Origin of the sequence: Sedimenticola sp. (assembly GCF_050289425.1) — a bacterium.
Classification (GTDB): Bacteria; Pseudomonadota; Gammaproteobacteria; order Chromatiales; family Chromatiaceae; genus Sedimenticola.
This window is the reverse complement of the sequence record NZ_JBNKFS010000001.1, coordinates 1-57,008: the sequence shown is the minus strand read 5'-3', so window position 1 is coordinate 57,008 and position 57,008 is coordinate 1. Positions and strand designations below refer to the sequence as shown.

Sequence of the window (57,008 nt, the reverse complement as noted above, 5' to 3'; positions counted from 1 at the left end):
TCCTCTTAAAATAACGGAATTCTCCCAGGATAAGGATATCGTGCTCTATTGTCGCAGTGGTGCCCGCTCTTATCATGCATGCCGATATCTGATGCAGCAGGGGTTTGACAATGTGATTAATCTGCGAGGGGGAATTATCGACTGGGCGAGGCAAGGCTACCAACTCGTTGCACATGGATAATCGCCTGTTTGACAGATGTTTTCTGCCGGATAGAGGGGTGTAATGCGCCAACCACAACTTTGGTGCGGGCTTGCGTTTGGCTGATAATTAGAATATAAGATACGACTGATTTTCAAACAATGAAACACAAAGATCTGGAGGTTTACCATGGCTGATTTTGACGACGAATTGGATGCAAGTGGACTGAATTGCCCACTGCCCATTTTGCGCGCAAAGAAAAGTCTGACCGCAATGGAGTCAGGCAAAGTGCTACATATCATCGCAACTGACCCCGGTTCAGTTAAAGATTTTGAGGCATTTTCCAAGCAGACCGGCAATGAGCTGATGGAATCCCGTGAAGAAGGCGGTAAATTCCACTTTCTGATCAAGAAATCCTGATCCGGTCAACCGGATCACGCCTCATCCACTGGAGGATATTCAGATGGAAACGAAAAAATTAGCCATTATTGCAACCAAAGGTTCTTTGGATTGGGCTTATCCGCCTTTTATCCTGTCATCTACTGCTGCGGCGCTTGGCTATGAAGTTGAGATTTTCTTCACCTTTTACGGTCTGCAGTTGCTGCGTAAAAAGCTGGATCTTCAGGTCACCCCGCTGGGTAATCCTGGCATGCCTATGCCGCTCGGCATGGACAAGTGGTTCCCGGTTCTTGGTACTGCACTACCCGGTATGCAGTCCGTGATGACCATGATGATGAAAAAGAAGATGGCTGATAAAGGCGTAGCTAGCCTTGAAGAGCTGCGCGAGCTGTGTCAGGAAGCGGAGGTTAAGCTGATTGCCTGTCAGATGACAGTAGATCTGTTTGATATGGATACGTCTGAATTCATCGATGGTATCGAATATGCGGGTGCTGCCCGTTTCTTCGAGTTTGCCGGAGAGAGCGATATCTGCCTCTATATCTGATCGGTGAGTTGTTAAAAAAAGAAAAGGCCGCATTCTGTTGCGGCCTTTTTTTGTGTAGGAGAACAGCAGCGGGGATCACGGCTTTTGCTACTCATTAGATGAGTGGCAGGACAAATTCGTTAAAGGTCTCCTGATCAAGTTGGCCTCGGTGGATGTAGGTAATTTCACCGTTTCGATCGATGATTACGGTATAAGGAACGATGCGTTGCGGATTTCCCCATTCCGTCAACAACGCGTCACTATTGGCCGGATCGGCAATCAGAACCGGGTAGTTCACGGAGAGTGAGCGGCTGGCATTCTGCAATTTTCGCTCTTCATCGATCCCAAGGCCGATGATCTGCAGACCTTTGGTTGCATACTGCTCCTGGTAGCGAACAAAATCCCTGATTTCGTATTGGCAGGGTGCACACCAGCTGGCCCAGAAGTTAAGCATGATTACCTGACCCTTCCATTCACTCAGGGAGTGTTGTTTTCCATCCAGGCCCTGCAGGGAGAAGGGGGGCAGGCTCCAGGCATTACGCGTCTTCGCCGGCAGCGTCGTGGTAGCCGTACGTTTTCCTGAATCGTTGAGGGGGTCAGGCTGCGTGCTTGCAAGGGTTGTGTTTTGCAGTGTAAGCAGTAACAGGGCTAAACCCACTAGGTTGAGAGACCGCATTTTTCAACTTCCACCGGATGCAGATGTTTTGGTCGATGGATTTGTATCCTCCTTGATGACATTCCACACTACGCGATGACGTTTTTCCAGTTCCTGGAGATAGGTGTTCATTTTCTCTGAAATGACCGCTTGAAGCAGGCGATCCCTGACACCGCTAAAGGTCTTCGTGCTCCCAGGTCTGCGCTCAAGGATGGTAATGATATGAAAGCCTGCAGGCGTCTCAATGACGCCACTGATTTCGTTGTCTGCCAGTTTTGATAGCGCCTGTTCTATTTGCGGCATACCGCGGCCGGGCTGGATCCAGCCCATATCGCCATTCCGTGACCGGCCATAGGGGTCAATGCTGTATTGTCCTGCCAGATTGAACAGGCTTTCCCCCGCCAGTATACGTTGGCGGAAAGATTCCGCCTGTTTGCGATTGGCTACGATCAGTTGGCCAATGTGGCGCCGTTCCTCGATCTGGCCAAACTCCGGGTGAAGCCGGAAGTAATCTTTTAGTGTCTGATCATCAGGCACCCACTCCCGCTGCTTTTGCTCTACAAGCAGGGCGGGGAGGCGTTCGTCCCCAAAGGCTTTCACGCGAGGACTGACATCGACTTCCTCTTCTTCGGCAGCCTTGGCGATCAGAAGCAGCTCAGCACGCTTGTAGAGTTGGTCATTGAGCCAGGCTGAATTGATCTGTTTCTTGTCGATTCTGTCCGGCGCGATGTCTCCATAAGTGATCTGGATGCCGTCGCCTTCAAGAAGTAGGGTATCGTCGCTACTTTTTGGCAGGAGTCGCTCCTCGTGGATGCGTACATGGTATTTGTCCCGCAGTTTCTGGAGCGTCAGCATACGCAATCCCCGATAGCGATCCGCCAGGTAGGCGGACCTGGCCGCAGCAAAACCATCGGCATTTCCTTTAAACTGCGATTTCATCGCCGCCACCGCCTCTTCGGGTATCTGAATGCGGCTACGCAATTTATCCATATAGTGCCGATACAGCTGACTAAGGCGAAAATCATTCATCTCCTTGATAAATATTGTGTTTTTGTCTACTCCTTGGTGAGTTGCCTCCAGGTAAAGGAGGCGTGAAATAACCATTCGCCGAAGCAGGTCACCACGGATCGCTGCTTGATCATCCTCGTTCATCGCGATGAATTGGGTTGCAAAGGGGGAGCTGGCAACAGCCATTTCCAGCTGATCGGAAGTAATGGTCAGATTGTCTACGGTGGCAAGAACCTGGGATTCGGCTTTGGCGTAGAGCAGGGGTGTGGCAAGCATGATGACCAGAGTCAGGCCATAGTTAAAATACTTTTTTAGCATCTTCATCGGGTTCCTGCGGATAGGGATACCGGATAACACCGCCCAGTAGTGTAACCACCAGGCGGTGTTGCAACGTATGTTGAATACCTGACCGGCCAAATTTGGCCGGTCAGGATGGAGTGTTTTTACTCCTCTGGGATTTTACCGCCTAGATCGGGTGCGCTGGCATGCATCCAGGAGACCGCCGCATCGAAGTCATTCAGGATCGGTTTTCCTTTCCATACATGTTCTTTGTCGTCGGCTATCAAGGGCACCCCAGCCGTATTGGTTACATGGCAGGAGGCACATTTGAAGGGTCCGTGGGAACCGTCAGGGTTGTATTGTGCGGCCTGCTTGTAACTGGTGACGTCGGTGTTCGGGGTCACCGGGTAGAGTCCATGAATAGACTCGTGGCAGGTCTGGCAGGCAAGGCCTGCATGGCCCTTTGAGTAACGCATCAGGCTGTGCTTACCAGGCTGGTTGATCGGATACGCCATGCCCCCTTGTCCTTCAACGAAGGGCGCGGCGTGACAGTCGGCGCAGTGGGGTGCACCGGCTGCAAGCCAGTAATCACGGCCATGCGTGGCGGCGTCATAAGGTACCGCCAAGGCTCCGGTGGCACCCTCGGGCAGTTTCAGTGACTTGGGATCGACGGCCGGGTTAGCGGAGAGAATCGAAACATTGATATCACCGTCCGCATCCTTGGTGACCATCGGCCCGTTACCTTTCAAGGCAATGACAGCGATGTCCGGAACCAGCCGTTTCTTGGCCCAGGTCAGGAGGATACCGGATTTGCCCGGGGTATCTTCGCCTTTGTCATTCAGCACCACCTTTGGGTCGAGGTAGCGCTCTTCCAGCTCCTTGCGACTGACGCCTATGGCGGCGGCGATCTCATCCAGAGATTTGTTTCGCAAGGTCTGGCCTTCTTGCTTGAAGGCGTTTGTCAGGTTATCACGCTGGTAGAGCTCTCGGGTTAGCTGGGTATGGCAGTTGGTGCACCACAAGCCCTTTCCGCCACGGTCATTACCGATGTTGGAAACATTGGCTTGCAGCCATTTTCCGATGGCATTGAGGTTTTCACCGGTCTCTACACCATCTCTATCCTTATTCGGATTGGCGTGAACGTCACGCCCCACATAACAGCCACCGGCAGCATCCCGATTGTCTCGGTTGGCGTAGGCATTCTTACCGTCCGGGGTGATGGGATAGCCTTCCATACCGCCATCTTGACGATGGGCAGGATGACATCCCTGGCAGGCGGCGGTTCGGCCCTGGCTGTCGGGCATCGGAGCTCGGGTCTGGTGTACCGTGTGAATCGCTTCGGTCAAGGCGGGTATCCGCTTCTCCTCACCGGTCTTTGGATCCTTAAAGGTGTTGGAGGCGAGTACGCCAATCACGTTATCGGCGTGACACTTTTGGCATAAAACCGGGTCCCTTCCCAGTCGGTTGCTGACCGCTCGGCTATCCGGATTGTAGTTCTTTAGGAAGTCTGTGCCGTTGGTGTCATCGTGGATTTCCATAATAGAAATGGAAGTCGCCTTCAGGTTGGCGATCCAGTCGCTGGCACCCAGGCCTTTCCAGAAAGCACGCTCTTGCTTATAGAGGTTGTATTTGTCGCCGTTGGCCGTTTTGTTAGCGTGGCAGTTGGCGCAGTTGGGAATGTCGATGGGGCTGGTTCCCACAAAACTGACCGGTTTCCCACTGTGGCTGTCAAGCACGGGCTTGCCGCTGTCAGCATCCACCAGCGAGACCCATGCTTCCTGGAACGGCTGGATGTCACTTTCCACCAAGGTCAAGGGGGACTTGGCAGCGGCGGTATCGGTGAAAGGTGTCAGGGGGAGGCCCAGGGCGTCCCAGATACCCGGGTTGGTCAGCAGTATGGGGACATTATCCAATACCGGGGACTTGGTATAGACCAACGTACCTTCTTCTCCCGTGTAATGAAGGAAACCATCCTTCATCGGGCTTGCTACGGCCGCACCTGCGGGGCCGTTGTCGCGGGGTATGGGGATCTGCATGCCGACAAACAGCTTTTCACTGTCCTTGCTGGTCCCTTTTGGGTTGGTACCCTTCAGGTCCTTATAGACATAAAGGTGGGTAAAGTAGGCGTTGGCGACGTTCTCATTCTCGCTATATTTACCGTCGCCGTTTACATCGTACGGTACATCCCAATATTTCAGTTTGCTGCCTTCTGAATAGGTGTTGTCGATATGACCGTAAGCCAGCTTAAAGCGCTTCTTACCATCCACCAGGACACTGTGGTCTTTTTCATCGGCCTCCAATAGTTCCGGCCACTTCTTTTTGCCTTCAGCGGTTTTCACCACTTGTGATTGGACGGAGTTATAGGGTGGCAGCACACAACAGTAGGTAAAATCAAAGCCGGTGCAGTGCATGCCCAGTTCATAGTTAATGGTAATGTTGTAATCGTTTTTTGGTTCGGTGTGCGCTGGGACAACAGCGGCGTTCTTCTCCGCACTGGTTGGTGCGTTCGTTTTTTGGCTGGTGCAACCCAACATGGTCGACACCGCAACAGCGCACGCCACAACGGCAAATGCTCGTCTGGTCATTTGGTATATACCCCCTTCGGATTGTGTGATTCGACTGCATCCAGCGGTTTTTATTATTTCTGAATGCTAGCCCCCTCCCGGTGAATCGTTATTATTCGGTTATGTTCTATAATCATGATCTGAGCAGGGAGAAGTTAGATTATTAGCAGATAAATTCATTAGGTGCAAATTATCCGCAAAGTATGCATGGAAACTAAGATAGTATCGCTCAGTCGGTCTCGCCATCTTGGCCGCAGACTGTGGAAGTGTCTGTAGGGTTGCTCTACGAAGTATTGAGCTAAACTCGGATTATTGGGAATAGCGGTTGTACGCATATAAAAAATCGGGGCGTTTGCCCCGATTTTTTACGCGCTAAATATAGTCGATGGCTGGCTAGAATTTGTACTCTAGTCCTACCGTAAATAGATAGGCCGCTGCATCCTCAAAAGTCTGGGTGCCACCGGTCAGGAATGGGTTGGTACTTTCACCCGCATCAATGACCAGCTTCTTTTTCTGATCGTACAGCAGTGCCGCTCCGATAGAGAGGTCATCCGAATAGTTATAGCGGGCGCCCAGGGAAAAAATCTTGGCGTCCGAATCGGGTAACTCAAAACCGGCATAGGCTTCGGGTGTCGGCGTTTCGTCATAGGCAAAGCCGGCCATCATGGTCAACCTGGGGTTGACCTGATGGGTTAGGCCGATGCGTAGGGTGTTGCTGTCTTTCCAGTTTTTGGCGGATGGATTATCGAACAGAGGGGTGTATCCGCCAATTGACGCTGGGTATTCAAAGTCGAGTTGTTTGTAGGCTGACCAGTAGGTCCTCTCCAGCACCAGCTCCACAGTAGTTTCAGGGGTGACATCGTAAGCTGCCGCTAGGCTGAGACTGGCTGGCATTGGAATCTTGACGCTCGCTGCTGTGTAGATAGTCGGCAGCGCGACAGTATCGGACAGGGTGGCGTGGCCTTCAACGGTCAGATCAATCTTGGAGCGATAGGTGGCCGAGAGTTTAAGCTGCTCGGTGGGTTTGATGTGAAGCGCCAGATTGTACCCGTAGTCCCAGGAGTCGCCCTTTAGATCACGTGAAGGACTGATCACCGGGATAACGCCTTGATCGCTACTCTTTACAACGCCGCTGCTGCGGATAGCCCGTACACCACCCCCGATAGAAAATTGCTCATTGATCTTGAAGCTGGCGGTGGGGTTGATCTCAATCGTTTCCAGTGTGAACTCTTCGGCAAAGGTTTTACCGATCCCCTTCCAACGCTTACTCAATCCGCCCGGAGCCACTACCGAGAGGCCGAATCGCATATTCTCCATTGCCGGGCTGATATAGTGGAACGTCGGTACCGGGATGTTTTCAACTTTGGTTGAGTCAGTGCCGAGGTTGGTGCTGGTTAAATTGATAGAGGTGAGATGAACCAGTGTGAGATCGGCCTCAATCGACGCTCGCTGCTCTTCACTGAAGACCATGGCTGCCGGATTATAGTACGAGGCGTCTGCACCATGCGCATTGGCGACATAGGCGGCTGATAGTGCAGTCGCATTAATGGATGATTCGGGCAGTTTATAAGCTGCTGCCATTGCCTGGCCTGTGGCTGCCAGAGAGATTGCCGAGACAAGCGCAAGTTTCTTCATTGATAGGATTCCCCGTAAGTTTGATCAGCAGCCTTTAATGGCCTGTACGTTAAATAGAGATCAATCCATGATCAGAGGGCCGAGATTATAGGGGGCTGATATCGACCAGTTATATTATTGTTTGACGGAATCTAGCATCCTGATTTTATTTGCACAACCGTTTGAAACAGTGCTGCACACCGCATTTTGGTTTGACTGATAAATGTCAATTTGAACTGATGCGCAAAACCAGGAGCCTTGCATAACCCGTTCGGATGAGTGACGGTGGTACGGGCATGATTCCACTCTGTAAATGGGAAAATAATTCTCTAACGTGTCGGCTTTAATTAAATACTACCTCTAAAGCCGTGAATAGACGTAAACAGTGATAACCATAATCAACTGCGCAGGGTTTTTTATCAGGGTAGGTCCACGGTTAAACGCGGTCACTACCGTTCAAATCTGTGTATAGGCTTTTACAAACTGGCATTATTCGTGTTCTTTTACGTTCATTCGTGGCTAATATATTTCTGCCACGGGGTTGAATCAGCTGGGTAATCGGGTGTTGAAATGGGTAATGGAATATCGTTTACGGCAATGGTTAAAACTATCGCTCTGAGTTTTCTTTTGATAGGGGCGTTTGCACACCATACTGATGCGGCAGAATCCCCGTTAAAGCCCTACGTGCTCTCTTCCCACGTAAAGGGCGATATGGTCAAGACGGTCATTGAGTTGAAAGAGGCACTTGCGGCGGGTGGATTTGAGCTGGTCGGTGAATATTCACCCGATGCAGACCGCTATGTGGTTGTCGTTACCAATGACTTCCTAAAGCAGTTGGCCGCTGAAGAGCTAGGCGGTCTTTTTACTGCCACACAGAGTGTTGCCATCACAAGGGTTGGCGGAAAATTGCAAGTCGCCTACACCAATCCCCTCTATCAGCAATTTGCGTATAGGGTAAGTCGCAGGCTGGATTCTGTTCAAACGCAGCTGAAGCATATCCTGGGTGAACAGGAACTGTTTGGCTCGACAGGTTTGACGGGAACTGCACTGGCCAACTACCGCTATGCATTGGGCATGGAGGAGTTTGATGATTTCCTCCATCTCGGCAAGTTTTCCAGCCACGCCAAAGCGTTGGCAGCGGTGGAGCGCGGTTTGTCGACGCAACGTGGAGGTGTTCGGCCGGTTTTTCGACTCGATATACCGGGTGAGGCAATTTCTCTTTTTGGTATTTCCCTGAGTGCGGGGGAAGGCAGTGATTTGGCGATCATATCGGCGGTGGATAATCGGCCGCTCAGGCACACCCCGCGTTTGCCTTATACATTAGTGGTGCGTGGGGGGGAAGTATTTACCCTACATCCCCGTTTCAAGTTACCCCTTGATTTTCCCGATTTGGAACGGACTGGCCGGTACAGTTTTACAGCAATGATTAAGGCGCCGGGCGCGATGGTTGAAGCATTGCGTCAATTGATAGGTGAGCAATAAGGGCAGCGTTTGATAGCGGAGTGGCAGGGCTAGGGTGGAGACAGTAACAATAAGTCATTGAACAAATTCATTTAATAGCCTTTATTTTAAAAAATTATAATTTTCTAAAATAATTGGCTTTTTCAAGGATTTGTATGCTATAAAAAGATTTTATTACCAATCATCTCTGTGGGGATATCTTATGGCCGATCGCAGACTTCAGGTGTTTCATACCGTGGCACGGTTGCTCAGCTTTACCAAGGCGGCTGAATCTCTTCATATGACCCAGCCAGCCGTGACCTTTCAGGTCAGACAGCTTGAAGATTATTTCAATACCCGGCTGTTTGATCGAACCCATAATCGCATCAGCCTCACCGATGCCGGGGCGCATGTTTACGAATATGCCGCCAAGATTTTTGAACTTTATGCCGAGATGGAGAACTCGGTCCGGGCCATGACCGGAGAGATTAGCGGTTCGCTGACCATCGGGGCGAGTACCACTATTGCAGAATATATGTTGCCGGCGCTGTTGGGCGATTTCAAAGTTAAATACCCGGATGTCAATATTCATCTAAAGGTATCCAATACAGAAGGGATAGTCTCAATGGTGGAGAACAATGCCATCGACTTGGGTGTTGTCGAAGCGCCGGTCGCCAATAAAAACCTGGTGGTCGAGATATGCAAGGCGGACCAACTGGTAGCCATTGTACCCCCAGGTCATCCCGAGTCGTCACGTACTACCCTGACCTATGAAGACCTGATCAAATACCCCTTTATCTGCCGTGAGGAGGGGTCGGGTACCCGGGAAGTCATCAACGAGTATCTCGCCAAGATCAAAGATAATGTGGATGATTTGAATATCTCCATGGAGCTGGGTAGCCCTGAAGCGGTAAAAGGGGCTGTTGAAGCGGGTATGGGGATATCGGTGGTTTCCCGGGCAACCATTCAAAAGGAACTGAAGCTCGGAACACTGGTGGCCATCAATCTTGAGCCGGCGCTTGAGAGACCCTTCTCATTTGTGCATCAAAAGCAGAAATTCCGGGCACGGGTGATGGAGGAGTTGCTCGAGTTCGCCCAGAAGTACTGCGAAGAGCATAAGAACGACTGCATAGACTGACTATGTTATTGCCTGGGCAGCAGCTTTCGGAACAGCAGCGTAGGCTGATCAAGCTCTATTCGTCTCTTGGTGAACAGGATAAAATCAGTCTGCTGGCGTTCGCCGAGTTTCTTGTTCAGCGCGCCGAACCGGTTTCCACAACCGATGAGCCACCTCCAGTGTTGGATCCCAAGCCAATCCCCCGGCCTGAGGAGGAGAGTGTCGTCGGGGCGATCAAACGACTTTCCGAAAGTTATCACATGCTGGAAAGATCTGCCTTGTTGACGGAGACCTCTTCCTTGATGACCGCCCATGTCATGCATGGGCGCAGTGCCGCCGAGGTGATCGATGATCTGGAAGCGCTGTTTAAGCGCCATCACCAGGAGTTTATCTCGAAGCAACGTGAGCCATAATAACAGGGATCTTTTGGATAGGCCTATCGGATGCAACTACTGACAGATTGGTTTAAACGACATTTTTCCGATCCGGAAGTCATATTCCTTGCCCTGTTTCTGGTGGCGTGCTTTGCCATCATCATTACCATGGGGGAGATGCTGGCGCCGGTTTTAGCCAGTGCCGTAGTCGCCTATCTCCTGGAAGGGTTGGTCGGTAAATTCCAACATATGGGGATTCCCCGTTTTACCGCAGTGCTGATTGTTTTCATCGCTTTTTTACTGTTTGTTACCTTGATTCTGTTTGTGTTGCTACCTGAGCTTTCTCGGCAGGTGACCCAGCTATTCCAGCAAATTCCGGCCATGATTTCAGAAGGGCAGCGGCTGCTGATGCTGTTGCCGGAGAAGTATCCGGAGATCATTACTGTCGAGCAAGTTCAGGAGATTTTCACCATCTTACGGCGTGAGATCGCCACGTTTGGTCAGCAGGTACTCTCTATCTCTCTTTCATCGGTGGTGGGGATTATCACGATTTTGGTTTATCTGATTTTAATGCCGTTGCTGGTGTTCTTCTTTCTTAAGGACAAGCGGATAATTCTCGATTGGGCACTCAATTTTCTGCCAAGAAACCGAAAATTCGCCGATACCGTCTGGAAGGATATGGATGAACAGATTGCCAATTATGTTCGCGGTAAATTTTGGGAGATCATTGCCGTTGGCACGGTCAGCTTTTTCACCTTTACCTTCATGGGCTTGCAGTATGCCATGTTGCTGTCGGTACTGGTCGGGCTCTCTGTCATCATTCCCTATATCGGTGCGGCGGTTGTCACCTTCCCGGTAATACTGATCGCTTGGTTCCAGTGGGGCTGGAGTAATGATTTTCTCTGGTTGAGCGTGGCTTATTTCGTCATTCAGGCGCTGGATGGAAATGTCCTGGTTCCGCTGTTATTCTCCGAAGTTGTGAATCTGCACCCGGTGGCAATTATTGTTGCGATACTGGTGTTCGGAGGGTTGTGGGGGTTCTGGGGCGTATTTTTCGCCATTCCGCTGGCAACGCTGGTTCAGGCGGTTATTCGGTCGTGGCCAAACAAGGTATTGCCTTCCGGTTGAAGGCAATACCTGTAAAGCTGACAGATTATTTGTCCGTTTTACAGCTGCTTAAGCCAAAAGGCAGGTAAGCTGGACACCAGCCGATCGCAGCGGTAAACAGCGGGATGATTCCGATCGCACCCCACCAATTCTGTTCTGCCAGACCCCAGGCTATCAGCCCGAGTCCCACCAATGCTCTCAAACCTCGATCAATGCTACCTACGTTCTTTTTCATAACGATCTCCCGTTCTCTCAATGACTAGCCGGAGTGTATCTCCTCTATCTGATGGCAGGATAAGCGCTGGAAATTAGAATGTCTGTGACTAAGTCACACAGTGAGCCAGGGTAACCGATGTGCGTTAGGTTTCGCGGCGTTTCTGATCCAGCTTTTCCGGAATAAGCAGATCAATGGTGCCGCGTGATACTTTAATTATGGCATCCTGCTCAAACTCTTTCAGGATCCGGCTGACCACTTCACGTGAAGTACCGAGTTCCGACGCGATCTCCTGATGGGTAACCAACAGCGTTTTTCCCGAGTGACTCATCCTGTTATAGAGATGGTCGGCGATGCGTTTATCCATACGCCTGAAGACCACATCCTCAACCACCTGGATAATGTTGGACAATCGGGTGGCTACCAGGCCAAAGATATAATCTTGCCAGACGGTTGATTCCGATAACCAACGACGGACGTCACTCGCCGGTATCAGCGCCGCTTCCACGTCGGTATCACAAATGGCGAAGGCGGGGAAAGGGACGTGGCTGAGTATACAGGAGGCAGTGAGGATACAACTCTCACCCAGAGCGACTCGGTAGAGGGTGATCTCTTTACCGTTCTCACCGAGTTTATAGACCCTAACGGTGCCGCTAAGCATTATTGCCAGATGGGTGCAATCCGAACCTTCATGGCAAACGTGTTGTCCTTTTTCCAAGGTAGCGATACTGGCCTTATCGAAAAGGCTTTGACGTAACCGATCGTCGGCCCGGTTTAGGAAGGGCATATGTTCAAGGAGACGGGCTCTGCTCTGGCTGTTTATGGACATCTTTTCTTCCGGTGCGTTATGGCATGGGGGCGGCGGATAACATGGGCATGAGATCTGCTGATTCAGTCCATGCCGGAGAAATAATTCCAGGGTCGGCAACGCCCGGGAGTATCAGTTTGGCGTGATTCTCACGGATTTGTTCGACTATTCCAGGTACCTCATTCGGGCCTGCCTTAAGGATAGGTCCCGCTAGTCGGACAAAGTCCGCTTTTAGGTAATGGAGTACTTTGATGGCCGCGCTATTTGCACCAAAGCGAGAGAGGGCCACCTTTATGTCCATCTCTTGTAATTGGCTAATATGTTGTTTGGCCGTTTTCAGATCGACACTCAATTCGGCAATGCGGTATTCAAACACCAGCCCGGCACCCACCATTTGTCGGGCACGAAGTTGATCCCTAATCCAGCCTATCATTGTGCCTTGAAAAATGGACTCCGAAGATTGCACGATAAAGATCAAGCTGTTTTTTCCTTCGCTTCTTTTCTCTGCCAGTGTGATCAAGGCGCGTTCTATCAACCATTGACTGAACTGGGTGCCGAGCCCCTCTTCATCGGCCAGGGAGAGGAGTTCTGAACTGCCCAGCTGTTTGCCGCCCGGGAACCGCAAGCGGGGTTTCAGATCATAGGCCAGGGCATGCGAACGATGCGGTTGCACCAGGGTTCTGAAAAAGAGCTGGAAACGGCGTTTGTTTAATGCTTGCCTGAATAATAACGGTAGTTGATCCGCGGTTGGCGGTTCTGTTGGGTTTAGCGTGTCACTATACAGTTTGACATGTTGACTGCTGCCCAGAATATCGCCGGAGGCGGCAGATGCGTTGGCCAGCAAATCTGATGCACTGATCGGTTCTGTGCCGAAGGTGGCGATACCGATATAGGGGGTGAGTATGTGCCCCTCTCTCAACTCCTGAAGCTTATCGGCAAGTCTCTCGGCCAACGCGATGATAGGCTTTTGATGCGGGCGCATGACCAGGATGGCGATGCTGCGATCATCAATGCGGGCAGGGATGTCCTGCTCTTCCAAAAGACCGCTGATCAGGTTCCCCATGTTGGCGAGATAGCCTTCATTCTGCGAGTCGGCAAGCGCCGGATCAGTTTGGCTGAGTGAGATATAGAGTATGCCGGCACGGGTGGTGTGATCCAGTGTTCCCGTTGTTATCCGATCAAGTTGTTCGTAGAAGTAGCGCCGGTTATAGAGACCGGTTAGCAGGTCCCTGCTGCTCGGATGGACGTGTCGTTTCTCAAGTATGCGTGCGCGCTGTACTCGATTCGTGATGGTGTTAATGAGGTGCCGAGGTCGAATCGGCTTGCTTAGAAAATCGTCGCCACCCACACTCAGGGCTTGAAGTTGTTTGTCCGTATCCTGTTCACCGGAGAGAAAAACAACCGGTGTGGTGATGAAATCGGGGTGCTCCCTTATAATGGTTGTCAATTCGATACCATTGGCAGCGGGCATATACAGATCCATCAAGATCAGGTCAGGACGAAATTCGTCGAGTGCATCGATAACTTTCATCGGGTCTGTGATGACCTGGGTTTTCATACCGCTTTTCCTGAGGATCGTAGCGGCGAAATCGGCTTGCGATGCGTCATCTTCCACAATCAGTATGCGGTAGCGGTCGGTTTTCGGAGAGGCGAGCTCCATCACCCTGTCGGTTAAGTCTTGAATATTTATCGGCACCAGAAAATAGGCGTCGACGCCGCTGCGTAGCGCAAGCAACCGCTGTTCCAGGTCCCGCGTACGGCTGATGCAGATGACGCCGACATGGCGTTGCTGGCGCTCTTGCTGGATAGCTAATTCACGGTTCAGCGTGGCAATCTTGGTGAGAAAACTGTCGTCGATGAGCAGCACATCAGGTAGCCGTCTTTGGATTTCGCTTTCCACATCATCCAGTTCGTTGAAATCCAGCACAGTGCAGCCCTGCTCGGCGAGCATGCCGCTCAGACCCGGTGCTAGTTGATCCTGACTGAGAAGAAGATAAATTAGACGATTTACCGAGCGCTCGACGCCCGACTTGCTGCATACCAGTTCCGCCTCATGTTTGAGGGCCATCATCAAGGTATCGACGGTTTTACGCTGGTCAGTTGTCGGCTGGCTGTGACTGTCGATAAATTTTCCTAGATAAACTTCCAGAGAAAAGCAGCTTTCACTCAAGTTGATCAGTCCAAATCCTCCGCTGGTGCCGGTGAGGCTCTGAATCTTCTGACAGAGTTCCTGTAACCGGGTTTTATCCCACTCTCCTTGGCAGAGGCGGCTCCAGTCATGATTAACGGTGATGATCCGTTCAGGAAGATGATGAATAAATGCCGCTTTGAGTTCACGCTCTATTTGTAGTTGTTCAGGCATGGGCTCTGTTCCTTGATAGACGGTGTCAGTGAACGGATCTTGGCGTAGGATGATAAATGCCGGCACGGTATAGCATTATCCTACGGGTGGAATTTGTAAACCACTGCCGTCAATACCTATTTTTGTATGCCCAAAAGCTATCCTGGCCGTGTAAGATAGGTGAAGTTCGGAGCCTTTATTGTAGTGCTGATGTTTGAAATTGCCACCCTGGAAACAGCATGCCAGAGAACAAGATAACACGGGCGCTTTTGACCACCATGGAGCGGGCAAAGCTGTTCTACAGCGGGCTCGGTTTTGCCGGTATCGCCACAGCCCTGTTATCCGGGTTGATTTACTGGTTAAACGGCGACAATCATTTGCCAATTCGTATGTTGTTGATCGGTGCCATGTTGGTGGGTGTCGTGCAACTGGCGATCTGTTATCTCTGGTATCAGCGCAAACCGGAACTGACCCGGGTTAAAGCCTGGGTCTATTATCCGTTGGCTACCGCCCTATCTGCAGGGATCTGCTGGGGGGCTATTACCGCCTACCTGTTACTGCATTACTCACAAATCGATACTGGCCTGGTCATGCTGCTGAGTGCGGCTGCCAATGCACTCTTATTCATACTGTTGCTATCGGCGCTTGATTTGATGGTGCTGTCATTCTCCGCCAGTTTTTTGATTGCCCTGTTGTGGGTGTTCTATGACAGCGGGACTTGGCCTCCGGAGAATTTGATCACCGTATTGTTGGCGGTCGTGGTGGGCCTGGGGCTGATTGCAGCGGCCTTTTCGGTTCTGTTCGGGATTATCGCCCGGTTAAGGGCCGGCAAGCAAAATGTGTCGGGTAAACTCGATCTGGCCCGCCACAAAATGGTTGGGTTGCACAACAGGCTTACCAATGAGGATGAACGTCGCCGTGACGTGGAACAGGAACTTTATTTGGCCAAGGAGGCGGCTGAGACCGCCAATATGGTTAAAAGCGAATTTCTGGCAACCATGAGCCATGAGATCCGCACACCGCTGAACGGTATCGTGCCGTTGCTGGAAATGTTACGTGAGTCAAAACTGGATCGAGAGCAGCGACAATTCGTTACAACAGCACTCAACGCCTCCTACCATTTGCTCAGCATTATCAATGACATTCTTGATTTTTCAAAAATAGAAGCGGGCAAGCTCGATCTGGAATCGATTGAGTTGAACCTCAATGATCTGGTGGAGTCTGTGGTGGCCATGATGGCTAAGAGTGCCGAAAGACGTGGATTGGAACTGGATTACAGTATTGCCGCTGATCTGCCGGCTGTGGTTCGGGGAGACCCGATTAGGTTGCGTCAAGTGTTGACCAATCTGGTGAGCAATGCCATCAAGTTCACCTCAAAAGGGGGTGTCAGGGTCGAGGTGGTAAGCCGTACACGCAGTCGGAAAAATATCGATGTCATGTTCGCCATTAAGGATACGGGGGACGGGATTAGCGACGAGGTTCAGGCACGTCTGTTTCGTTCCTTTAACCAAGCCGATGCCTCGACTACCCGCAAGCATGGCGGAACCGGTTTGGGGTTGGTGATCTCAAGGCGTTTAGTGGAGCTGATGGGCGGCAAGATCGGAGTCCGCTCTCAAGAGGGAAAAGGCTCCGTGTTCTGGTTTGTAGTACCGCTACGCAAATCTCTGGGTGATATGCCGGCTGAACGGCAGTCGCTAAGCGGATTGCGGACACTTTACGTGGGCGAGCGGGATAAGCAGTTGGAACAGGTGGGGCGCTATCTTGATGAGTGGGGCATGCTTTACCAATACGCGGATGGCGCAATGGATGCGCTTTCAAAGTTGGTATCGACCGCAAGCCTGGGTGAGAGTTGGGCCTATGAGTTGCTGATAGTGGATGGCAAGTCCCTGGGCGGTCGGATGGCGGGGCTGCTGCAGGGGATAAACGGTGAGCCGTTGCTGGGAGGCGTGAAGCTGCTGGTAATCGGCCCGCTATCCCGATCGGTCAATCGACTGGGGATTGATGCCATCCTGGATCGGCCGGTCAAGCCGCGCGACCTGCATCGCATACTATGTCGCCTGATGGATGTGCAGGATGAGGCGGGGCAGAGCCGGCAACGGGGTGAGGAGCGCTTGGCCAACCAATTTCTCTATGCCGATATTCAGGAACAGTCTTGGGCGGAGTCAGTGCCGATTAAGGGACGTGACGAGGACTCATCCTCAGCAGCTGACGCGGTGCAGTTGATGGGGCATATTTTGCTGGTTGAGGACAATCTGGTCAATCTCAAGGTGGCAAAAAAGATGCTGTTGCGTTTAGGTCTGGATTGCGATGAGGCTCAGGATGGCTTGGCTGCACTACGCGCCATCAACCGCCACCACTATGATCTGGTACTGATGGATTGCCAGATGCCGCATATGGACGGCTATGAAGCGACCAAGGCTATCCGTCTGAGAGAGGTCACCAAGGGCCTGATGCGGCTGCCGGTTATTGCCATGACTGCCAACGCCATGGAGGGTGACCGAGAGAAGTGCCTGGACGCTGGCATGGATGATTATCTGTCTAAACCGATTATGCCCGCGACTTTGCGACTGATGCTCAGTCAATGGTTACCGCGGCGTGACCAGATGTCCCATGAAGTGTCGACAGGTGGCGTCCTGAAAGGGGAAGACACGGCATCGCATCGGCAGGCTCCCTCGAACATTGAACAAACGACCCATGATATCGATGCAACGATTCTCGCCGAGTTGTATGAGATCATGGAAGAAGATTTTGTGGGTCTGATAGGGAGTTTTCTCGACGCGGCGCCCAGCCTGATACGGGAAATAGAGGCAGGCATTCTGGATGGTCAGCCGGCACAGGTGGTTCTGCCTGCCCACTCACTCAAGTCGACAAGCGCCAATGTGGGGGCGTTAAAGCTGTCCGCCCTGGCGGCACAGATGGAAAAAGCGGCGCGGGGCGGAGATCTTCAGTCCTTGTCGGAGGCATTTGAAAGTCTGGGGCAGACGTTTGAGGCGGCCGCTAAACTTCTGCACAGGGCGTGCGAACAGGGTCTGGACTGATAGAGTCGATTCATGGGGTCAATGTGACGCAAAAAAAATTATCGGTCTGGAAAAACAGGCAGGTCATCTCTTGGAGTCTTTACGACTGGGCCAATTCCGCCTTCGCCACGACGGTGATGGCAGGCTTTTTCCCGCTTTTCTTCAAGCAGTACTGGGCGGTCGGTCTGGACGCCGGCGAAAGTACTTTTCTGCTGGGCGGTTTTAATGCCATCGCCAGCCTGTTGGTCGTGGTATTGGCGCCCCTCTTGGGCGCCATGGCCGATCGGGGCAATGCCCGTAAACGCTTCCTGCTCTACTTCGCCATGATGGGCGTAGTGATGACCGGCTCGCTGTTCCTGGTGGCGGCCGGGGGTTGGTTGATGGCGTTGGTTCTCTACGCCCTGGCAGTCATCGGTTTTTCCAGTGGTAACGTATTTTATGACGCCCTGTTACCCGAGGTGGCGGAGGAGACCGAACTGGATGTCGTTTCATCCCTCGGTTTTGCGTTGGGCTATCTGGGGGGCGGTATCCTGTTTGCGGTCAACGTATGGATGACACTGGACCCGGAGCAGTTTGGCTTGTCTGATGTGGCAACGGCCGTGAAGGTCTCGTTTTTGATGGTGGCGGTATGGTGGGCGCTCTTTTCCATCCCGGTCATGTTGTTTGTGTCGGAGCCGGCGACGGCCCCCGCTATGGATTGGAAGTCGAGTGCGAGGGCCGGCGTGGAGCAATTGCGTCATACCCTGTCTCGATTGAAATTATTGCGTCAGGCAGGGCTGTTCTTGGTTGCCTACTGGCTCTATATAGATGGTGTCGATACCATTGTCAGGATGGCGGTGGATTATGGTCTGGCCCTGGGGTTTGATGCCAATGGCTTGATCGTAGCGCTGCTCATCACCCAGTTTGTCGGGTTTCCTGCGGCTATACTGTTTGGCCATTTTGGGGGGCGCTTCGGTCCCCGCCAGGGTATCTTTGCCGCTATTGGCGTCTATCTGGTGATTATCCTTTGGGCATACCAGATGGACCAGGTATGGGAGTTTTATATGCTGGCGGTGGCGATCGGTCTGGTTCAGGGCGGGATCCAGGCGTTGAGCCGTTCATTTTATGTTCGCCTCATACCCAGAGATAAACCGGCCGAATTCTTTGGCTTCTATAATATGTTAGGTAAGTTTGCCGCTGTGTTCGGACCACTCATGATGGGCGGGGTCAGTATGGCGACGGGCAGTCCCAGGCTTTCAATCCTTTCGGTGGCTGTCTTGTTTGTTGCCGGGGCTCTCTTGCTGAAGCGTGTTGATGAGGGGGAAGGAAAGCGTCAGGCCCGTCTGCTGGAAGAGTGAAAGATGTACTTTGTCATCCTGCTGATACTGCTGGTTGTGCTCATCCTGGGACCGCAATGGTGGGTCAGGCATGTCTTGGCCCGCAACAGCACGGAAGATAAACGTTTTCCGGGTACAGGCGGTGAGTTTGCGCGTCACCTGCTGGATAGGCTTACGCTTGGGCAGGTACAGGTTGAAACTACGCCCGCGGGCCAGGGAGACCACTACGATCCGCTGTCTCGTTGTGTCAGATTGACGCCGCAGAATATCGATGGGCGGTCGCTGACGGCCGTGGTTACCGCCGCTCACGAAGTGGGGCACGCCATACAGCACGCACAGGGATACGGACCCTTTCAATGGCGCATGCGATTGGTAAAGGTGGCGCAAGTGACCGAACGACTGGGTTCCTTTCTGTTGTTTGCGGTGCCTGTTTTGACACTGATTACAAAAGCCCCCGTAGCAGGTGTCGTTTTGTTCCTGGCGGCCGCTGTCACGTTGGGTATTGGCTTACTGGTACAGTTGGTGACGCTACCGGTTGAGTGGGATGCCAGTTTCACCCGTGCTATGCCACTGTTGGCTGCGGGCTATCTGGATAAAGAGCAGTTGCCGGAGGCCGGTCGTATACTGCGCGCCTGTTCCCTCACATATGTTGCGGCTTCCTTGGCGGGACTTCTGAATTTCTGGCGCTGGATTCGATTTCTGCGGCATTGAGCAACGTGTCCATGGAGCGGGATTGTACCAGAAGCGGTCAAGCGGCTGAATGGTCGTTTGGCTACTCGCCAAACCTGCCATTTTTTTGCCTGTTATCAGGTTTGCGGCCTGTCAATTAATTGGCATTTTTGAAGTTATATCCATAATATATTGAAAAATAAAGTAAATATGTAGGCGTTTTAGGTGGTATGTCTATTGCATAGGTTGGTTTAATCATACGAGAGGAATGATGCGTGGCAAAACAACAGGAAGATGAAGATCTCGATCTCGGTGCAGAGAATGCGGCTGGGTCCAAGAAGAAACTGATCATCATAATCGCAGCGGCGGCCCTGCTGCTTCTCATTAGCTTGGGTCTCGGTTGGTATCTGTTTGGCGGTGATGAAGAGGCCGCCACCGATCAAGAAGCGGAAGTGGTGGTGGAGCAACTGCCGGTAATCTATCACCCGTTGAATCCGGTTTTCGTGGTTAACCTTCCCCAGGGTGGTAAGGCAAAGATGTTGCAGATTGGTGTCCAGATCATGGCGCGTGATCCCGCGGTGATTGAGTTCGTCAAACACAATGATCCCATGGTCAGACATAACCTGCTGTCTCTGTTTGGTAATCAAAAGGATGCGGCGTTACGTGACCGGAAGGGAAAAGAGAAGCTTCAATCGGAAGTTCTCAAGACCGTTAATCAGATTTTGAAGGATCAGAAGGGCCCGGGTGACATCGAGGCCGTATTCTTTACCTCCTTTGTGATGCAATAAAATCATGGCTGCCAGCGACTTACTTTCACAAGACGAAATCGATGCGCTATTACACGGCGTAGATGATGGCGATATCAGTACCGAGGCGGATGATCTGCTGGAAGGCGAGGCGCGGTCGTACGATTTCGCCAGTCAGGACCGGATCGTTCGCGGTCGCTTACCGACGCTGGAAATGGTGAATGAGCGATTTGCGCGCTATTTCCGTACCAGTCTGTTCAATATGTTGCGTCGTTCGGCTGACATTTCAGTGTCGGGTGTGCAGATGCTTAAGTTTTCCGAGTTTGTGCATAGCCTATTTGTCCCGACCAGTTTGAATCTGGTGAAGGTGGCGCCGCTGAAAGGAAAGGGACTCTGCGTGCTGGATCCAAAGCTGGTGTTCAGCGTGGTGGATAACTTTTTTGGCGGTAGCGGGCGTTTTCACACCAAGATTGAGGGACGGGATTTTACACCGACTGAGTTACGGGTGGTGCAGATGCTGCTTAATCTGGCTTTTGCAGATCTTCATGAAGCCTGGAAGCCGGTTCTGTCCCTGAAATTCGAATGTGTTGGCTCTGAAGTAAATCCCCAGTTTGCCAATATTGTGAGTCCATCCGAAGTGGTGGTTGTCACCTCGTTCCACATTGATCTGGAGGCAGGTGGCGGGGATATGCATATTTGCATGCCCTACTCAATGATCGAACCGATCCGGGATCTTCTCGATGCGGGAGTACAGTCTGATCGCGGTGATAAGGATGAGCGTTGGGTGATCGCCCTGAAGGATGAAATTATGGGTGTGTCGGTTGAACTCTCAACCATATTTTGTGAAGCAAACTTGTCCATGAAGGAGCTCTCTGAATTGAAAAAAGGCGATGTGATCCCGGTAGTCATTCCGCAAACCGTCGAGGTATCGGCGGCGGATGTGCCCATTTTCTCCGGCAGGGTGGGGGTCTCGGATGGGCACTACGCGATCAAGATAGATAAATGGATAGACCCACCGAAGCATATTGGACTGCAGGATCTGTTAAATGAATCCTGATCAATGGTTTTTAGCTAGGACACGATCATGAACGATATAGAGAAAGACCCAAACGAAGCGCTGGCCGATGAGTGGGCGGCTGCCCTGGAAGAACAGGATGAGGTGATTCCGGCGTCTGGTGGGATGGCGGCCGATACTGCCCAGTTTCAAGAGCTGACCTCGGATTCGGGACAAGGCGGGGAGGTGAAGCTGGATGCCATTCTGGACGTACCGGTCACCATCTCTATGGAGATCGGTCGTACGCAGATTTCGATACGTAATCTTTTGCAATTGAATCAGGGTTCGGTGGTGGAGTTGGACCGTCTTGCCGGCGAACCCATGGACGTGCTGGTAAACGGTACGCTGATCGCGAAAGGTGAAGTGGTTGTGGTCAATGAGAAGTTCGGTATTCGCCTGACCGATATCATCAGTCCTGCCGACCGGGTGAGGAGACTGGGTAAATGAAACTCCCGGTGATTCTCTCCGTTATGCCTGCGGCGTTAATGCCGTTAATCACCTGGGCAGAGGCAGGGAATTCGGTCTCATCCACGCTCGCGCCTTCACCCTTGGCGGGCGGTGTACTGCTCGAAACGGCAGGCGGATTGCTGTTGATCCTGGTGCTGATTTTTGCACTGGGTTGGTTATTGCGTCGTTTTGGTCGATTACCTCTTGCATCAAAGGGGGAGATTGCGGTGCTAAGCGGTGTCTCACTCGGGCCTCGTGAGCGCGCGGTACTGCTCCGCGTCGGTGATACCCGATTGCTGGTTGGTGTAGCCCCGGGCAGGGTGCAGACGCTGCATGTGCTGGAAAAAGAGTCATCCGGGGGCAAACAAACGGATCTGTTTTCCGCACAGTTGGAGTCAGAGATCACGGAGCAAGAGAAGTGATACGTCTGTTTATATTATTGCTGATCGTGCTTGTGCCTGTCGCGGCAACCGCTGCGCCGGGTGTGGAAGCGTTGACCGCTACACCCAATGCGGAAGGGGGGCAGACCTACAGCCTGAGTATTCAGGTACTGTTCCTGATGACCGCATTGACTCTGTTGCCAGGTGCGTTGCTGATGATGACCTCATTCGCACGTATTGTGATTGTACTGGCGATACTGCGCCAGGCGCTGGGTACGCAAAGTACGCCATCCAATCAGATCATGATTGGCCTGGCACTGTTTTTAACGCTGTTTATCATGATGCCGGTGTTTCAGCAGGTCTATGACCAGGGTGTTCGTCCCTATATGGATGAAGAGATCACGGCAACCCAGGCGCTTGATCGTGCAGCGGTACCCATGCGCGGTTTTATGTTGGGGCAAACGCGCGAGAGCGACCTGGAACTGTTCGCGAGAATCGGTAATTTTGCCGAGTTTGAATCACCGGATGCGGTACCGTTCTCCGTATTGCTACCGGCTTTTGCCACCTCTGAGTTGAAAACCGGTTTTCAGATTGGTTTTTTGATCTTTATTCCCTTTTTGGTTATTGATCTGGTGGTGGCCAGCGTACTGATGTCGATGGGTATGATGATGCTGTCACCGCTGATTATTTCACTTCCCTTCAAGATTATGTTGTTTGTACTGATTGATGGTTGGGCCTTGTTGTTCGGCACCCTGGCTTCCAGTTTTCAGGTTTAGCGGAGCGATCGATGACACCGGATAGCGTACTGGATATTGGTCAGCGGGCCATGGAAGTAACGGTTGCCCTAGGCTCCGTACTGCTGATACCGGCTTTGGCTGTTGGCCTGTTGGTGGCGATGTTCCAGGCTGCCACGCAGATCAATGAGATGACGCTCAGCTTTATTCCCAAGTTGATTATAGTGGTAGTGGTGTTGATGATGGCCGGGCCCTGGATGCTGCAGGTGATCATGAATTTTACTATTAAGCTCTATGAAAGCGTGCCCGATTTTATCGGTTAGTGATGGGACGGTCTGATGCTATTTACCGATGCACAGTTACAGACCTGGTTGGCCGCTTTCTTTTGGCCGTTTGTCCGCATCGGGGCGTTAATGGTATCAGCGCCTATTTTCAGTTCCCGCCAGACCCCTGTTCTGTATCGAATCGGTTTGGTGTTGACTTTGACCTGGGTGTTGGTGCCGGTTATTCCACCGTCGCCGGTGGTGGAAGCCTTCAGTCATCAAGCCTTGATTCTCCTGCTGCAGCAGATCCTGATTGGCGTGGTCATGGGATTTATTCTTCAGATGGTATTTGCTGCGCTGATCTTCGGTGGGCAGGTCATCGCCTACAGTATGGGGCTGGGTTTCGCGTCGATGGTGGATCCGCAAAATGGCGTACAGGTACCGGTCATCTCCCAGTTCTACCTCATTATGTCCACCCTGCTGTTTCTGGTGCTGAATGGCCACTTGGTGCTGATCGATTTGCTGGCGCAGAGTTTTCAAACCTTTCCGGTCGCCATGGGCGGAATCAGCCAGAATGGCTTGTCGGAAATTATTGGCTGGGCAAGTCGGATGTTTAGCGCCGGCCTGTTGATGGCGTTGCCCGTTGTAGCGGCGTTGTTATTGATCAACCTGGGGATGGGCGTCATTGGGCGGGCTGCCCCGCAACTGAATATTTTTGCCGTCGGTTTTCCGGTGTCGATTTTGATGGGCTTCATTCTTATCTGGATCACCCTTCCTGATGTCATGGGTAACTTTTCCGAGTTACTGGATGAGGGGTTGGCCCTGATACAACATCTTCTACTGGGTGCGAGGTGATGCATGGCAGAAAATGAAGATGGTCAGGAGAAAACAGAAGAACCCACATCCAAACGGTTGGATGATGCCAAAAAGAAAGGGCAGATTGCCCGTTCTAAAGAGTTAAATACCATGGCTATTACCCTTATCGGCGGAATGGCGCTGGTGGGGATGAGTGGCAGCATGGGTGACGGACTTGCCAACATCATGAGCGAGAGTCTGACCATCGCCAGGGGCGATATGTTTGACCCGACGGCGATGACACGGCGGTTGATCTCAAGCATCCAGGATGCCTTGCTGATGTTGGCGCCGTTTTTCGTTGTGGTGGCAGTGGTGGCAGTGCTCAGTTCCATCGCCCTGGGCGGCGTGGCATTTAGCGGGGAAGCGTTAACCCCGCAACTGAGCAAACTGAATCCTCTTAAGGGATTGAAGCGTCTTTTCTCCCTCAAGGGATTGATTGAACTGGCCAAGGCCATGGCGAAGTTTTTCCTGGTGGGCGGTGCGACAGCGCTGGTCCTGTGGCTGACACTGGACTCATTTCTCCATTTGAGTGGCATGGAACTGGCGTCGGCTATTAAAGAACTGGTGAACTTGATCGGCTGGGCGTTCGTGCTGATCTCTTCATCGCTGATACTGGTCGCCGCGGTGGATGTCCCATTTCAGATTTGGGATCACAAACGACAGCTGAAAATGACCCGTCAGGAGATCAGGGAGGAGATGAAGGATACCGAGGGTCGGCCGGAAGTGCGTGGGCGGATACGTCAGTTGCAGCGCGAAATGGCGAACCAACGGATGATGGAAGAGGTCCCGAAGGCGGATGTGATTGTGACCAATCCGACCCACTATGCGGTGGCTTTGCGCTACAACCAACTGCGCATGAATGCGCCGATTGTGGTGGCCAAAGGTACGGAGTTGGTGGCGGCCAATATTCGCCGTGTGGGTACGGAGCATGAAGTGCCAATTATCGAGTCGCCGTCACTGGCACGGGCTATCTATTTCCATACCGAACTGGGCGAGCCGATCCCGGCCGGCCTCTATCTCGCGGTGGCCAAGATACTGGCCTACGTTTTCCAGCTCAAGGCCTATGTGCCGGGTCAGGGTAAACGGCCGTCTGAACCTGATGAATTGCAGATACCTGACGAGTTAAAGGTACCTGAGTAGATCTATCTGGAGTCTGAATAATGGATGCGACAGCGATCCTCAACAATGTGAAGGCTTCCGGTGCTCGGGGGCTGGGCGCACCGCTGGTCCTGGTGATGCTGCTGGTGATGGTGGTCATCCCGTTACCTCCGCTGGCACTGGATATCTTCTTTACCTTCAATATCGCCCTGTCGCTGATTGTTGTCATGGTGGTGGTGTACACCCTCCGACCGCTTGAATTCAGCGTATTTCCCAGTCTCCTGCTGGTGGCGACCCTGTTACGTCTGGCGCTCAATGTCGCCTCGACCCGCGTGGTGTTGCTGGAAGGGCACCAGGGTGGGGATGCCGCCGGTAAGGTGATCGAGGCGTTTGGCGCCTTTGTGATCGGCGGCAACTACGCAGTAGGCTTGGTGGTGTTTGCCATCCTGGTGATTATCAACTTCGTGGTGGTCACCAAGGGTGCGGGGCGTGTTTCGGAAGTCAGTGCCCGTTTCACTTTGGACGCCATGCCGGGCAAGCAGATGGCTATCGATGCCGATCTCAATGCGGGGTTGATCGATCAGGATGAGGCCAGGGCGCGACGTGAAGAGGTGGCCCAAGAGGCCGATTTTTACGGCGCGATGGACGGTGCCAGTAAGTTTGTCCGTGGCGATGCCGTGGCCGGTATCCTGATCCTGTTTATTAATATCCTGGGTGGCCTCTCCATTGGCATGCTGCAGCATGACTTGGATCTGTCGACGGCGCTGCGTTTTTATGCGTTGCTGACGATCGGTGACGGACTGGTGGCGCAGATTCCGTCGCTGCTGCTCTCCACTTCGGCGGCCATCATTGTTACCCGGGTGGCCTCCTCAAAAGAGGACATGGGTGGGCAGATCATCACCCAACTGTTCACCAATCCCAAAGCGCTGACCATTACCGCGGTGGTATTGGGTCTGATGGGTATTATCCCCGGTATGCCAAATTTTGCTTTTCTGACCCTGGCTGCGCTGGCAGGAGGCGGTGCCTGGTGGATAGTGCAGCGTCAGCAACGCGAGCAAGTGGCGGCGACGGTGGAGACCATGCCGGAGCCACCGCCATTACCCGAACAGAAAGAGCTAACCTGGGAAGATGTACAGCCGGTCGACATTATCGGTCTGGAGGTGGGATACCGCCTCATCCCGTTAGTGGACAAGAATCAAGGCGGGCAGTTGATGAACCGTATCAAGGGCGTGCGCAAGAAGTTATCCCAGGAGTTGGGCTTTCTGATCCAGCCGGTACATATTCGGGATAACCTAGACCTCAGCCCCGGTGGATACCGTATATCGCTAAACGGCGTCACCATCGGTGAAGCCGAGATCTACCCGGACCGGGAACTGGCGATTAATCCGGGCAGAGTGTTCGGGACGTTGCAGGGCGTAACCACCACCGATCCGGCCTTTGGTCTGGAAGCGGTCTGGATCGACGCCTCACAGCGGGATCAGGCACAGACCCTGGGTTATACCGTCGTCGATGCCAGCACGGTTGTGGCGACCCACCTGAGTGAGATATTGCAGTCGCATGCCCATGAGTTGATTGGGCATGAAGAGGTGCAGCAGTTGATGGAAGTGCTTGGCCGCAGTGCGCCGAAATTGGTGGAAGATCTGGTGCCGTCGGTTCTGACATTGGGGCAACTGCTGAAGATACTGCAGAACCTGCTTTCGGAGGGCGTGCCGATCCGCGATATCCGCACGATTGCCGAAACATTGGCGGAATACGGTACCCAGAGTCAAGACCTCGGCGCTCTGACCGCCAAAACCCGGGTCGCACTCTCTCGTTCGATTGTTCAGCAACTTGTTGGTCCTGTTGAAGAAATTCCTGTTGTGGTGTTGGATCCTGGATTGGAACAGATATTGCAGCAAACGATTCAGCCTACCCAAGAGGGGGGCGTCGGGTTCGAACCCGGTCTGGCCGAACAGTTACAGAAAGCGCTGGTCGAAACCGCCAGCCAACAGGAAACAGCAGGACAAGAGAGTATTCTTCTGGTCGCGGCGCCCATTCGCATGTGGATGGCGCGTTTCGTCAAGCACAGCGTGCCGGGCATGAGCGTACTCTCGTATAACGAAATACCGGACAACCGCAAGATCAAAGTGGTTGCCACGGTGGGCAGGCCCAATGCAGACACATAAGGCAGCCATCGCTAAACGGTCGATCATTTGAAAATGGCGAGTTAAAGAGCCGTTTGATCGTGTAGCTGGCTGCAGGGAAAGCTAGGTATGAAGATTAAACGCTTTTTTGCATCGGATATCAGGCAGGCATTGCGACAGGTTCGCGAGGCGCTGGGCTCCGATGCGGTCATTCTCTCCAACAAAAAGGTCGATGGTGGTGTCGAGCTGGTGGCGGCTATTGATTATGATGCCGCCGCCTTTATCCCCTCGCCGGAAATCCATACGAAACCCACGCTGGAGCCGGTCAAATCGACCCGCCAGGAGCGGAAAAGTGCTCCCGCTGCCGCATCCACCCCACCTGTAGCTTCTGTGGCTGCATTGAAGGAGCAGGTAATTCCCAAGGTGGAGTGGAGTCAGGATCCGGTCCTGGTTGAAATGCGTCAGGAGATGCGGGCACTTCGTCGTATGATGGAAAATGAGCTTTCCGGATTAAGCTGGCGGGAGATGGGACACCACAAGCCGGAGACGCGTGACCTTTTCCGCAAACTGATGGGACTCTCCATCAGTCCCGATATCTGCGGTGAGCTGGTTGAAAGCGTCACCGACGTAGAGACAGCTGACCAGGCTTGGAGAAAGGCACTCTATTATCTTGCCAACCAGATCCAAACCGTCGGTGATGATCTGCTGGAACAGGGCGGAGTGTTTGCGCTAATTGGTCCTACCGGTGTGGGCAAGACCACGACAGTGGCTAAGCTGGCCGCCCGTTTTGCCCTGCGTTACGGCACCCGTCAAGTGGCGTTGATCTCCACAGACAATTACCGCATCGGCGCCCAGGAGCAGTTAAATACCTATGCCAGGATCCTGGATGTCCCGGTACGATCAGCTGGCACTCGCGAAGAGTTGGCTGTGGCGCTGAACGGATTGACCGGTAAACGGTTGATATTGATCGATACGGCCGGTATGAGCCAGCGTGACGTCAGGCTGAGTGAACAGCTGGCACTGCTGGATGTGGCCGGTCAGGGTGTGCGCAGCTTCCTGACCCTCTCTGCCGCCACCGATTACTCCTCCATGGAACAGGCGATCAGCGCGTTTGGTGCGGCCAAACCCGAGGCCTGTATTTTGACGAAAGTGGATGAGGCCGGTTCACTGGGTGGTGCGCTTTCAGCGTTGATACACAAGGCGCTACCCTTGGCCTTTTTTGCTGACGGTCAGAAGGTACCCGAAGACCTCCATTTGGCTCGTTCGCATACGCTGGTCAGCAAGGCCGTGGCATGTAGCAATGGGGGCGCGGAGTATTCCGACGAATACCTGGCCCTGGCGCTCGGAGGTGCGAGAGCAAATGCTCATGGTTGACCCAATAACTGATCAAGCAGCAGGATTAAGACGCATGGTACAGCCTACACCGGTACGGGTAATCGCGGTCACGGGAGGTAAAGGCGGAGTCGGTAAGACCAATATTTCGGTAAACCTGGCCGTTGCCATGGCGGAGATGGGGCGTCGAGTGATGTTGCTCGATGCCGACCTTGGGCTCGCCAATATCGATGTGGTATTGGGTCTGCATCCGCAGTACGACCTGTCCCATGTGTTAAGTGGTGAACGCTCTCTGGAAGAGGTCGTATTGCAGGGGCCGGCCGGCATTCGGGTGGTGCCCGGGGCATCGGGTGTGCAGCAGATGGCCGAATTGAGTGCCGCTGAGCATGCCGGTCTGATCCGCGCCTTCAGTGATGTGGGCGGCGATCTGGATGTGTTGATTATCGACACGGCGGCGGGTATCTCCGATACTGTGGTCAGCTTTAGTCGAGCGGCGCAGGAGTTAATCGTGGTGGTTTGCGATGAACCGGCATCAATCACGGATGCTTACGCCATGATCAAGCTGCTCAACAGGGAGTATGGGCTGGATCGGTTCCGTATTCTGGCGAACATGACCCGCACGGCTGAAGAGGGGCGCAATCTTTATAACAAGATGTGCCGTGTCACAGACCAGTACCTGGATGTTATGCTTACCTACATGGGCAGCATTCCTTACGACGAAAATCTCAGAAAGGCCGTGAAATCACAAAAACCCGTGGTTCAAGCCAACCCGCGTAGCCATATCGCAAAAATATTCAAGAATCTGGCGCAAAAGGCCGATAACTGGCCTGTACCGGACGGTGCTAGCGGGCACCTGCAGTTCTTCGTGGAACGGCTGATTCAATACACAAGTCAGAGCGGGGAGATAGGCCGGTGAACGGATTAGCGAGCTATACCGCGATTCAGGAGATGGATGCCGACACCTTGGTGAACCGGCATGCGCCACTGGTCAAGCGTATTGCTTATCATCTGATGAACCGTCTGCCACCCAATGTTCAGGCGGATGATCTGATACAGGCAGGGATGATCGGTTTGCTTGAGGCAAGCAGAAATTACGATCCCAGCCAGGGGGCCAGCTTCGAAACTTATGCAGGGATTCGCATACGGGGAGCCATGCTGGATGAGATTCGGCGTAGCGATTGGACTCCCCGGTCAGTACATCGGAAAGCCAGAATGGTCGCGGATGCCATGCGATCCATAGAGAATGAACAGGGGCGGGATGCACGGGATGTAGAAGTGGCAGAGATACTGGATATGAATTTAGTTCAGTATCATCGCATTCTGCAGGATGCGGCGGGCTGCCGGATCTTTAGTATTGAAGAGCTGCAGGCGGTGGGCGAGCTCCCCTACGACGGCAACGACAGCGAGTCGGCGGGGCTGTTTGACGGCATGCAGAAAGACGCCTTTAAGAAGGCCCTGGCAGAGGCTATCGCCGGTTTGCCGGAAAGAGAGAGATTGGTTATCGCACTCTATTACGACGAAGAGATGAACTTGAGAGAGATTGGCCAGGTTCTTGGCGTCAGTGAGTCCAGGGTGTGCCAGATACATAGCCAGGCGACGTTGCGACTACGCGCCCGCCTGGCAGATTGGTTATCCGATACAGATGAGTTCTGATCGGTTTATGAAAACGCATAACGGCATCGAGTTTGGAGGTTGCCTTGAATAAAAACATGAAGATTCTCATTGTGGACGATTTTTCCACAATGCGACGGATTATTAAGAATCTGCTTCGGGACCTGGGGTTTACCAACACTCAGGAAGCAGACGATGGTAATACCGCTTTGCCCATGTTGCAGTCAGGTAACTTTGATTTCCTGGTAACGGACTGGAATATGCCGGGTATGACCGGTATTGATCTGCTGAAGGCGGTGCGTGCGGATCCGAATCTGGTGAAATTGCCGGTGTTGATGGTAACGGCTGAGTCAAAGCGCGAACAGATCATTGAGGCGGCACAGGCAGGTGTCAATGGATATGTGGTGAAACCGTTCACCGCCGTAACTCTGGAAGAGAAGATAAGCAAGATTTTTGAACGTGTAGGCAGCTAAGCGTCAGCATGACAAATCCGTCTGGAGAACTGTATGGATAGTGATGAACGTCTGATGCTGGCAAGACAACTGGTTGAACAGCTTGAGGCAGGCAACGAGGAAGAGGCGACGCATATTAGCGCCATGCTCTCGGAAGGTGTTGAGAGCAAACTGTTTGTTGAGGTAGGGCGGCTCACACGGGAGCTGCATGAGGCGATCAATGAGTTTCTGTTGGATCCCCGCATCAATGAGATGGCACAAATAGATATTCCGGATGCCAGTGAACGATTGACCTACGTAATCAGCATGACTGAAAAATCCGCCAATAAAACCTTGGGAGCCGTAGAAGCAGGGTTACCGCTGGCGGATGACCTGGGCAAAAAGGCACTGGCAATTTCAGCGCAATGGGAACGCTTCTGCAATCGGGAGCTGTCGGTCGATGATTTTCGGGAGTTGAGTAAGGATTTGGGTAGTTTTCTGACCTTGACAACGGAAAGGTCGAAGCAGTTGCATAGTCATTTGACCGATGTGTTGATGGCTCAGGACTTCCAGGACCTGACCGGACAAATTATCCGGCAAGTGATCACCCTGGTACACGATGTTGAAGACAAGCTGGTACAGCTGGTTCGGATATCCGGCTCAAAATTGCCAGAAAAACAAAAAGATGCAAAGAAACTGGAAGGACCCGTTATTCCCGGCATTGATCAGGGCAATACGGTCAATGGACAGGATGATGTGGATGACCTGCTATCCAGTTTGGGCTTTTAGAGGTGTCGAAGCATGGCCATTGATATGGATGACGAGATCCTGCAGGACTTCCTGGTTGAGGCCGGGGAAATCCTTGAGCAACTGAATGAACAGTTGGTGGATCTAGAACAACGCCCCGACGATTATGATCTCTTGAATGCGGTTTTTCGTGGCTTCCATACCATCAAGGGCGGCGCAGGTTTTCTGAGTATTGACCCGCTGGTAACGGTTTGCCACCGCGCAGAGGACGTATTTAATCTTTTGCGCCAGGGGCAGCGTCGGGTAGATGCGGTCCTGATGGACGCCGTGCTCCAGGTGCTCGACGTTGTTAATGAGATGTTTGCCAAGGTGCAATCGGGTGAAGAGCCGGATGACGCTGACCCGGTATTGATTGAAACGCTCCACCAATTGGCTGTTCCTGAAAGTGAAGTAGCGGATGAGGTTCCTACTGTTACATCCGCAGCCGAATCTGAGCCCGAACCCGAATCAGACCCCGAACCTGCCCAGGTGGTTGAGGCAGCAGGATCGCCTGTCGACCCGGCGCTTGGCGGCGATGATATTACCGAAGAGGAGTTTGAAAAGCTGCTGGACCAGCTTCACGGAACCGGCAAGCACGGCGGCGTTCCCGCTCAAGCCGACCCGGTGAAAGCGGAGCCGGTAACTGAGGCGGCTCCCGCTGGCGGTGATGACATCACTGAGGAAGAGTTTGAAAACCTCCTGGATCAATTGCATGGAAAGGGGCAGTTTAAGGGGGTGCCGACGGCGGCTGAAGAGAAGGCGGCCGCCGCCAGGGCCAAATCGCCTGTCCCCCAGGTCGCCGCTGCCGCGACGGCAGACTCCGATGAGATAACGGAAGAAGAGTTCGACGCCCTGCTCGATGAATTGCATGGCAAGGGTCAGTTCGGCGCGATCAATGGCGTGGCGGAAGCTCCGAGCGCCAAGTCAAGTGCTGCCGCCAAGCCAGCTAAACCGGCCTCAAAACCGTCGGAAAAGCCGAAGCCGACTATACAGCGATCTGCCCCTGAAAAAGCAAAGGCCCCAGAAAAAAACGACGCCGGACAAGCCCGCAAGGCCCCTCCGGCTACGGCAGAAACCACTATCCGTGTTGATACCGCCAGGTTGGATGAGATCATGAATATGGTCGGCGAACTGGTGTTGGTGCGCAATCGTCTGGAAACGCTCAAGGCCAAGCTTGGAGACGAAGAGGTAGCCACGGCGGTAGCCAATCTGGATGTGGTGACTTCGGATCTGCAGAACTCGGTGATGAAGACCCGCATGCAACCGGTGAAAAAGGTATTTGGCCGTTTTCCCCGGGTGGTGAGGGATTTGGCACGCAGTCTCAAGAAGGAGATCGATCTTGAACTGCACGGTGAAGAGACCGACCTGGATAAAAATCTGGTCGAGGCGCTCTCCGATCCCATGGTGCACCTGGTGCGTAACGCGGTGGATCATGGCATCGAAAGTCCGGATGAGCGGGAAGCGGCCGGCAAGCCCCGTAAAGGCAAGGTGGTACTTTCAGCGGCTCAGGCTGGCGACCATATCCTGCTGACGATCGCTGATGACGGTAAAGGCATGGATCCCGATGTGCTGCGTCGCAAGGCGGTTGAGAAGGGCATGATGGATGAAGAGGCCGCGGCGCGTCTGGATGATAAAGATTGCTATAACCTGATATTCGCGGCCGGGTTCTCGACCAAGACAGAGATCTCCGATGTTTCGGGACGCGGGGTCGGCATGGACGTGGTGAAGACCCGCATCGCCCAGATGAATGGCCAGGTTGAGATTGACTCCGAGTACGGAAAAGGGAGTTTGATCACCATTAAACTGCCGCTGACACTGGCCATTCTACCAACCTTGATGGTGGTTTTAGGTACGCAGCCGTTTGCCTTGCCGTTGGCGAGTGTGGTGGAAATATTTAATTTGGATCTGCGCCGTACCAATGTAGTGGATGGACAGTTAACCATCATGGTTCGTGAGCGGGCGTTACCGCTTTTCTACCTGCATAAGTGGTTGGTGCCGAACAGTTCGCGGGAGAACCGTGAATCGGTCGGTCACGTTGTCGTCGTGACGGTGGGCAATACCCAGGTCGGATTGGTGGTGGATCATCTGATCGGCCAGGAAGAGGTGGTTATTAAACCTCTAGGCGCTCTGTTGCAGGGCTTGGACGGCATGGCAGGGGCGACGATTACGGGTGACGGTAATATAGCCCTGATCCTTGATATCCCGGGGCTGATGAGAAAATATGCCCGTCGCTGATCGCCAATCCAATTCGCGAGAGGTGGTTGCGGTAAGTTTTAATCGTCTCCTGCCAACTCCAGGTAATCAGCGAGATGCGCACCCATGATTGCCTCCCGGGTGCGTGTACTGATCGTTGATGATTCGGCCTTCTTCCGCAGAAGGATAGCCTCTATTCTGGGCACGGATCCGGCGATAGAAGTGGTCGGTTTTGCCGGTGATGGACAGAGCGCAATACGGGAAGCCCGGCGGCTGAAGCCGGATGTGATCACCATGGACGTGGAGATGCCGGTACTCGATGGCATCAGTGCGGTAAAACGTATTGTGGCGGAAAATCCGACGCCGATCCTGATGTTTTCGTCATTAACCCACGAAGGGGCCAAGGCGACGCTGGATGCGCTAGAAGCGGGTGCGGTGGATTTCCTGCCCAAGCAGTTCGATAGTTCAACGGGTCAAGAAGCATCGAAACTGCTGGTCCGGCGGGTGTTGGCAATCGGAACGCGCGGCGTCACGCGTCGGCTCGGTACCATTATACGACCCCAACCGTCCGTCAAGCCTGTCGAGCCCAGGGCAGTTGCTCCGGTCCATCGCGGAAGTTACAAACTGGTGGCTATTGGGGCATCCACGGGTGGGCCGGTGGCTATTCAAACGTTGCTCGCTGCACTGCCCAGCGATTTCCCCTTGCCGATAATCATTGTTGTGCATATGCCGGCCAGTTTTACCCCGGCCTATGCGGAGCGGCTCGATACCCAGTGTGCCGTTAGCGTCAAAGAGGCGGTTGATGGTGATCTGCTGCGTCCGGGACACGCCTTTCTTGCGCCGGGTGGCAAACAGATGATTCTGGAACGCCGCGGAGAGGGGGCTGTCATCAGAATCAAGGAGAGCACTTCGGATCAGACCTATCGTCCATGTGTGGATGTGAGTTTCGGATCAGCCGCCCGTTTGATGCCACGTGAAGTGTTGGCCATTATTTTGACCGGAATGGGGGCGGATGGAAAACAGGCGGCACGTGCACTCAAGGAGGGAGGTTCGACTATTTGGTCGCAAAGCGAGGAGAGCTGTGTGGTATACGGAATGCCTCAGGCGGTAGAAAAGGCAGGGCTATCCGATCGTGTACTAGCCCTGGCGGATATCGGCCCCAATCTGATCAAGGCGGTGTGATGTGGATTATCTGAGCATAGTCGGTGTCATTATCGCCTTTGGCGCAATCCTGGGAGGGAATGCGCTGGAAGGCGGCGAGGTAGGGGCGCTGGCTAACGGGCCGGCGTTGGTGATTGTGTTTGGCGGCACCGTGGGTGCCATCATGCTGCAGACGCCGATGTCGGTGTTTTTGCATGCCCTGCGTTCGGCGGGAAGTGTCTTCAAACCACCCAGGCAACAGTTGAATCCCACCATCAAAAAACTGGTGGATTGGAGCAATATCGCCAGAAAAGAGGGCTTGCTCGGACTGGAAGAGATAGCGGAAAAGGAACCGGATCTGTTTATTCGCAAAGGTATGCAACTGTTGGTAGACGGCAGTGAGCCGGAAGTTATCCGCAATATTCTGGAAGTGGAGATAGAGACCCGTGAGCACCATGATTTGCAGGCGGCCAGGGTCTTTGAGGGTATGGGCGGATACTCGCCTACGATCGGTATTATCGGTGCTGTCATGGGCCTGATTCATGTCATGCAGAATCTAGCGGACCCCGGCAAGCTGGGTAGCGGTATCGCCACGGCATTTGTGGCTACAATTTATGGTGTCGGACTGGCAAACCTGTTTCTCCTTCCGTTTGGCAACAAACTGAGGGCGTTGGCGCTGACCCGGACACATTATCGGGAAATGGTGGTGGAAGGTATCGTATCCATTGCCGAAGGGGAAAACCCGCGCAATATTGAATCCAAACTTCAGGGATACATTATCTGATGGCGCGCAGAAGACGGCATGAGGAGCATGACAACCACGAACGGTGGTTGGTCTCCTATGCCGATTTTATTACCCTGCTGTTCGCTTTTTTTGTCGTGATGTACTCCATTTCGTCGGTCAACGACGGTAAGTATCGGGTGTTGTCCAATACCCTGACGGAAGCTTTTGTTGCCCCGGTACGCAGCAAGGATCCCATCCAGGTCGGTGAGGAAGTGCGTACCCTTGAGCCGCAGATGGGTGATCCGGTTATTCCGGAGCAGAGCCGTCCCCAAGAACTGAGTTCAGACCCGATGTCCGAAAAGCAGGGTGGCGATTCCATTGTCGAGATCCGGACACTGGATGCAGTCCAGGACTCGCTGTCCAAGTCGCTCCTTGAGTATGCCGATCAAGGGCTAGTTAATGTGACCCACACGGATAGGGGGATAGAGGTCGAGATGAAGAGCAGTATGCTCTTCGATAGCGGCAGCGCCCGACTTTCGCGAGAGGCGCTCAAAGCCTTGCGCAAGGTGATTCTGATCGTCAAACCGTTGCCCAATATGATTAATGTGGAGGGGCATACCGATAATGTCCCGATCAATACCATTAGCTTTCCGTCAAACTGGGAACTGTCGGCTGCCCGTGCCGCCAGCGTGGTGCACTATTTCGCCAAGCTGGGCGTCGCTTCCGATCGAATGGCAGCGATTGGTTACGGCGAATTCAGACCGCTTTCCAGCAACGACACAACCGAGGGCAGGAAAAATAATCGACGTGTCAATCTGCTTATTATGTCGCAGCAGATGATGGATAGCAGTGGATACACGCCTGAGGCTTCTCCCGGGGGTGTGAAATGAAGGTCTGGACAATTGCCAATCAGAAAGGGGGCGTTGGCAAAACCACCACCGCGGTAACGCTGGGGGGGCTCCTTTCGGTATGGGGGTTCCGTACGTTGCTGGTGGATATCGACCCGCACGGTTCATTAACCAGTTATTTTCGGTACGACCCCGATGTTATCGAGGAGAGCACCTACAGTCTGTTTCAGGCAGCGGCGGATAAAAAAACCATTGACCCGGCCACACTGTTGTACAAAACCGGCACGGAAGGGCTGCAACTCTTACCGGCATCGGTTGCGCTGGCGACGTTGGATCGGCAGGCAGGACGTATGGAGGGGATGGGCTTGGTGCTGAAACGGGCTTTTGAATCTCTGTCGGGGCAGTTTGACTACGTGATGATCGACTGCCCTCCGATGCTGGGTGTATTGATGGTGAATGCGCTGGCGGCCTGTGAGAGGTTGGTGATCCCGGTCCAGACGGAATTTCTTGCCCTGAAAGGGCTGGAACGTATGCTTCACACGTTAAAAATGGTGTTGAAAGCACGGGCAACCCCACTGCCTTATACGATTGTCCCCACTATGTTTGATCGCCGTACCCGGGCCTCGGTAGACAGTTTACGGGTACTTAGAGAGACCTATCGCGAACATATCTGGAATGGGGTGATTCCTGTTGATACCCAGTTTAGAGAGGCGAGTAAGGTCGGTCTTCCTCCACCGGTCGCCGACCCGCGGGGAAAAGGCGTAGAGGCCTATACGGCGTTGCTGGAGATGCTGCAGAGTGAACCGAAACCGCTTCCGCTGTCCGGTGTGGCGCAATGAGTACCGATCCCAACAAACCTAAAGCGGTGTTACATGCTCCGGAGCAAGCCATTGATACCTATTTGGCAGCACTACTGAGTGAGGTGGAAGAGTACCAGGAGACGACGCAGCCAATTTTGGCACCCCCGGTAGATGAGACGCCCAAACTGGCCAAAGTGGTGGAGATACGCCAGGGGGTGCACACCGAAGCGCCGGTTCAAGCCCCGCCAGCTATAGAAATTGTCCCGTCGGTCGATACAGCAGTAGAGACACCCGAATCGCTATCGAGTGAACCAGTCGAGATTATCCCGGAGTGGGGGCGTTCAAGTTTCCAATGTCTGCCTTTTAAAGTTCGCGGTATGAACTTGGTGGTTCCGCTCACAGCGCTGAGCAGCATTACCGAGTGGGATCAGGATTTAACCCAGATTCCGGGCCAGCCCGATTGGTACATGGGCGTGTTTGTTCACAGGGATCAACGAGTGGTGGTTATCGATACGGCCCAGTTGATCATGCCCGAGCGCATGGAGAAGGTCTCTGACAAGCGGCGGCGTGGCAGTCATGTACTGATTATCGGGGATGGTCGCTGGGGATTGGCCTGCGACAGCCTGCAAAGTCCGCTGGTGCTGGAAAAGGAGAGTGTACGTTGGCGAAGAGGGGAGGGTTGCCGCTCTTGGATGGCCGGTACGGTCATTGACCAACTGAGCGTACTGCTCAATGTGGATGCGCTTCTCGATATGGTTGGGCATAAATAATGCAGTTAACCGGTATGGCCCACATGGGCGTCATTAAATTGACATATAATTTAGGTGAAGCAGAGGTACGACCATGACTACTCGCGCTGCCGAGGGTTCCGCAAATGATCCGGTTTATCAACTGGTTACATTTCGCCTGGAAGATGAGACCTATGGCATCAATGTGATGCACGTGCAAGAGGTTTTACGAGTCACTGAGATTGCTCCCGTACCCGGTGCGCCACCCTATGTCCTGGGTATTATCAACTTGCGCGGAAACGTCGTGACCGTGATTGATACCCGTAGCCGTTTTGGGTTACCGCCCGGAGACATCGACGAAGCCAGCCGGATTGTCATCATTGAATCCGAAATGCAAGTCGTGGGGATTTTGGTGGATAGTGTCGCTGAAGTGGTTGAGCTGCGCGGTTCCGAAATCGATTCCGCACCAAACGTGGGGAATGAGGACAGTTCTAAGTTCATTCAGGGCGTCGCCACCCGTGATAACGATTTGTTGATAGTGGTAGATCTCAATAAGTTGCTGAGCGAAGAGGAGTGGGACCAGGTCGGTATGTTCTGACTATGTGGAGAGAGGGAGGTGCAATGTGCCGGAAATCAGCCAACCAACACCGATCAAGCCGACTTGGCCTGTTCGCCGTGATGATGCCAAAAAGAAGCGCCCCGAATCAGATCCACAAAATAAAAAGAAGAAACAGCCGTCCCCTGAGCCGGTAAGCGACGGGGGAGGGAAACATCCAAAAATAGACGATTACGCCTGATTAACCTGTTATGGAAATCCTTTCGCTTGTCTCCCTTCTTCTAGCCGTTTCGGCGATAGCGGCAATAATACTCGTGGGTCTGCGATTACGTCATTATGCCCGACGGTTGTGCGAGGCCGAGGCGCAAATTCACTCCTTGACCGAAAACCTGAATGCACTCTGCTCGGGTGCTGTAGGTGTGGATCAGCGAGTCAGTAATCTTGAAAGAACTGGCCGTGACCTCGCCCATCGACAGGAATCCATTGAAACCAGCCAACCTGATCGTCCTTATGGTGAAGCTATCCAACTGGTTCAGCAAGGAGCCTCGGCCAGCGTGCTGGTGCAAGAGCTGGGTTTGAGCCGTAGCGAAGCCGACTTGGTCGTGATGCTGCACGGCTCGAAATAACGGCCTGTCTACCCTGTGATTTGCTCGCTTTCTTCCTCGATCTGTATTTCCCGCCTGCAATGTCTCCGGTCCTACTGTGAACCAGTCGACCTATTGAGTGCCAAGGGGTTCCGCACGGATTGGGAGGCTGTCGTAAACCGTTTTGGGATTACAGTAGCGCTTTGTAAATAAACCCGCTGATATAACGGATTTGGGCTTGTTTATCTCTAATGTTATGTCCAGACTTTCACTCGGGAGGGCGATAACCGGGCAGATACTGAGGTGGCGTCATGGGCAAAATATTCGGATCAGAACATATGGGTTCTAAAACGGTAATGGGTCTTGCTATGTTGTTAGCGGCATCAACTACCGCCATGGGTACGACCCAAAACTATGGATCGATTTCAGCCGGAAAAGGATTCCCTGCTATTACCTCTCATCTGCAGGAACGTGCCGTGATTGAGGATGCAGGAATGGTGGCCCGAGTGCCGCGTTGTACGCCGGGATTCACCTGTAACGCTCCGGCAAACCAGACGGCACGTGTCAGCCGACATGAGGCACTGAAATTTGCACTGTTGATAGGTACCAGCACATCGCGCTGATCCTATCGTTGCCAATCGATACCGATCCTCTCCGCCAGGGTTTCCTGCCTGATTAGGCAAACCCTGGCGATCAGCGTTAGTTCAGATACTCTCCATCCATGCACACCATCCCTGGAATGGGAATGTCCGCGTTTTACACACATCTGTTACACTGTGATACCTACGACGGTCAGGGGAAAATGTCTACCTGACGGTGTTCGACATGACGGAAAACAGGAATTCGGGAGTTCATGTATGCAGCGGAAAAAGGTCGGGTTTGCACTCACAATTTGTGCTGCACTGCTGGCGGGAACGGTCCAAGCGGATTGGAAATCCTGGCTTAATTCGGCCAAGGAGGCGGTGACGGGTAGTGATGCTCCCGCGGTTTCCAAGGCGCTGAGCAATGATCAGATTGTCCAGGGACTTAAGGATGCATTACGCGTCGGTGCTGAAAAAGCCATTGCGTTGCTCGGCCGCCAAGGCGGTTACCTGAATGACGCGCAGGTGCGAATCCCGCTGCCGGACGGTTTGAAGCGTGTTGCCAAAGGGCTCAGGGCGATCGGACAGGACCAGTTGGTGGATGAGTTCGAGACAACACTGAATCGAGCGGCGGAAAAGGCGGTGCCTGAAACGCTCGGGATTTTCGGCGATACCATACGCCAGATGTCACTGGAGGATGCACGGGGCATTCTCAACGGTAGCGATACTGCGGCGACCGACTACTTCAAGGCTAAGGGAGGGCGCCGCCTGACTGACGCGGTTTTGCCGATTGTGCAGCAAGCCACCAAACAGGTTGGTGTGACCGCTGCCTATAAGAACTTAATTGGCCAAGTGGGTTTTCTGGGTTCTTATGTGGATATGGATGCGCTGGACCTGGATAAATATGTTACCGCCCGGGCGCTGGATGGCCTGTTCCTGAAATTGGCGGAACAGGAGCAGTTGATTAGAAAGGACCCCGTTGCCCGCACCACGAATATCTTGAAAACAGTGTTTGGCAGTCTGGGTAAATAATGGTCGTGTTGACGTCATGGCGGGTAAAAAGTGCAGGTGGTCAATGTTTTACTCCCACTTAAGCGGTGTTGCGGTGTCAATTTGTTTATACACACGCGTCGAGGATGCCAGGTTAAATGCTGCAGTCTGAGATACCGGTTCTGGGTTTCGCTGCCTATAGCGGCACCGGCAAGACTTCCCTTCTGAAGAAGCTGTTGCCACTGCTAAAAACGCAGGGGTTACATGTCGGTATGGTGAAGCATACGCATCACGAATTTGATATCGACCAGCCGGGAAAGGACAGTTATGAACTGCGCAAAGCCGGTGCCTCTCAGATGCTGGTTGCTTCAGGGCGTCGCTGGGCGCTTATGGTCGAGACCGACCGTGGGGGTGACCCCATTTTACAGGATATGGTAAACCAACTGGATCAGTCGGCTCTGGATTTGATTTTGGTGGAAGGCTTCAAGCATGAGGCATTTCCCAAGATTGAACTGCATCGTGCCTCACTCGGGAAACCGCTGATCTATCCGGGTGATCCCACCATTATTGCCTTTGCCTGCGACGGCGACCCGCCTCATGATCTCCATCTGCCAAGGTTGGATCTCAATGAAGCCGGGGAGATCGCCGATTTTATTCTCGGCTGGTTAGCACAGGCCTAGGATTGCACCTGCCCGGGCTGCCGTTAAAGTGACAGGGCGACACTTTTGATCTGAGCGTAGATGTGCATGCCCGGGATCAAACCGAGATTGGCCTGGGATTTCTGGGTGATGCGTGCCAGAAGCGGTGTGCCTCCCAGGTCGAGCTTGACAATCATCCGGCCGCGACCATGTGCGGCCATCTCCAGCACGGTCACCGGCATGACATTTAGAATACTGGTCAGTCCAGGCGGCTCAAGGGCCAGACTGACGTCTTTGGCGTGTATGCGGATTCTGACCGCATCGCCCACGGGCCGATCGATCCATCCTACCGTCAACTCTCCCCCCGCAAATGCCAATCGGGTCAAGTGATACGTCTCATCATGCTGGATGATTCGGGTGTCGAATAGCGCGCCGGCCCCTTCGTCCCGCGCAATCGGCAAATCGATCCGGGCGAGCATGTCGCTCAATGGCCCGGCAGCAAGCAGGGCTCCTTTTTCAATTAAAAGCAGGTGGTCGGCAATACGGGCCAGTTCATCCAGGTCGTGGGTGACGTAGATGATGGGGATACTGGCCTCACCGTGCAATCGCTCAAGGTAAGGTAGAATCTCCTTTTTATGGCCTCGGTCAAGGGCGGCCATGGGTTCATCCATCAGCAGAAGCCGTGGATTGTTCAGAAGCGCTCTGCCTATAGCGACCCGCTGCTTCTCTCCGCCGGACAACTGTGCCGGACTGCGCTCGAGCAGCGGCTGAAGTGCCAATAGTTTAACCACCCGTTCAAACTCTTCTGTGCGTTGATCGGTAGGGGTCCGACGATAGCCGAAGTTCAGGTTGTCCTTCACCGGAAGGTGAGGGAACAGTACTCCTTCCTGAAATACATAACCGATAGCACGCTTGTGGGGTGGCAGATAAAAACCCGTACTGGAGTCGTGCCAGCACTCGCCCGCGATTGATAAAAACGCATCGGCCGTGGGTTCCAGTCCGGCAATACAACGTAACAGAGAGGTCTTGCCGCAGCCGGAACGGCCAAACAGAGCGGTTACCCCCTGACTGGGGAGGGTTCCCGATGTGTCCAGCATGAAATCGCCAAGTGGTAGCCGAAAGCGAAATTGGATGGCGTCTCTCACCGCCCCTCCCGGCGCAACAGGCTGGTGCCGTTCATGCGGTAAACCAGGAACAATATCAGGAATGAAAACACCAACAGACCGGCGGAGAGGAGGTGGGCCTGGCCATACTGTAATGATTCGACATGATCGTAGATGGCGATCGACAGCACCTGTGTTTTACCCGGTATATTGCCACCGATCATCAATACAACACCGAATTCGCCCAGGGTATGGGCAAATCCCAGTGTGGCGGCGGTGATCAAACCACGACGAGACAGTGGCAGCACCACGGAAAGGAAGCAATCCAAAGGGGCCGCTCGTAGGGTGCTGGCGGCTTCAAGTGTGCGTCGGTCAATGGCGGCAAAGGCATTCTGCAAAGGCTGGACTACAAAAGGCATTGAGTAAAGAACGGAACCGATAACCAGTCCGGTAAAGGTGAAAGCTAGACCGCTACCACCCAATGAGGTCCAGCCTGCACCGATGAATCCGGAAGGGGAGAGTGCGATGAGCAGGTAAAATCCGAGTACTGTCGGTGGTAGGACCAACGGAAGGGCAATCACGGCTTCCACGAGGGTACGTGCTCGAGACGTTGATTTAGCCAGCCACCAGGCGACCGGAGTTCCCACGACCAGCAACAGCAGGGTAGAGGTCAGTGCCAGGCGCAACGTGACCCAGAGCGCGGAGAGGTCATCGGGTCCCAGCAACGTCAACGCCTCCACACATACCGCCCTGTCGGGCGAAATACGCTATCCAGAAGGTGAGCGAGATGAGACAAAGGTCTGCCCCTGATGTATATGCAACCCATAATGAATCCAGTGTGGGGATTTCCGTTATTGTACTGATAAAGGGATAATTCGCCTATCATAGGTGGATAGTTGGCTGTGAAGGGGTAGAGATGGATTTACGAGGGCAATTGGTGCAGGCCTACCGGTGGCTAAGGCAGTACGGCAATAATGATTCGCACAGCGGTAACGCCTCGATACGTGATGGTGACCGTTTTTGGGTCACTCCCACAGGCGCCTGTGCCGATACCTTGACCGTCAACGATCTGGTGCTCTGTTCTGTTGAGCAGGGCTGCGGTGATGGCGCATCGCTGGACGGTCCGCTACATCAGCAGGTATATCAGCAGAATCCGGCCGCAACGGCTGTGTTGCACAGTCACGGCCCCTACACCGTGGCCACCACCCTGAATGGAGAGACGTTTAACCCGGTGGATTTTGAAGGGCAACTCTATTTCCCACAAGTGCCGGTGATCAGCATACCCTACGCCGATTATGTAGCGCAGGCACCCGCGGCGGTTGCGACCATGCTGAAGTCGCATCGCATTGGTGTGGTAAGGGGGCACGGCGTCTATACGGCCGGTGAAACATTGAATTTAGCCTATAAGTGGACGTGTTCCTTGGAACTCTCTGCGAAAACAGCCTTTATTGCCCGCCAACTGGGCCGAACGTGACGGGACCGAAACCGGGATTGAAACATGTGCCAATTGTTGGGAATGAACTGTAATGTGCCGACCGATATCTGCTTCTCCTTCGAGGGCTTTGCCCGGCGGGGAGGTGAGACCGATGAACATAAGGACGGTTGGGGCATTGCGTTTTTTGAAGGAAAAGGGTGCCGGACGTTTATGGATGTGCAACCCTCAGCGGATTCGGTGGTGTCGGATCTGGTTAAACATTATCCGATCCATTCGATGAATGTGATTGCCCATATTCGTAAGGCGAGTGTGGGTGCCGTGCGTCTGGAAAATACCCACCCTTTCAAGCGTGAGTTGTGGGGTGAATATTGGGTATTCGCCCATAATGGCGACCTGTTCGATTATGAACCGGTACTCAATGGTTGCTTTCAGCCGGTCGGCACAACTGACAGTGAACGCGCCTTTTGTGCCCTATTGCAACACTTGCGGGAGCGCTTTGCAGAGCGACCGTCGATAGAGGCGCTTTGTGAGGCGATACGAGACAAGGCCGGTCAAATAGCGCAATTGGGTACGTTCAACTTCCTGCTCTCCAACGGGGAAATCCTGATTGCACACTGCAGTACGGATCTCCATTATTTGATTCGACAACACCCCTTCGATAAGGCGGAGTTGAAGGATCTGGATGTGAGCGTTGACTTTAAGCAGGTCACCACCCCACAGGATCGCGTGGCCGTCATCGCTACGGAACCGCTGACCGCCAATGAAACCTGGACCCGGATAGAACCGGGTCAATGCATGATTTTTCGTAATGGTGCTGTGGTCGAATGTTTCAAGAATTAGCTAAACCGATGAGGAGTAACTGATGGGTATCTCATTACAGGACCAACTGCTTAAGGCGGGCCTGGTGGATAAGAAGAAGGCCAGTGAAGTTCGCAAGGAGAAACAGAAACAGGCCAAGCAGCAGCGTAAGGGGCAGGCCCAATCGGTGGATCAGGCCAAGCTGGCAGCCCAGGCAGCACGTCGAGAGCAAGCGGAGCGGGATCGGCAACTGAATCTACAGCGTAAGGCAGAGGCTGATAAACGTGCGCTCCAGGCACAGATCAGACAGTTGATCGAGATGAATCAGGTCTCTGTTGAGGGGGGAGAATTGCCCTACAGTTTCACCGACGGCAACAAAATCAAAAACCTGTACGTCACCGAACAGGTGCAGTCGCGCCTCAGTCGCGGACAATTGGCCATCGCCCGGTTTGATGATCGTTATGCCGTGGTGCCGATTGGTGTCGCAGAAAAAATAGCGCAGCGGGATAGCCTGACCATCGTATTGAAAAATGATCCCGTCAGCGAATCGGACGAAGACGATCCCTATGCTGACTTCCAGGTGCCGGATGACTTGATGTGGTAGAGCATGACCTAGCCCAAAATGGTTTAATTCATCTATGGGTCGATTGGACGAAAATGCCGGCAGGCATATGTTAAAACTGTGAAACACAATCTGTATTGACGGCAGGCATTATGCCAGTATGACCCGGCTGACAGATTGGAATTGCTCGTTTGCGCGGATGTTGTGTTGCAGAATTGATTACATGGATGCCATTCCGATAGTCCTCTGCAGATTGTTAGGTAATTTAAGGAGTTCTCTATGAAAAAGAAAATTATCCTCTGTTGTTTGGTCGCTTCGACGATCCTGGTACAGGCTTGTACGACCGTCGATCCCTATACGCGTGAGGAGAAGACTTCCAGCGCCACAAAAGGAGCCGCGATCGGCGCAGCTGTCGGTGCCGTGTTGGGTATTGCCACTTCCGGCGATAAAAAGAAACGCAAGGAGCGTGCGTTGGCGGGTGCCGGTATTGGTGCGCTGGCTGGCGGTGGCGTCGGTTATTATATGGATGTGCAGGAAGCGAAACTGCGGCAACAGCTTGAGAACACAGGCGTGAGTGTCACCCGCAGTGGTAACAATATTATCCTCAATATGCCGGGCAATATCACCTTCGCCGTGGATCGCTCAGAGGTCAATCCCAACTTCCTGGAGACATTGAATTCGGTGGCACTGGTATTGAAAGAGTATAAATCGACCATGATTGAAGTGGCCGGACATACCGATAGTACCGGGTCCGATGTCTACAATCAGCGCTTATCGGAACAACGTGCTTTGGCCGTCAGCAACGTACTGATCGCAGACGGTGTCGAGTCAGTACGTATCGACTCGGTGGGGTATGGCGAAACCCGACCCATAGCCAGCAACAGCTCCACAACCGGTCGGCAGCAAAACCGGCGGGTGGAGCTCACTCTGTTGCCTTATGTGGAGTAACCTCGGCTTTTGCTGAGAACCCTTACCCCGATAAGGCAGGCTAAGCGAAATGAAAAAGGGCCAAATCATACGATTTGGCCCTTTTTTCGCTGGCCAGAATCCTGGCGCGAACTTTGACAACGGTTGTTAAGCTGACATCAGTTCCCTGGCTTGTTCTGGCCAGCTTGTGGTGTCATAACGGGCGTAACGTTCATCCACACCGAGTAAATGCTGTTTGATGCCGTCACTACCCAGTTCCGCCAGTTGGCTGTAACGGTTGATCCCTGAATTGTTCAACACTTCCGCGAGCTTGGGACCAATACCCTTTATGGCGGTCAAATCATCCTGCCTCGCGGTGGGCGTTACCACGGCCTGTGTGGCAGCGGCCGGCGTGGCCATTTCGACGGGAGAAGCCTCGGCGGCCGTTGCTGGAGCAATGGGATTGATGTCGTTCAGGGTACGCTTTACGTAACTGCCGGGCGCCTCTTCAATGATCGACATACCCCGGTCACCGGGATGGCGCGCCGCCACCTGGTCGCTGGCCAGTACTTTCACCCAACGGTCCCATTCCGGCCACCAGGAACCCGCCACCACCTCGGCCTCGGCTGCCCAGGCTTCGGCATCTTCCGGTAACTGATCGGTTACCCGATAGTTGTATTTGCCGGCGGCTGGTGGGTTGATGATACCGGCGATATGGCCAGACCCACCCAGAATAAAGCGCACGTCACCGGAAAACAGTTTGGCGCCGGAGTAGGTCGACTCCCAGGGTGCAATGTGATCTTCCACCGCTGAAACGAAGCAGACCGGAATATCTACCTTTGAGATATCGATGGAGACACCGTCGATGGTTACGCCTCCCGGTTTGCAGAGATTATTCTCCAGGTAGAGATTGCGTAGATACCAGGCATGCATCTTGGCCGGCATCCGGGTCGAATCCGAATTCCAATAGAGCAGATCGAATGGGCGCGGATCATTACCCAACAGATAATTGTTGATGTAGAACGACCAGATCAGGTCATTGGCCCGCATCAAATTAAAAGTGCCTGCCATCTGGGTGCCATCCAGATAGCCGCTCTCATTCATCTTTTTCTCCAGGCCGCAGATCTGCTCTTCATCAATGAAGACTCCCAGTTCACCGGGGTTGGAGAAGTCCAGCATCGTGGTGAAGAAGGTAGCGCTTTTCACCCTTTGGTCGCCTTTCGCCTTCATGTAGGCGAGAGATGTAGCCAGCAATGATCCGCCGATGCAGTAGCCGATCATGTTGATGTCCGATTCGCCAGTCGCCTTTTCCACGGCATCCACAGCGGCAATCACTCCCTGTGTCACATAATCGTCAAAGGTAGTGTCGGCATAGGAACTGTCTGGATTGACCCAGGAGACGACAAATACCGTGTGCCCCTGATCGACCAGCCACTTCAGCAGCGAATTCTTCGGCTGAAGGTCCATGATGTAATACTTGTTAATCCAGGGCGGGATAACCAGCAGCGGGCGTTTCAGTACACTTTCCGTTGCCGGGCTGTACTGGATCAGTTGGAACATGCGGTTTTGGAATACCACCTTGCCGGGGGTCGTGGCAACGTTTTCACCCAGCTCGAAAGCCGACGTATCGGTCATGCGGATGCGTAGCTCACCTTTGCCGGTTTCCAAGTCCTCCAGCATGTTTTTCAGGCCGTGCACCAGGTTGGCGCCCTTGGTCTCGATTACTTTCTCGATCACGGCCGGATTGGTGGCGGCGAAGTTGGTGGGTGACATGGCATCGAGATAGCGCTCGGTAAAGAACTCCACTTTTTCGGCGGTATGCTCATCCAGCCCTTCAACTCCCTGCACCTGATCACGCAGCCATTTGGAGACCAGCAGGTAGGATTGTTTGATGGCGTTAAATGCCGGTTGCTCTTCCCACCCTTCATGTTTGAAGCGGCGATCCCCTTTCTCTTCGCTAATGACCGGTTCAGCCGCCACGCTGCCACCCAGCAGATTGGTGATCGACTGTTGGTACAGTTCCATGGATTTCTGCAAAAAGGAGATGTTGGCATTGATCGCCTTTTGCGGATCTTTTGCCAGGGCTGCATACCATTCGGCAGAAGATTTCATCAGGTTGAACGGATCGAGATCCATGTGCTCATAGGACTTGGCAAAGTTTGCCATGATCTCTTCTACCTGTTTGAAATTCTTCTGTAGCTCCATGGTTGTCGATGCAAAGCCCAATGTATTGACCTCGGACTGGTCGGGTTTCGACATTTTTCTCTCCTGTTCCTTATCTAGTGCTGGGTTGAGTATAGGGAAGGCCGCTGTTTAGAACTACTTTACTTTTGCAATGGTCTCTTTCAACTCTTGCAGGCTTTCGGATATCCGGTTGTTAACTTGGCCGGCGACGGATTCCTGCGTCTGTCTAACCATATTGCTGATCTCATTGGAGTTTGCAAGCGCCTTCTCGAACGCACTCTGCAGCAGTTCAACCTGCTGGGCGGAGACATCCTGTGGATTACCGGATTCAGCCAGTTTCTTGGCAGCGGCAGTGACCTCGGCGATGGCTTCCTGCAACATACTGGCTTGGCGCTGGATCAGGGCTTGTGAGCCGGCCAGCATTGCTTGATTGGTAGACATCAACAGTTCCATATTTTTACGTTGGGTCTGCATCAGGCTGTTGGTATCGATACCGGGAATGGAAGCACCGCTAAAGCCTTCCTGAAACTGTTTGGCTATCGCCTGAGGGTCAAAGCTGGCGAAGAGGGCGGAGAAATCGAACGGATTTTGTGTGGCCATGGAATCTACCTCGTATAGGGTTAAAAGAATTAACTACTAGAGCTGATTAAGATTCTGAAGCCTGCACAGCGTGCGGGTGAGCATCGAGATCTTATGCCTGTCTGACCGCGCCAGACGGTTTGATAATCACCATAGGTTTCGCTCTATAGAAGACAATCTAGCACAAAATTGTGCAGTGCACAAATATAGCTGGTATTTCGATCTAGATTGAACCCTGAAATTATAGATGGAAGGTTTTTTTAACCCTGGAAGGCGCGCAGAATGTTTAGTTCTTATCAATTTAATCCAGTCTGATTATTTCGTTAACGTACTGTTACAGCAATATTAAAATTATAAGAAGGATCGATACTTCTGTTTTTCACGGTCACGACAGGTGATTCAACTTACCTCATAGGATTGTGACTAATCGAAATTGTGCGCTGCACAAAAAACAGCTTGACAGGCGGCTTTGTATGGCGCTATGCTGCAACGCAACATATTGCAACGCACAAAAGGAACTATCACATGAAAACGTCAGCCGTAAACCTGGATGTCATGAAAGAGTTTGGTGTGGCCGGTTTTGAAGCGGCCCGTAGTTTGGGCGAACTGAATCTTCGCACTTGGGAAAAGCTGGTAGAGAAGCAGACCGAAACTTTCGGCCTGTTTGTTGATGCCAGTATCGAAATGGTCAAGGCCGGTACCGAGCTGAAAGATATCAAAGAGCTGGTTAACGCCGAAATGGAAGTGGCCAAGCAGTTTGGTGAAAATCTGGTAGTCAAGGGCCGTGAAGCTCTTCAGGTGACTACCGATGCGCGTGATGATTATCGCTCCTGGGCTGAGCAGGGTGTTGAAGTATTCACCAAGCAAGTCAGCAAGTCTGCGAAAAGCGCCTGATTAAAAACCACAATTAAAACAGAGAGTTCAAGTTATGAGTGAAAACAAGCGTCTGGCTATCGTAACCGGTGGTGTAGGTGGTATCGGGACGGCGATTTGTGAGCGTCTGGCAAAACAGGGTATTCAGGTTGTCGCAACCTACCACCCTGCTGAAGAGGACAAGTTGGTAGAGTGGAGCAAGGCGCGGGCAGAGGCCGGTGTGAACGTGGCGCTCGCTGTTTGTGATGTCTCTTCCGCCGAAGACAGTACCCGTATGGTTACCGAAGTTGAGGGCGAATTTGGCCCGGTGGATATTATTGTAAACTGCGCCGGCATCACCCGCGACAAAACTATGAAGCGAATGGATGCAGAGAGCTGGGATGCGGTAATCAGCACCAATCTGAATAGCGCTTTCTATGTTACCAAGCCGGCTTGGGAAGGCATGCTGGAGCGCGGTTTTGGACGCATTATCAATATCTCGTCTGTCAATGGCCAACGTGGCCAATTCGGTCAGACCAACTACTCCGCAGCGAAGGCGGGTATCCATGGATTCACCATGGCGCTGGCCCACGAAGGTGCCGCTAAGGGGATTACCGCGAATACCGTATCACCGGGTTATATCGAGACCGCGATGACCGCCGCTATGCGTGATGACGTGCGCGAGGCCATCATCTCCGGCATACCGATGCGCCGCATGGGTACCCCCGAAGAGATTGCGTCAGCCGTCGCATTCCTGGCTTCTGATGAGCAGGCTTATATAACCGGTGCCAATATTCCGGTTAACGGAGCGCTCTTCGTACATTGATCCTCCTCCTCTCTTATAGTGCATAGAGAGTTTTGCCCGGCCTCCCCGCCGGGCATTTTTTTTGTCCAGGGATGAACTTATGCCGTGGAGCACAAGGATGTGCGGGAGCGGTGTTTGCCAGGGATGGACTTATGCCGCGGACGACTCCAGGGATGGAGGAGGTAGGGCGAAGCAAGGAAGCCAGAGCCGAGCACAAGGATGTGCGGGAGCGGTGTTTGCCAGGGATGAACGGGAACGGTTTTGTTCAGGATGGAGTAGGGGCAACCCCCTGTGGTTGCCCATTATTTCCGGGCATGCGGGGCCAGGGTAGGCACGGGGGCCTACCCCTACAGGACCAGTGGTGGTGTTTCCAGGTTCGGCGCAGGGGCAACCCCTTTGATTACCCGCTCCGTCTTGGGCGACGGGCAGAAAAAAACGCCCCCAAGATGGGGGCGTTGCTCTCAGCTCAGTTTAGAGATAGTGTTTCTACTGATTAGCCATCCGTGCCTGAGCGGGGCTGTTCCGCCGTGTGCGGGCGTTTGTTGTGTTCGGCAACCAATGCCTCGGCCCAGGCCGTGATCTCTTTCGCTGCTGTGATCAGTTCCGACAACTGCAGCTCATCCAGGGTCGATTGGAAAGAACGAAGCTCGGTATAAAGCTGTTCCAACTTATCCAGCTCGCCTTTATAGGACCCGTAAGCGGAGCGCAGGGCCGGCAGTAACTGCTCTTCACCTTTCAGCGAGCGGTCGAGGCCGGCGATCTCCAGCAGCGCCTGTCCAGAGTAGGTAATCTGGTTCTCCAGGCTCTCGCCGGCATCAGCCTGCTTGTTCTTGGCACCGAAGGCAACACTGAGGTCAGACTCATAGCGGGCATCCAACAGCAGTTTGTCGGCGGGGGCGGCCTGTGATCCGGCGCATTCACCGACTCCCATGGACTCCACCTTGAACACGCTGCTATCACCGTGGTCACGGGTAAGGAACGGCAGTTCCATCGCTCCCACGTTGCTCAGGTGGCCCAGTAACTCATTGAAGTATTCACGCCCCTCACGTCGAGCCCAATCGCGGAAGCTCTCATTCTCCTGGCGGTCGGCATGGTAGCTGTCATGCAGCAGCGACACGGCGGAGGGTACGCGCACAGCCGGAATGTCCGGGCCGGTAATACCGATACTGCCGCCCTCACTGCCATCTCCTCCAAGCTGCAGCGTATAGCTGGGGACTAACCGACCGTGATGCCGACGGCCTTTACCGTACAGGCCGATATCTGAGATAGTGGCGTTGGCGCAGCCGTTCTGGCAGCCGTTGACACGTACGCTGAGATCACCCACGCCGCCGCTCAGGCGCGGAGCCATCTGACGCGAGGCGGTGATGCCGAGCGGGCAGGTGGCGGTGCCGGGGCACGAGACCACCAGATCGCCACACCGCGGCAGTTTCAGGCCCAGTGCCTTGAGTGCCACGGTCAGGCTGCCGAGCTTGTCGGTGGGCACATTGAAGATGCTCAGGTTCTGGTCCGCCGTGGTACGGATGTCATGCAGGTTCTCTTTGATCAACAGATCGGCAAGATTGCGCAGGGTTTCGACCTCCAGCCTGCCATCCGGGACGCTAATCGGCAGTATGTTCAGATCCTCCTGGTGCTGTGCGGTGGGCGCCCGCAGCGTGGTCTTTATCTGGCTACCGTCGACACTGCGCTCACGCCATACACCGATAGGTTCTGCCTCCGGGCTATAGGCGTTGGAAGTGCGGGCATATTCGATACGGTATTTCTCGATAAACCCTTCAGGACCGAATTTGTCCAGCAAGAACTTGATGCGCGAGCGCATCTTGCGCTTGCGATCGGAGTATTTGTCATGCACCGAGAGCACTGCCTCAATGGCTGGGATCAGCTGATCCTCCTCAATGAAAGGCTCCAACACGATTGCCTCTTTGGGTTTACCGCCCAGACCTCCGCCAACCAGCAGGCGGAAACCGGGACGCCCATCCTTACGGGTGGCGATAACCCCCAGGTCATGCACCAGACCATTGGCGCAATCGGATTCGCAGCCGGAGAAGCTGAGCTTGAACTTGCGCGGCATGGATGCCGTCAGCGGATGACGGATAAAGTAGTTGGCCACCTTATCGATGTAGGCGTTGATGTCCACATGTTCCGCCGGGCAAGCACCGGAGAGGGCACAGCTGGTAATGTTGCGTACCGTATTGCCGCCCGCCTCACGGGTAGCGATGCCGTACTCGGCCAATGTGCGCTGATGCTGAGGCGTCTTCTCCAGCGGCACAAAGTGGAACTGGATGTCTTGCCGGGTGGTGATATGTACGCTGTTGGTACCGGAGTGCTTCTCCGCCGCTTCGGCAAAACCGAGCAACTGGCGGGGATTCATTCTCCCGCCTGGCAGTTTGGCCCTGACCATACACATGCCATCCTGACGCTGGGCATAGATACCGAGATTGAGGCGGATAGCCACAAATCGGTGGGGGTCCAGGTTGCCCTGCAAAAAGTTCTGCAGGTGCTGCTCGTAGTCATCGAAATCTTTCGAGTCGATCAGCGGATTGGATGTGTCGGTCATGGTTGACTCCAATAGTCAGTAAAACACTAAAAAGCGAACTTGAGGCCGGTGACAAACAGCAACCCGGCCAAGCCCCGGCGCAACATCTGTTCCGGGAGGTGTAACCCCAGCTGGCTGCCGAGAGCCGTGCCGGGAATTGAGCCCAACAGCAAGCTGCCGAGCAGGGTCAGATCCACATTACCCAACTGCAGGTGACCCAAGCCTGCCACGGTGGCTAAAGGCACCGCGTGAGCCAGATCGGTGCCTACAATGGCAATCGCCGGCATACGTGGATAGAGCAAAAACAGGATGGCCGCGGTCAAGGCTCCGGCGCCAACCGAAGAGAGGGTGACCAGCACCCCCAATACAGCTCCGAGCAGAATCAGCAGCCTTGTCCGATGGAGTCGGATCCAGGCGGCGGTGCGCGGGTTACCGCTTTTCAACCTCTGGGCAATGCGCTCTTTGAGTAGCAGCACCAGAGAGGTGAATATCAGCGTTATACCCAGGGCTCCGGTAATCAGTCGTTCATGGTTGCCGCTCGGTTGCAGCGTATCGAGCAGCGCTACCGAGATAAGCGTCGCCGGTAGACTGCCGAGGGCCAGATAGCCGACCTGGCGCCAGCGGATACTGCCCTTACGTCCATGAAACCAGACACCACTTGCCTTGGTGATAGCGGCGTAGATCAGGTCGGTACCCACGGCCAGCGCCGTGGGTATGCCAAAGCCCATTACCAGGATCGGGGTCATCAGAGCGCCACCACCGACACCGGTCAATCCCACACAGATGCCCACCACAAAACCTGCCAGAGTGAACAGGGAATCCATGATCGATCCTATAGCTGTTGCCTAGATAAAGTCTGCCGCAGGGGCTGGACTCAGCAGGTCGGACAGGCTAGGCCGTTTCTCCTTTATCGGTTTCAGGACATCGCGCAACAGCTTGAAATAGACGGTGTAGATCTGTACATCGCCATTGTCGTCAGCCACCAGAAAAAACGGTGCGCGATCAACCTGATAAATCTCCGCCAGACGCATGCCTTCACTACTCAGGTCACCTTCCTGGGCGATTACCACCCGGTCGATCTGGTCAAACAGACCTTCTCGACGCATACGGGCTTCTACATCCCGGCACTTGGCACAGGGTTGTCCGTCACGGGTCAGTTTTTTTACCATCGTAATAAAGGCCATGCTCTTCTCCTTAACTCAACAACTCAGCGTGCGGCCGCCTTGGCGGCAATGTTGCCGGCGTGCAGACCGCACTCTTTGTCTGCGGCGTCTTCCCACCACCAGCGACCTTCGCGTTCATGCTGGTTGGGTAATACGGCGCGGGTGCAGGGCTCGCAGCCAATGCTGATGAAGCCCTGCGCGTGGAGCGGGTTGTAGGGGACGTCGTTGGTACGGATGTACTCCCAAACCTGAGCAGAGGTCCAGTTAGCCAACGGGTTGAATTTGAGCAGTCTGTTCTCTTCGCTAGAGAAAGAGGGGTCGTCCTGGATAACCGGCACTTCGGTCCGGGTGCCGATGCTCTGATCCTTGCGCTGACCGGTGATCCAGCCGCTCAGAGTTGCCAGTTTGCGGCGTAGCGGCGCCACCTTGCGCACGGTGCAGCACTCCTTGTGTCCATCCTGGTAAAAGCTGTAAAGACCCTTTTCCCGAACCAGTTTTTCTACATCGGCGCCGACCGGTGAAACCACGTCAAGATCGATTCCGTAGTGGCTACGCACGGTTTCCAGGTAACGGTAGGTTTCGGCGTGCAGACGTCCGGTATCCAGGGAGAAAACCTTGACGTCAGGATTGATCTGGACAGCCATGTCGATGAGCACCACATCTTCTGCGCCGCTGAACGAAATAGCGATGTTGTCGACAGTCTCCAGCGCCAGGCTAATGATCTCCTCAGGGGAGCGTGCATCGTAATTGGCGGCCAGACGTTGGACATCCAGAATGGAAATGCTCATGGGTTGTTCCTCAGTAGATAAATGCTGGGCCGCTGGATGAATGGGCGGTAAGTTGCTGAGGACAACCTTAGTCTTACTTATAGAGCAATAAAAATATCAAATAGGCATATAAAAATAATTGTAAGTTATATGGTCATGAGAAAACCGGTTAGCCGGGCTATTTTTCGGCTGAGATATAGCAGATCCAGCCGGCATCCGCTTCACCGGTCGTGGAGGGAACAAAAATACCATCCGGTTCTCCCTCATCATCCCATCCCTGCCAATAGATGGTGACTTTGCTGAAGCCCGCTTCTTCCAGTAGATCGCGGATTTCCGGGAGAGTCCAGAGGCGCCAATCATAGCTGAAAGCCTTGTTCAGCCTGGAACCGTCGGGAAAGGCAAAGTGGATATGGCAGATCAATCCCCCGGTTACCGGGTCATAGCGCTCCTGCTCCCAGATATAGGTGAATTCACCGTCATTGATCTCCCGCTCTTCCTCCAGTTCCCGGAAAGAGTCATAACCGCCATAGGCGTCGAGGAAGAAAACCCCTTTATCGGCGAGTGCTTCCCTTACCCGGGTAAAATATTGTTTGAGTTTTTTACGCTCCTTGAATAGCCAATAGCTGAAGTTCATGGCGGATATGATATCCGGTGCCTCCGTGTCGACCAGAAGCACATCCTCCTGAATCAGGTTAACCCGTTTTCGTTGGCCCTGGGTCAATTCGGCAAGTTTGTGCTCCTGACCCCAGGTCAGTACTTCACCATCCAGGTCCACCCCAATGGCGCGGTTTCCTTTGCGATGGCGTACCCACTCACAACAGACATTGGCGGTACCGCAAAAATCTTCGCGTAGCAGCTGTGCCTTGTTTCCACGAATCGATCTGTATGTTTCATCAACAAATTCGATTTCTGACGCCGCATACTGGACAGAGAACTCATAAAGCTGATGTCGGTCTGCCAGATCGGCCATGCTTGGCTTCTTATTCTTTTTCTTCTCTTTCTTCTTGCTTGCCATCAAAAAATACTCGATATCGGTTAAGCCTGATGCCAGGGACTATACTTTAAACAGACACGGGGGAAGTGGTAAATGTGTCTTGTCGGGTCAGCGAACCCGTTTCATGTCGCTGGTTGTAATGGTCCTGGGTTTGGCCAATAAAAGGGTCATGATCGGGTTGGTAACATATTGAACGATCTGAAAAATTGATGCCGATATTTCAGCAAGGAGGGATTATATCGGCAGAGGAGGCGATATGGGAATTGCAATTACATTAAAAGAGTATCTGGTGGATCATGGTGCTCAATATCAAGTGATCGAGCACACGCGCACGAATTCGGCGCTGGAGACATCGGAGGCGGCCCATGTTCCAGGCGACCGTTTAGCAAAAAGTATCCTGTTAGGTGACGAAGACCGATATGTTCTGGCCGTGATACCGGCCACACATCGTCTGGAGGTCAATCGGCTCAACGAATTGGTCAGGCATAAGCTGCAATTGATCACTGAGAGTGAGATGGCTGGAGCCTTTTCTGACTGTGAAGTGGGCGCCATGCCACCTATCGGTGAAGCCTATGGAATCGACACCTGGGTGGATCCCTCACTGTTGAGTCAGCCAGAGATCTACTTTGAAGCGGGCGATCACTGCGCATTGATTAAAATGTCGGGAGATGACTTCCGGAATCTGTTTAAAGATTCCAAACAACTGCCCATGAGTCACCACCTCTAGGCGCCGAGAAACTGCCCCGCCGGCATTGCGCCAAAGGGCGTTCTGGTATACCCTTGCGCCTCCAAAAATTGGAGAGGCGCAGGGGATATATTTGTGCGTCCTGATTTTTTGATTATCTAGGGTAGAAACCCCAGCCCGAGCAAAGAGCGCGCTGCGTGCTCCAACCCGGTCCTGGAAAGGTGGGGCGAAGTAGACAATTTATCTGGAGAGCTGTCCGAGTGGCTGAAGGAGCACGCCTGGAAAGTGTGTATACGTTAGTAGCGTATCGAGGGTTCGAATCCCTCGCTCTCCGCCAATAAAACAAAAGGCCCCGCATCGCGGGGCCTTTTGTTTTATCAGGGGTGTGAGGATTTGATGAGAACCCTTTGGTTCGA

59 protein-coding genes and 1 tRNA gene (1 of these 60 running past the window's edge) are annotated in these 57,008 nt (G+C 53.4%); 44 read left to right on the top strand and 16 right to left on the bottom strand.

Annotated elements, in window-relative coordinates; translation table 11 throughout:
* From ACQY5R_RS00300 to dsrE2, 3 genes are all read left to right on the top strand, one after another.
* Positions 1–181, top strand: partial view of a rhodanese-like domain-containing protein gene (locus tag ACQY5R_RS00300; RefSeq protein WP_428603195.1) — the 3' portion only. 140 nt of this gene lie to the left of the window's left edge; 181 of the gene's 321 nt are visible here — the last part of the coding sequence; its start codon lies off the left edge, out of view; it ends in the stop codon at positions 179–181.
* Positions 182–328: 147 nt separating this feature from the next.
* Entirely contained in the window at positions 329–559 is a 231-nt protein-coding gene (locus ACQY5R_RS00295) for a sulfurtransferase TusA family protein (protein ID WP_428603193.1), read from the top strand.
* A 43-nt stretch (positions 560–602) separates the two neighbouring features.
* Positions 603–1,082 carry a sulfur carrier protein DsrE2 gene (gene dsrE2, locus ACQY5R_RS00290; RefSeq protein WP_428603191.1) on the top strand — a complete coding sequence of 160 codons (480 nt, stop codon included), beginning with the start codon at positions 603–605 and terminating at the stop codon, positions 1,080–1,082.
* Between the two features lie 94 nt (positions 1,083–1,176).
* Here dsrE2 and ACQY5R_RS00285 read toward each other — a convergent pair whose 3' ends face one another.
* From ACQY5R_RS00285 to ACQY5R_RS00270, 4 genes are all read right to left on the bottom strand, one after another.
* Positions 1,177–1,737 (bottom strand): TlpA family protein disulfide reductase, encoded by a 561-nt coding sequence (locus ACQY5R_RS00285; protein WP_428603189.1) that lies wholly within the window; start codon positions 1,735–1,737, stop codon positions 1,177–1,179.
* Positions 1,738–1,740: 3 nt separating this feature from the next.
* Positions 1,741–3,048, bottom strand: a complete 1,308-nt coding sequence (locus tag ACQY5R_RS00280) for a peptidylprolyl isomerase (protein WP_428603187.1) — start codon at positions 3,046–3,048, stop codon at positions 1,741–1,743.
* 119 nt (positions 3,049–3,167) lie between these two features.
* Positions 3,168–5,588: a hypothetical protein gene (locus tag ACQY5R_RS00275; protein ID WP_428603185.1), complete on the bottom strand. Its 2,421-nt coding sequence runs from the start codon at positions 5,586–5,588 to the stop codon at positions 3,168–3,170.
* A gap of 372 nt (positions 5,589–5,960) precedes the next feature.
* The gene (locus tag ACQY5R_RS00270) at positions 5,961–7,202 is read right to left on the bottom strand and encodes an OmpP1/FadL family transporter (protein ID WP_428603183.1); all 1,242 of its coding nucleotides are present in this window, start codon (positions 7,200–7,202) and stop codon (positions 5,961–5,963) included.
* A 549-nt stretch (positions 7,203–7,751) separates the two neighbouring features.
* On the opposite strand from ACQY5R_RS00270, the gene ACQY5R_RS00265 reads away from it, so the two are divergent.
* The 4 genes from ACQY5R_RS00265 to ACQY5R_RS00250 all read left to right on the top strand — a co-directional run bounded on the left by ACQY5R_RS00265 (position 7,752) and on the right by ACQY5R_RS00250 (position 11,240).
* Positions 7,752–8,663 (top strand): hypothetical protein, encoded by a 912-nt coding sequence (locus ACQY5R_RS00265; RefSeq protein WP_428603181.1) that lies wholly within the window; start codon positions 7,752–7,754, stop codon positions 8,661–8,663.
* A 181-nt stretch (positions 8,664–8,844) separates the two neighbouring features.
* On the top strand, positions 8,845–9,759 hold the full coding sequence (locus tag ACQY5R_RS00260) for a selenium metabolism-associated LysR family transcriptional regulator (protein ID WP_428603179.1): 915 nt from the start codon (positions 8,845–8,847) through the stop codon (positions 9,757–9,759).
* Between the two features lie 2 nt (positions 9,760–9,761).
* Positions 9,762–10,151 carry a hypothetical protein gene (locus tag ACQY5R_RS00255; protein WP_428603177.1) on the top strand — a complete coding sequence of 130 codons (390 nt, stop codon included), beginning with the start codon at positions 9,762–9,764 and terminating at the stop codon, positions 10,149–10,151.
* 30 nt (positions 10,152–10,181) lie between these two features.
* On the top strand, positions 10,182–11,240 hold the full coding sequence (locus ACQY5R_RS00250; protein WP_428603175.1) for an AI-2E family transporter: 1,059 nt from the start codon (positions 10,182–10,184) through the stop codon (positions 11,238–11,240).
* Between the two features lie 25 nt (positions 11,241–11,265).
* Here the strand turns inward: ACQY5R_RS00250 and ACQY5R_RS00245 are convergent, their stop codons facing one another.
* The 3 genes from ACQY5R_RS00245 to ACQY5R_RS00235 form a co-directional block, all read right to left on the bottom strand.
* Positions 11,266–11,454: a YgaP family membrane protein gene (locus ACQY5R_RS00245; protein WP_428603173.1), complete on the bottom strand. Its 189-nt coding sequence runs from the start codon at positions 11,452–11,454 to the stop codon at positions 11,266–11,268.
* A 124-nt stretch (positions 11,455–11,578) separates the two neighbouring features.
* Positions 11,579–12,262, bottom strand: a complete 684-nt coding sequence (locus ACQY5R_RS00240; protein WP_428603171.1) for a Crp/Fnr family transcriptional regulator — start codon at positions 12,260–12,262, stop codon at positions 11,579–11,581.
* Between the two features lie 16 nt (positions 12,263–12,278).
* Positions 12,279–14,603, bottom strand: a complete 2,325-nt coding sequence (locus ACQY5R_RS00235; RefSeq protein WP_428603169.1) for a response regulator — start codon at positions 14,601–14,603, stop codon at positions 12,279–12,281.
* Between the two features lie 218 nt (positions 14,604–14,821).
* Between ACQY5R_RS00235 and ACQY5R_RS00230 the strand changes: the two genes are divergently transcribed.
* From ACQY5R_RS00230 to mobB, 29 genes are all read left to right on the top strand, one after another.
* Entirely contained in the window at positions 14,822–17,620 is a 2,799-nt protein-coding gene (locus tag ACQY5R_RS00230; RefSeq protein ID WP_428603167.1) for an ATP-binding protein, read from the top strand.
* A 23-nt stretch (positions 17,621–17,643) separates the two neighbouring features.
* On the top strand, positions 17,644–18,936 hold the full coding sequence (locus ACQY5R_RS00225) for an MFS transporter (protein ID WP_428603165.1): 1,293 nt from the start codon (positions 17,644–17,646) through the stop codon (positions 18,934–18,936).
* Positions 18,937–18,939: 3 nt separating this feature from the next.
* Entirely contained in the window at positions 18,940–19,626 is a 687-nt protein-coding gene (locus ACQY5R_RS00220) for a zinc metallopeptidase (RefSeq protein ID WP_428603163.1), read from the top strand.
* 233 nt (positions 19,627–19,859) lie between these two features.
* A complete protein-coding gene (locus ACQY5R_RS00215; protein WP_428603161.1) occupies positions 19,860–20,372 on the top strand; it encodes a flagellar basal body-associated FliL family protein in 513 nt (170 codons plus the stop codon).
* A gap of 4 nt (positions 20,373–20,376) precedes the next feature.
* Complete coding sequence (gene fliM / locus ACQY5R_RS00210) at positions 20,377–21,387, top strand: flagellar motor switch protein FliM (RefSeq protein WP_428603159.1); 1,011 nt, start codon at positions 20,377–20,379, stop codon at positions 21,385–21,387.
* A gap of 27 nt (positions 21,388–21,414) precedes the next feature.
* Positions 21,415–21,831 carry a flagellar motor switch protein FliN gene (gene fliN / locus ACQY5R_RS00205; RefSeq protein ID WP_428603157.1) on the top strand — a complete coding sequence of 139 codons (417 nt, stop codon included), beginning with the start codon at positions 21,415–21,417 and terminating at the stop codon, positions 21,829–21,831.
* Positions 21,828–22,253 (top strand): flagellar biosynthetic protein FliO, encoded by a 426-nt coding sequence (gene fliO, locus ACQY5R_RS00200; protein WP_428603154.1) that lies wholly within the window; start codon positions 21,828–21,830, stop codon positions 22,251–22,253. The genes fliN and fliO overlap by 4 nt, the downstream gene beginning before the upstream one ends.
* Positions 22,253–22,987, top strand: coding sequence for a flagellar type III secretion system pore protein FliP (gene fliP, locus ACQY5R_RS00195; RefSeq protein WP_428603572.1), 735 nt, complete (start codon positions 22,253–22,255; stop codon positions 22,985–22,987). Before fliO ends, fliP begins: the two co-directional genes overlap by 1 nt.
* Before the next feature lie 11 nt (positions 22,988–22,998).
* Positions 22,999–23,268: a flagellar biosynthesis protein FliQ gene (gene fliQ / locus ACQY5R_RS00190; protein ID WP_428603152.1), complete on the top strand. Its 270-nt coding sequence runs from the start codon at positions 22,999–23,001 to the stop codon at positions 23,266–23,268.
* Between the two features lie 15 nt (positions 23,269–23,283).
* A complete protein-coding gene (gene fliR, locus ACQY5R_RS00185) occupies positions 23,284–24,063 on the top strand; it encodes a flagellar biosynthetic protein FliR (RefSeq protein ID WP_428603150.1) in 780 nt (259 codons plus the stop codon).
* A 3-nt stretch (positions 24,064–24,066) separates the two neighbouring features.
* On the top strand, positions 24,067–25,203 hold the full coding sequence (flhB, locus tag ACQY5R_RS00180; RefSeq protein WP_428603148.1) for a flagellar biosynthesis protein FlhB: 1,137 nt from the start codon (positions 24,067–24,069) through the stop codon (positions 25,201–25,203).
* A 20-nt stretch (positions 25,204–25,223) separates the two neighbouring features.
* Positions 25,224–27,326, top strand: a complete 2,103-nt coding sequence (flhA, locus tag ACQY5R_RS00175; protein WP_428603146.1) for a flagellar biosynthesis protein FlhA — start codon at positions 25,224–25,226, stop codon at positions 27,324–27,326.
* A gap of 87 nt (positions 27,327–27,413) precedes the next feature.
* The gene (gene flhF / locus ACQY5R_RS00170) at positions 27,414–28,658 is read left to right on the top strand and encodes a flagellar biosynthesis protein FlhF (protein WP_428603144.1); all 1,245 of its coding nucleotides are present in this window, start codon (positions 27,414–27,416) and stop codon (positions 28,656–28,658) included.
* Positions 28,659–28,692: 34 nt separating this feature from the next.
* Positions 28,693–29,532, top strand: coding sequence for a MinD/ParA family protein (locus ACQY5R_RS00165; RefSeq protein WP_428603142.1), 840 nt, complete (start codon positions 28,693–28,695; stop codon positions 29,530–29,532).
* A complete protein-coding gene (locus tag ACQY5R_RS00160) occupies positions 29,529–30,269 on the top strand; it encodes an RNA polymerase sigma factor FliA (protein ID WP_428603140.1) in 741 nt (246 codons plus the stop codon). Before ACQY5R_RS00165 ends, ACQY5R_RS00160 begins: the two co-directional genes overlap by 4 nt.
* 56 nt (positions 30,270–30,325) lie before the next feature.
* Positions 30,326–30,700 carry a chemotaxis response regulator CheY gene (gene cheY / locus ACQY5R_RS00155; RefSeq protein WP_029135170.1) on the top strand — a complete coding sequence of 125 codons (375 nt, stop codon included), beginning with the start codon at positions 30,326–30,328 and terminating at the stop codon, positions 30,698–30,700.
* 33 nt (positions 30,701–30,733) lie between these two features.
* Positions 30,734–31,447 (top strand): protein phosphatase CheZ, encoded by a 714-nt coding sequence (locus ACQY5R_RS00150; protein ID WP_428603137.1) that lies wholly within the window; start codon positions 30,734–30,736, stop codon positions 31,445–31,447.
* A gap of 12 nt (positions 31,448–31,459) precedes the next feature.
* Positions 31,460–33,679 carry a chemotaxis protein CheA gene (locus ACQY5R_RS00145; RefSeq protein WP_428603135.1) on the top strand — a complete coding sequence of 740 codons (2,220 nt, stop codon included), beginning with the start codon at positions 31,460–31,462 and terminating at the stop codon, positions 33,677–33,679.
* Between the two features lie 84 nt (positions 33,680–33,763).
* Positions 33,764–34,819, top strand: coding sequence for a protein-glutamate methylesterase/protein-glutamine glutaminase (locus ACQY5R_RS00140; protein ID WP_428603133.1), 1,056 nt, complete (start codon positions 33,764–33,766; stop codon positions 34,817–34,819).
* Between the two features lies 1 nt (position 34,820).
* On the top strand, positions 34,821–35,561 hold the full coding sequence (locus tag ACQY5R_RS00135) for a flagellar motor protein (protein ID WP_428603131.1): 741 nt from the start codon (positions 34,821–34,823) through the stop codon (positions 35,559–35,561).
* The gene (gene motD, locus ACQY5R_RS00130; protein WP_428603129.1) at positions 35,561–36,391 is read left to right on the top strand and encodes a flagellar motor protein MotD; all 831 of its coding nucleotides are present in this window, start codon (positions 35,561–35,563) and stop codon (positions 36,389–36,391) included. The genes ACQY5R_RS00135 and motD overlap by 1 nt, the downstream gene beginning before the upstream one ends.
* On the top strand, positions 36,388–37,188 hold the full coding sequence (locus ACQY5R_RS00125) for a ParA family protein (protein ID WP_428603127.1): 801 nt from the start codon (positions 36,388–36,390) through the stop codon (positions 37,186–37,188). The genes motD and ACQY5R_RS00125 overlap by 4 nt, the downstream gene beginning before the upstream one ends.
* Positions 37,185–37,919 (top strand): chemotaxis protein CheW, encoded by a 735-nt coding sequence (locus tag ACQY5R_RS00120; protein ID WP_428603125.1) that lies wholly within the window; start codon positions 37,185–37,187, stop codon positions 37,917–37,919. The genes ACQY5R_RS00125 and ACQY5R_RS00120 overlap by 4 nt, the downstream gene beginning before the upstream one ends.
* Before the next feature lie 73 nt (positions 37,920–37,992).
* Positions 37,993–38,475 carry a chemotaxis protein CheW gene (locus ACQY5R_RS00115; protein WP_428603123.1) on the top strand — a complete coding sequence of 161 codons (483 nt, stop codon included), beginning with the start codon at positions 37,993–37,995 and terminating at the stop codon, positions 38,473–38,475.
* A gap of 25 nt (positions 38,476–38,500) precedes the next feature.
* Complete coding sequence (locus ACQY5R_RS00110) at positions 38,501–38,674, top strand: hypothetical protein (RefSeq protein ID WP_428603121.1); 174 nt, start codon at positions 38,501–38,503, stop codon at positions 38,672–38,674.
* A 73-nt stretch (positions 38,675–38,747) separates the two neighbouring features.
* The gene (locus ACQY5R_RS00105; RefSeq protein ID WP_428603119.1) at positions 38,748–39,059 is read left to right on the top strand and encodes a DUF2802 domain-containing protein; all 312 of its coding nucleotides are present in this window, start codon (positions 38,748–38,750) and stop codon (positions 39,057–39,059) included.
* 269 nt (positions 39,060–39,328) lie between these two features.
* Entirely contained in the window at positions 39,329–39,640 is a 312-nt protein-coding gene (locus tag ACQY5R_RS00100) for a hypothetical protein (RefSeq protein WP_428603117.1), read from the top strand.
* Positions 39,641–39,874: 234 nt separating this feature from the next.
* Positions 39,875–40,630: a DUF4197 domain-containing protein gene (locus ACQY5R_RS00095; RefSeq protein WP_428603115.1), complete on the top strand. Its 756-nt coding sequence runs from the start codon at positions 39,875–39,877 to the stop codon at positions 40,628–40,630.
* Between the two features lie 116 nt (positions 40,631–40,746).
* Positions 40,747–41,268, top strand: coding sequence for a molybdopterin-guanine dinucleotide biosynthesis protein MobB (mobB, locus tag ACQY5R_RS00090; protein WP_428603113.1), 522 nt, complete (start codon positions 40,747–40,749; stop codon positions 41,266–41,268).
* 23 nt (positions 41,269–41,291) lie between these two features.
* Here mobB and modC read toward each other — a convergent pair whose 3' ends face one another.
* Both modC and modB read right to left on the bottom strand, forming a co-directional pair.
* The gene (gene modC, locus ACQY5R_RS00085) at positions 41,292–42,371 is read right to left on the bottom strand and encodes a molybdenum ABC transporter ATP-binding protein (protein ID WP_428603111.1); all 1,080 of its coding nucleotides are present in this window, start codon (positions 42,369–42,371) and stop codon (positions 41,292–41,294) included.
* A complete protein-coding gene (gene modB, locus ACQY5R_RS00080; RefSeq protein ID WP_428603570.1) occupies positions 42,368–43,060 on the bottom strand; it encodes a molybdate ABC transporter permease subunit in 693 nt (230 codons plus the stop codon). Before modB ends, modC begins: the two co-directional genes overlap by 4 nt.
* A gap of 185 nt (positions 43,061–43,245) precedes the next feature.
* Here modB and ACQY5R_RS00075 point away from each other — a divergent pair, with 185 nt between their 5' ends.
* From ACQY5R_RS00075 to ACQY5R_RS00060, 4 genes are all read left to right on the top strand, one after another.
* Positions 43,246–43,803, top strand: a complete 558-nt coding sequence (locus ACQY5R_RS00075) for a class II aldolase/adducin family protein (RefSeq protein WP_428603109.1) — start codon at positions 43,246–43,248, stop codon at positions 43,801–43,803.
* A gap of 24 nt (positions 43,804–43,827) precedes the next feature.
* The gene (locus ACQY5R_RS00070; protein WP_428603107.1) at positions 43,828–44,604 is read left to right on the top strand and encodes a class II glutamine amidotransferase; all 777 of its coding nucleotides are present in this window, start codon (positions 43,828–43,830) and stop codon (positions 44,602–44,604) included.
* Positions 44,605–44,626: 22 nt separating this feature from the next.
* Positions 44,627–45,166 carry a DUF2058 domain-containing protein gene (locus ACQY5R_RS00065; RefSeq protein ID WP_428603105.1) on the top strand — a complete coding sequence of 180 codons (540 nt, stop codon included), beginning with the start codon at positions 44,627–44,629 and terminating at the stop codon, positions 45,164–45,166.
* 237 nt (positions 45,167–45,403) lie between these two features.
* The gene (locus tag ACQY5R_RS00060; protein WP_428603103.1) at positions 45,404–46,072 is read left to right on the top strand and encodes an OmpA family protein; all 669 of its coding nucleotides are present in this window, start codon (positions 45,404–45,406) and stop codon (positions 46,070–46,072) included.
* Between the two features lie 126 nt (positions 46,073–46,198).
* Here ACQY5R_RS00060 and phaC read toward each other — a convergent pair whose 3' ends face one another.
* Together phaC and ACQY5R_RS00050 are read right to left on the bottom strand one after the other, a co-directional pair.
* A complete protein-coding gene (phaC, locus tag ACQY5R_RS00055) occupies positions 46,199–48,289 on the bottom strand; it encodes a class I poly(R)-hydroxyalkanoic acid synthase (protein ID WP_428603101.1) in 2,091 nt (696 codons plus the stop codon).
* Positions 48,290–48,349: 60 nt separating this feature from the next.
* Positions 48,350–48,814, bottom strand: a complete 465-nt coding sequence (locus ACQY5R_RS00050) for a phasin family protein (protein ID WP_428603099.1) — start codon at positions 48,812–48,814, stop codon at positions 48,350–48,352.
* A 504-nt stretch (positions 48,815–49,318) separates the two neighbouring features.
* Between ACQY5R_RS00050 and ACQY5R_RS00045 the strand changes: the two genes are divergently transcribed.
* Together ACQY5R_RS00045 and phbB are read left to right on the top strand one after the other, a co-directional pair.
* On the top strand, positions 49,319–49,687 hold the full coding sequence (locus tag ACQY5R_RS00045; protein WP_428603097.1) for a phasin family protein: 369 nt from the start codon (positions 49,319–49,321) through the stop codon (positions 49,685–49,687).
* 34 nt (positions 49,688–49,721) lie between these two features.
* On the top strand, positions 49,722–50,471 hold the full coding sequence (gene phbB, locus ACQY5R_RS00040; protein ID WP_428603095.1) for an acetoacetyl-CoA reductase: 750 nt from the start codon (positions 49,722–49,724) through the stop codon (positions 50,469–50,471).
* Positions 50,472–50,943: 472 nt separating this feature from the next.
* Here the strand turns inward: phbB and ACQY5R_RS00035 are convergent, their stop codons facing one another.
* From ACQY5R_RS00035 to ACQY5R_RS00015, 5 genes are all read right to left on the bottom strand, one after another.
* Positions 50,944–53,004 (bottom strand): nitrite/sulfite reductase, encoded by a 2,061-nt coding sequence (locus ACQY5R_RS00035; RefSeq protein WP_428603093.1) that lies wholly within the window; start codon positions 53,002–53,004, stop codon positions 50,944–50,946.
* Between the two features lie 26 nt (positions 53,005–53,030).
* Complete coding sequence (locus ACQY5R_RS00030; RefSeq protein ID WP_428603091.1) at positions 53,031–53,807, bottom strand: sulfite exporter TauE/SafE family protein; 777 nt, start codon at positions 53,805–53,807, stop codon at positions 53,031–53,033.
* A gap of 21 nt (positions 53,808–53,828) precedes the next feature.
* Positions 53,829–54,167: a hypothetical protein gene (locus tag ACQY5R_RS00025; protein ID WP_428603089.1), complete on the bottom strand. Its 339-nt coding sequence runs from the start codon at positions 54,165–54,167 to the stop codon at positions 53,829–53,831.
* Between the two features lie 23 nt (positions 54,168–54,190).
* Entirely contained in the window at positions 54,191–54,934 is a 744-nt protein-coding gene (locus ACQY5R_RS00020; RefSeq protein ID WP_428603087.1) for a phosphoadenylyl-sulfate reductase, read from the bottom strand.
* A gap of 157 nt (positions 54,935–55,091) precedes the next feature.
* Positions 55,092–55,928: a class I SAM-dependent methyltransferase gene (locus ACQY5R_RS00015; RefSeq protein ID WP_428603085.1), complete on the bottom strand. Its 837-nt coding sequence runs from the start codon at positions 55,926–55,928 to the stop codon at positions 55,092–55,094.
* A gap of 235 nt (positions 55,929–56,163) precedes the next feature.
* Here ACQY5R_RS00015 and ACQY5R_RS00010 point away from each other — a divergent pair, with 235 nt between their 5' ends.
* Complete coding sequence (locus tag ACQY5R_RS00010) at positions 56,164–56,634, top strand: aminoacyl-tRNA deacylase (RefSeq protein ID WP_428603083.1); 471 nt, start codon at positions 56,164–56,166, stop codon at positions 56,632–56,634.
* A gap of 204 nt (positions 56,635–56,838) precedes the next feature.
* Positions 56,839–56,929, top strand: a tRNA-Ser gene (locus ACQY5R_RS00005).
* Positions 56,930–57,008 lie beyond the last annotated feature (79 nt).

Coding starts and splice junctions, on each gene's coding strand:
- ACQY5R_RS00100 (WP_428603117.1), top strand. CDS start 39,329: ATGGGCAAAATATTCGGATCAGAACATATGGGTTCTAAAACGGTAATG.
- fliM (WP_428603159.1), top strand. CDS start 20,377: ATGGCTGCCAGCGACTTACTTTCACAAGACGAAATCGATGCGCTATTA.
- ACQY5R_RS00120 (WP_428603125.1), top strand. CDS start 37,185: ATGAGTACCGATCCCAACAAACCTAAAGCGGTGTTACATGCTCCGGAG.
- flhF (WP_428603144.1), top strand. CDS start 27,414: ATGAAGATTAAACGCTTTTTTGCATCGGATATCAGGCAGGCATTGCGA.
- dsrE2 (WP_428603191.1), top strand. CDS start 603: ATGGAAACGAAAAAATTAGCCATTATTGCAACCAAAGGTTCTTTGGAT.
- flhA (WP_428603146.1), top strand. CDS start 25,224: ATGGATGCGACAGCGATCCTCAACAATGTGAAGGCTTCCGGTGCTCGG.
- ACQY5R_RS00165 (WP_428603142.1), top strand. CDS start 28,693: ATGGTACAGCCTACACCGGTACGGGTAATCGCGGTCACGGGAGGTAAA.
- ACQY5R_RS00280 (WP_428603187.1), bottom strand. CDS start 3,048: ATGAAGATGCTAAAAAAGTATTTTAACTATGGCCTGACTCTGGTCATC.
- motD (WP_428603129.1), top strand. CDS start 35,561: ATGGCGCGCAGAAGACGGCATGAGGAGCATGACAACCACGAACGGTGG.
- ACQY5R_RS00255 (WP_428603177.1), top strand. CDS start 9,762: ATGTTATTGCCTGGGCAGCAGCTTTCGGAACAGCAGCGTAGGCTGATC.
- ACQY5R_RS00035 (WP_428603093.1), bottom strand. CDS start 53,004: ATGACCGACACATCCAATCCGCTGATCGACTCGAAAGATTTCGATGAC.
- ACQY5R_RS00250 (WP_428603175.1), top strand. CDS start 10,182: ATGCAACTACTGACAGATTGGTTTAAACGACATTTTTCCGATCCGGAA.
- ACQY5R_RS00060 (WP_428603103.1), top strand. CDS start 45,404: ATGAAAAAGAAAATTATCCTCTGTTGTTTGGTCGCTTCGACGATCCTG.
- ACQY5R_RS00050 (WP_428603099.1), bottom strand. CDS start 48,814: ATGGCCACACAAAATCCGTTCGATTTCTCCGCCCTCTTCGCCAGCTTT.
- ACQY5R_RS00030 (WP_428603091.1), bottom strand. CDS start 53,807: ATGGATTCCCTGTTCACTCTGGCAGGTTTTGTGGTGGGCATCTGTGTG.
- ACQY5R_RS00070 (WP_428603107.1), top strand. CDS start 43,828: ATGTGCCAATTGTTGGGAATGAACTGTAATGTGCCGACCGATATCTGC.
- ACQY5R_RS00145 (WP_428603135.1), top strand. CDS start 31,460: ATGGCCATTGATATGGATGACGAGATCCTGCAGGACTTCCTGGTTGAG.
- phbB (WP_428603095.1), top strand. CDS start 49,722: ATGAGTGAAAACAAGCGTCTGGCTATCGTAACCGGTGGTGTAGGTGGT.
- fliO (WP_428603154.1), top strand. CDS start 21,828: ATGAAACTCCCGGTGATTCTCTCCGTTATGCCTGCGGCGTTAATGCCG.
- ACQY5R_RS00045 (WP_428603097.1), top strand. CDS start 49,319: ATGAAAACGTCAGCCGTAAACCTGGATGTCATGAAAGAGTTTGGTGTG.
- ACQY5R_RS00245 (WP_428603173.1), bottom strand. CDS start 11,454: ATGAAAAAGAACGTAGGTAGCATTGATCGAGGTTTGAGAGCATTGGTG.
- ACQY5R_RS00240 (WP_428603171.1), bottom strand. CDS start 12,262: ATGTCCATAAACAGCCAGAGCAGAGCCCGTCTCCTTGAACATATGCCC.
- ACQY5R_RS00235 (WP_428603169.1), bottom strand. CDS start 14,603: ATGCCTGAACAACTACAAATAGAGCGTGAACTCAAAGCGGCATTTATT.
- ACQY5R_RS00015 (WP_428603085.1), bottom strand. CDS start 55,928: ATGGCAAGCAAGAAGAAAGAGAAGAAAAAGAATAAGAAGCCAAGCATG.
- ACQY5R_RS00230 (WP_428603167.1), top strand. CDS start 14,822: ATGCCAGAGAACAAGATAACACGGGCGCTTTTGACCACCATGGAGCGG.
- ACQY5R_RS00075 (WP_428603109.1), top strand. CDS start 43,246: ATGGATTTACGAGGGCAATTGGTGCAGGCCTACCGGTGGCTAAGGCAG.
- ACQY5R_RS00095 (WP_428603115.1), top strand. CDS start 39,875: ATGCAGCGGAAAAAGGTCGGGTTTGCACTCACAATTTGTGCTGCACTG.
- ACQY5R_RS00275 (WP_428603185.1), bottom strand. CDS start 5,588: ATGACCAGACGAGCATTTGCCGTTGTGGCGTGCGCTGTTGCGGTGTCG.
- ACQY5R_RS00285 (WP_428603189.1), bottom strand. CDS start 1,737: ATGCGGTCTCTCAACCTAGTGGGTTTAGCCCTGTTACTGCTTACACTG.
- ACQY5R_RS00065 (WP_428603105.1), top strand. CDS start 44,627: ATGGGTATCTCATTACAGGACCAACTGCTTAAGGCGGGCCTGGTGGAT.
- ACQY5R_RS00140 (WP_428603133.1), top strand. CDS start 33,764: ATGATTGCCTCCCGGGTGCGTGTACTGATCGTTGATGATTCGGCCTTC.
- ACQY5R_RS00295 (WP_428603193.1), top strand. CDS start 329: ATGGCTGATTTTGACGACGAATTGGATGCAAGTGGACTGAATTGCCCA.
- cheY (WP_029135170.1), top strand. CDS start 30,326: ATGAAGATTCTCATTGTGGACGATTTTTCCACAATGCGACGGATTATT.
- ACQY5R_RS00150 (WP_428603137.1), top strand. CDS start 30,734: ATGGATAGTGATGAACGTCTGATGCTGGCAAGACAACTGGTTGAACAG.
- ACQY5R_RS00125 (WP_428603127.1), top strand. CDS start 36,388: ATGAAGGTCTGGACAATTGCCAATCAGAAAGGGGGCGTTGGCAAAACC.
- flhB (WP_428603148.1), top strand. CDS start 24,067: ATGGCAGAAAATGAAGATGGTCAGGAGAAAACAGAAGAACCCACATCC.
- fliR (WP_428603150.1), top strand. CDS start 23,284: ATGCTATTTACCGATGCACAGTTACAGACCTGGTTGGCCGCTTTCTTT.
- phaC (WP_428603101.1), bottom strand. CDS start 48,289: ATGTCGAAACCCGACCAGTCCGAGGTCAATACATTGGGCTTTGCATCG.
- mobB (WP_428603113.1), top strand. CDS start 40,747: ATGCTGCAGTCTGAGATACCGGTTCTGGGTTTCGCTGCCTATAGCGGC.
- fliQ (WP_428603152.1), top strand. CDS start 22,999: ATGACACCGGATAGCGTACTGGATATTGGTCAGCGGGCCATGGAAGTA.
- ACQY5R_RS00010 (WP_428603083.1), top strand. CDS start 56,164: ATGGGAATTGCAATTACATTAAAAGAGTATCTGGTGGATCATGGTGCT.
- ACQY5R_RS00220 (WP_428603163.1), top strand. CDS start 18,940: ATGTACTTTGTCATCCTGCTGATACTGCTGGTTGTGCTCATCCTGGGA.
- ACQY5R_RS00025 (WP_428603089.1), bottom strand. CDS start 54,167: ATGGCCTTTATTACGATGGTAAAAAAACTGACCCGTGACGGACAACCC.
- ACQY5R_RS00020 (WP_428603087.1), bottom strand. CDS start 54,934: ATGAGCATTTCCATTCTGGATGTCCAACGTCTGGCCGCCAATTACGAT.
- ACQY5R_RS00270 (WP_428603183.1), bottom strand. CDS start 7,202: ATGAAGAAACTTGCGCTTGTCTCGGCAATCTCTCTGGCAGCCACAGGC.
- ACQY5R_RS00115 (WP_428603123.1), top strand. CDS start 37,993: ATGACTACTCGCGCTGCCGAGGGTTCCGCAAATGATCCGGTTTATCAA.
- fliN (WP_428603157.1), top strand. CDS start 21,415: ATGAACGATATAGAGAAAGACCCAAACGAAGCGCTGGCCGATGAGTGG.
- ACQY5R_RS00265 (WP_428603181.1), top strand. CDS start 7,752: ATGGGTAATGGAATATCGTTTACGGCAATGGTTAAAACTATCGCTCTG.
- ACQY5R_RS00260 (WP_428603179.1), top strand. CDS start 8,845: ATGGCCGATCGCAGACTTCAGGTGTTTCATACCGTGGCACGGTTGCTC.